Raw genomic sequence first — 56381 nt, 5'->3', positions numbered from 1 at the left:
GGTGTCGCGGGCCTTCATGGCATCGGTGGTGGCGGCTTTGATGGCATCGCGCAGCATGGCGATCTCCTCGGTTGTGTTTGCGGTTTGTGGCTGGGGATGTGATAGCGTGCGCAGCCGCACAAGAATAGATTGACGGGCAGGGCGGTGGCCCCTATCGGCCCCACCGTTTGCCCGCCTGACAAAAGGAATCACTGCATGGCCGTCGCCAAAGCGCCTGTCCAACCCAAAGGCGCGACCGGCCCACGGCCGGCACAGCCGGACGGTGCAACAGGGGTGCTGGTACTTGCCGATGGCAGCGTGATCTGGGGCCATGGCTTTGGTGCCGAGGGCGCCGCAGTGGGTGAGATCTGCTTCAACACTGCCATGACCGGCTATCAGGAAGTGCTGTCCGACCCGAGCTATGCCGGGCAGATCATCACCTTCACCTTCCCGCACATCGGCAATGTCGGAGCCAACAACGATGATATCGAATCGCCCAACCCGCACGCGCTGGGTTGCGTGGTGCGGGAACCGATCACTGCGCCGGCCAATTTCCGGTCGCAGCGGCGGTTCGATGACTGGATGGGCGCTTGGGGTCGCATCGGCATATCCGGCGTCGATACCCGCGCACTGACCAAGCGCATCCGGGAAGCCGGCGCGCCCAACGGCGTGATCGCCCACAATCGCGCCGGGCAATTCAACATCAAGAATTTGCTCAACCAGGCGCGCGGCTGGCCGGGGCTGGAAGGCATGGACCTGGCCAGCGTGATCAGCGCCACCCAGAATTACAGCTGGGACGATGGGCTGTGGACGCTGCAGGGCGGCTATGCGGTGCACAGCGGCAACCCGGACGGCCCGCATGTGGTGGCCATCGATTATGGCATGAAGCGCAACATCCTGCGCAATCTGGTCGATGCCGGCGCGCGGGTGACGGTAGTGCCGGCCACCGCGACCTTCGACGATATCATGGCTTTGCAGCCCGCCGGCATCTTCCTGTCGAACGGCCCGGGTGATCCGGCGGCGACCGGCATCCATGCCGTGCCGACCATCCAGAAGATATTGAACGCACAGCTGCCGTTGTTCGGTATCTGCCTTGGCCACCAGTTGCTTGGCCTGGCGGTGGGCGCGACGACCGTGAAGATGACGCAGGGCCATCGCGGCGCCAACCATCCGGTCAAGCGGCTGAGCGATGGCAGAGTCGAGATCACGTCGATGAATCATGGCTTTGCCGTTGACAGCTCGACGCTGCCGGCAACGGCGCGGCCAACCCACGTTTCGCTGTTCGACGGCACGCTGGCCGGGCTGGAATTGACCGATCGTCCGGCGTTCAGCGTGCAATATCATCCCGAAGCCAGTCCCGGGCCGCAGGACAGCAAATATCTGTTCGAAAAGTTTGTCGGGGGGCTGAAGTGACGGTGGCGGGAGAGGGCATCACCTCTCCCGTGGGGGAGAGCGCCGCCAGCCGTTCAGCCGCCGAACGGATCGACCATTTTCGCGCCTGTCCAGCCGAAATCGCGCAGGTTTCGCGTGGCCAGCGTCGCATCATGGGCCAGCGCCTGTGCGGCCAGCGCCGTGTCCAGCAGCTTGCTCTTTTCGGGGCGGCGGGCGCGCAGGGCGCCGAACAGATGGGCGGCATTGGCATCGAACGGCAGCAGGCGATCGGCGAATTCCGTTTCCAGTCCAGACAGCCAGGCCAGCACCCGCGGCCGGATTCCAGCCGCCTTCGGCAATTCGGCACCGTAACGGATCTCGCCGATGGCGATCGTGGAAAGCCACAGTTGCGGCTGGTTCAGCACCAGCCAATCCACCACCCGCGCATTGGGCTGGCGGCTGAACAAGACGCTCCACACATTGGTGTCGACGATGATCAAGCGAAGTCCACATCCTTGATCGTGCCCGTCTCGCGCGGCGGCAGTTCGAAATCCTCCAGCCCGCGGCCCAGGGCGATCAGCCGTTCGATGCGCGCCCGGCTGGCGGCCTGCGCATCAACCGGGAATGGTCGGAACACCGGGGCCGCATCGCTGACGGCAGAGGGGACGGAACCAACATCAGCCTCTATGATCAACTGGCGCAGATGCTCCTCCATGGAACGCCCATGCGCCGCCGCCACCTGGCGGAATCGGTGCTTGGCCTCTTCGGGAACATTGCGAACCATCAGCGTCGCCATCGCGCCTCTCTTTCGCTATCAATGTATGCAATGAAAGCATGATCGTCAAATGCCCAAACGCACCGACATCAAATCCATCCTCATCATTGGCGCTGGCCCGATCATCATCGGCCAGGCCTGCGAGTTCGATTATTCGGGCACGCAGGCGGTCAAGGCGCTGAAGGCGGAAGGCTATCGGATCATCCTGGTCAATTCGAACCCGGCGACGATCATGACCGATCCGGAATTGGCTGACGCCACCTATGTGGAGCCGATCACGCCCGAGATTGTTGCGCGCATCATCGAGAAGGAGCGGCCGGATGCCGTGCTGCCGACGATGGGCGGGCAGACGGCGCTGAACACCGCGCTGGCGCTGGCCAAGGATGGCACGCTGGAGAAATATGGAGTCCAGCTGATCGGCGCCGATGCCGAGGCGATCGACAAGGCCGAGGACCGACTGAAATTCCGCGACGCGATGGACAAGATCGGGCTGGAAAGCCCGATCAGCCGCATCGCGCACACCGTCGACGAAGCACTGGCGGCGCTGGAGCATGTCGGCTTGCCGTCGATCATCCGGCCCAGCTTCACCATGGGCGGCACCGGCGGCGGCATTGCCTATAACCGGGAAGAGTTCATCCGCATCGTCACCGGCGGCCTCGATGCCAGCCCGACCACCGAAGTGCTGGTGGAGGAGAGCGTGCTCGGCTGGAAGGAATATGAGATGGAGGTGGTCCGCGACCGGGCGGACAATGCCATCATCATCTGCGGAATCGAGAATGTCGATCCGATGGGCGTCCACACCGGAGACAGCATCACAGTGGCGCCGGCGCTGACGCTGACCGACAAGGAATATCAGATCATGCGCAACGCCAGCATCGCGGTGCTGCGCGAGATCGGCGTGGAAACTGGCGGGTCGAACGTGCAGTTCGCGGTCAACCCCAAGGATGGCCGCCTGGTGGTGATCGAGATGAACCCGCGCGTGAGCCGTTCTTCGGCGCTGGCGTCCAAGGCCACCGGATTCCCGATTGCCAAGGTCGCGGCATTGCTGGCGGTCGGCTACACGCTCGATGAGATCATGAACGACATCACCGGCGCCACGCCGGCCAGTTTCGAGCCGACCATCGATTATGTGGTGACGAAAATCCCGCGTTTTGCCTTCGAGAAGTTCAAGGGTTCGGCGCCGCTGCTCGGTACCGCGATGAAGTCGGTGGGCGAAGTGATGGCCATCGGCCGCAACTGGCAGGAAAGCGTGCAAAAGGCGCTGCGCGGGTTGGAGACCGGACTGACCGGATTCGACGAAGTGCCGGAACTGGTGGGCGCCAGCATCGAGGAAATCGAAGCGGCGCTGTCGCAGCCGACGCCCAACCGCCTGCTGGTGGCCGCCGACGCGTTGCGGGCCGGCATCACCGTGGAGCGCATCAACCAGATCGCCAGGTTCGAGCCCTGGTTCCTGCGCCAGATGCAGGAATTGATCGAAGCCGAAGCGGACGTGAAGGCGAAGGGCCTGCCAGGCGATGCGCAGGGCCTGCGCCGCCTGAAATCCCTGGGCTTTTCCGATGCGCGGCTGGCGCATCTGGCGGCGCGCAGCGAGGCCGATGTGTCCGCCGCCCGCCGCGCGGTTGGCGTGCGCCCCGTGTTCAAGCGCATCGACACCTGCGCTGGCGAGTTCGCAGCCAAGACGCCGTACATGTACAGCAGCTATGAAGCGCCGAGCTTTGGCGAGCCGGATTGCGAGAGCAACCCGACCGCGTCGCAGAAGATCGTCATTCTTGGCGGCGGGCCGAACCGCATCGGGCAGGGCATCGAATTTGATTATTGCTGCTGCCACGCCTGTTTCGCCTTGGGGGATGCCGGCTATGAAACCATCATGGTCAACTGCAATCCCGAGACTGTCTCCACCGATTATGACACGTCGGATCGCCTGTATTTCGAGCCGCTGACCGCCGAGGATGTGCTGGAAATCCTGAACGTCGAGCAGCAGAACGGCGAACTGGTTGGCGTTATCGTGCAGCTGGGCGGCCAGACCCCGTTGAAACTGGCGCAGGCGCTGCAGGATGCCGGCATTCCCATATTGGGCACCAGCCCGGACAGCATCGATCTGGCCGAAGACCGCGAGCGTTTCGCGGCGCTGATCAACGCGCTTGGCCTGAAACAGCCGGACAATGGCCTGGCCCGCAGCGCCGAGGAAGCCGTGGCCGTTGCCGAAACCATCGGTTACCCGGTGCTGATGCGCCCGTCCTATGTGCTTGGCGGCCGCGCCATGGAGATCGTCGACAACCGCGCCCAGCTTGAGACCTATATCCGCGAAGCCGTGGTGGTGTCGGGCACGTCGCCGGTGCTGATCGACCGTTACTTGCGTGATGCCATCGAAGTCGATGTCGATGCCGTCGCCGATGGCACCGATGTGCATGTTGCCGGCGTGCTGCAGCATATCGAGGAAGCCGGCGTGCACTCGGGCGACAGCGCCTGCTCGTTGCCGCCGTACAGCCTGCCCGATGATATCATCGCCGAAATCGAGCGGCAGACGGCCGTGCTGGCCCGCGCGCTGAAGGTGACCGGGCTGATGAACGTGCAGTTCGCTGTCAAGGATGGCGACGTGTATCTGATCGAGGTCAACCCGCGCGCCAGCCGCACGGTGCCGTTCACCGCCAAGGCCACCGGCATTCCGGTTGCCAAGATCGCGGCGCGGGTGATGGCCGGCGAAAAGCTCGCCAGCTTTGATCTCAGCCCACGCAATGTCGGCTATCATATCGCCGTGAAGGAGGCGGTGTTCCCGTTTGCGCGCTTCCCCGGCATCGATCCCGTGCTCGGCCCCGAGATGAAGTCCACCGGCGAAGTGATGGGCATCGATGTCGATTTCGCCACCGCCTTTGCCAAGAGCCAGCTCGCCGCGTCCAACATCCTGCCCGACACCGGCAATGTCTTCATTTCGGTGAAGGACAGCGACAAGCCGCAGATGATCGATGCGGCGCGGGACCTGGTATCCATGGGTTTTGGCCTGGTTGCGACCGACGGTACAGCGAAGGTCTTGCAGGCCGCCGGCATCCCGGTGACCCTGGTCAACAAGGTGGCCGAAGGCCGGCCCCACATTGTCGATCGCATCAAGGATGGCGAAATCGCGTTGATTTTCAACACCACCGAAGGCCGGCAATCCTTGATGGACAGCCAATCCATCCGCGCATCGGCGCTGTATGGCCGCATTCCTTACTATACCACGGCGCCCGCCAGCCGGGCTGCGGTGGCCGCAATTGCTGCGTTGCGGCGACAACCGCTTGATGTGCGGCCGCTTCAATCCTATCATCGCAACCCCTGACGCGTTGCGACGTAGTGCGTCATTGCTCTGCCGGCTCTGGATCAGCGGGCGCGGGCAGTGTTTTGAACCGATTTGCAGGACATAGTAAAAACCATGGCGACGTTGGAAAAGGTGCCGATGTTGCCGACAGGACACCAGTCCCTGTTGGTGCAATTGAAGCAGTTGAAGGAAGTGGAGCGGCCCGCGGTGGTGGAAGCCATCGAGGAAGCACGCGCCCACGGCGATCTTTCGGAAAACGCCGAATATCATGCCGCCAAGGAACGCCAGGGCCAGATCGAAGCCCAGGTGATCGAATTGGAGGACATGCTGGCGCGCGCCATCGTGATCGATCCCAAGACGCTTTCCGGCGACAAGGTGGTGTTTGGCGCCACCGTCCATCTGCAGGATGAAGACGACAAGCCGGTGACCTATCAGATCGTCGGCCAGCACGAAGCCGACGTGAAATCGTCGCGGATCAGCTTTTCCTCGCCGCTGGGCAAGGCGCTGATCGGCCGCCGTGTCGGTGACGAGGTGGAGGTCCACACGCCTTCGGGCGACAAATATTATCAGATCGACAGCGTTGAATTCATCTGACCCTGTTTTGATCGGCGCGGTGCCGCCGCCGCCCGCGCCGCATCTCACCCGGCTGTTGCTGCTGGCCAATCTGGCGGTGGCGGGCGGGTTGATGCTGGCCGGGGATGCGTTCAACCAGACGGTTCTGATCAACTTCAGTCTGGTGCCGCTGCGCCTGACCATGGCGATGGATGGCAGCGGCGCATTGCTGCCGGCGCTGGCCAGCCTGGTGACGCACCTGTTCCTGCACGGCGGCTGGCTGCATCTGGCGATGAACATGATCATGTTGCTGGCCATGGGCAATCTGCTGGAACCTTTCGCGGGGGCACGGCGGCTGGGGCTGCTGTATCTGGCGGGCGGACTGGCTTCGGCATTGGCGGAATGGGCACTCACGCCGTTGGGCACAGTGCCGATCGTTGGCGCATCCGGGGCCATTTCGGCGATGATCGGGGCGCAGGCGATGCTGGGCGGCAAGGGCAATCAGGGCCCGTTGATGCGCGGGCTGGGGCTGGCGGCGGCGTGGATCCTGTTTCAGTTGCTGGCCGGCCTGGTGATGAACGGGCCGGGATTTCAGTTGGCCATTGCCGGCCACATCGGCGGGTTTCTGGCCGGGCTGGTGCTGGCGTTGCCAGTGTTTTCTGGGCCGCTGTCAATCCACCGGAACGCCCGGCCGTGACAGCGATGTGCGGATCACGAAGCTGGTCTTGACGCTTTCGACATTGGGCGCCGGGGTGAGTTCGCTGGTCAGGAATTTCTGGAATTCCTGCAGATCATGGGCGACCACCTTCAGGATGAAATCGATCTCGCCGTTCAGCATGTGACATTCGCGGACCTGGGGCAGGGCGGCGATATGGTCTTCAAACGCGCGCAGGTCGGCTTCGGCCTGGCTTTTCAGGCTGACCATGGCGAACACGGTGATGCCATAGCCCAGCGCCACCGAATCGAGATCGGCGTGATAGCCGCGGATGACCCCGCCTTCTTCCAGCGCGCGCACCCGGCGCAGGCAGGGCGGCGCGGTCAGCCCGGCGCGGGTGGCGAGATCGACATTGGTGACCCGGCCCTCGGCCTGCAGATGGCGCAGGATCACCCGGTCGATATCGTCGATCGGCAGACGCGAACGGTGAACCAAGAGCAATACTCCGCGCTTTGACAGCGTAAAATGATAACATTGTTTCAAGTGCGCGCAAGATGCTGCGTGCGGGGCAAGGGTTTCACGCAACGCGGGCTGCTGCGGCATGGCCGGGCTGGAATAACCGGAAAATAGGATTAAGTCAGGCCGGAACCCGGCGCCGACAGTTGCGCCTCCTGGAGATTCGCCTGGATGACTGCCCCTGATATTGCACCGCGCCACACGAAAATGCTGATCATTGGGTCCGGCCCCGCTGGCTATACCGCTGCTGTTTACGGCGCCCGCGCGCTGCTGGCGCCGGTGCTGTTGCAGGGCCTGCAGCCGGGCGGCCAGTTGACGATCACCACCGAGGTCGAGAATTGGCCGGGCGATACCATGGTGTTGGGCCCCGATCTGATGCTGCGCATGGAAGCCCAGGCCAGGCATGCCGGCACCGAGATCATCACCGACATCGTCACCAAGGTCGATCTGTCGCGGCGGCCGTTCCGCATCGAAACCGACAGCGGCCAGGGCTGGACGGCCGACACGCTGGTGATCGCCACCGGTGCCCAGGCGCGCTGGCTGGGGCTGCCGACCGAGACGCGCTATCGCGGCTTTGGTGTGTCGGCCTGCGCGACCTGCGATGGCTTCTTCTTCCGCGGCAAGGTTGTGGCCGTGGTCGGCGGCGGCAACACCGCGGTGGAGGAAGCGATGTTTCTCACCAAGTTCGCTTCGCGGGTGCATCTGATCCACCGCCGCGGCGAACTGCGCGCCGACAAGACCAACCAGGCGCGGCTGATGGCGAACCCCAAGGTGGAGATGCACTGGCACAGCGAAGTCATCGATGTGCACGGCAGCGACATGCCGTTGAAGGTGGAGGCGATCACCCTGAACGACACGCGCGCTGCCGCCACGCGCCAGTTGGCGGTGGATGGGCTGTTCGTCGCCATCGGCCATGTGCCGGCCACGCACCTGTTTGCCGGGCAACTGACCATGGACGATGAATTCTATCTGATCACGGCCCCCGACAGCACGGCGACCAGCATCCCCGGCGTGTTTGCGGCCGGCGACGTGAAGGACAAATTGTACCGCCAGGCGGTGACGGCGGCCGGCATGGGCTGCATGGCGGCGCTGGAAGCGGAGCGGTTTCTGGCGCACGGATAAGGTCAGGGAGGGGGCAACCGCGTGCAATCCGGCATCAATCTTGATTGGGAGAAATTGCGCCTGTTCGACACGGTCGCCGAAGCCGGCAGTTTCACGGAGGCCGCGCGCCGCCTGCACATGAGCCAGCCGGCCTTGTCCCGCCAGGTCGCCGCGCTGGAGGAGAGCCTGGGCGCCAAATTGTTTCATCGCCATGCCCGCGGCCTGGCGATGACCCATGAAGGCGAGCAGTTGCGTGCCGCCACATCGGATATGCACGAGCGCATCGACAAGGCAGCCCAGGCAATCGATGCCAGCCGCGACCGCCCCACTGGCACTATCCGTCTCACCACCACTGTCTCCTTCGGTTCGACCTGGCTGGCGCGCCAGCTCGGCGATTTCCTCGATCTCTTTCCCGACATCAGCATCCACCTGATGCTGACCGATGCCGATCTCGATCTCGCCAAGCGGGAGGCCGATGTCGCCATCCGGTTCCATCGCCCGTTCCAGTCCGAGCTGATGCAGCGCCCGCTCGCCGATATCCGCCACCATCTGGTCGCCAGCCCCGATTACATCGCCCGCCACGGTGAGCCGCAGTCCATCGCCGATCTCGATTCGCATCGGTTGATTGCCTATGGCGACGCTGCGCCGGACTATCTGAAGGGCATCAACTGGATCCTGGAACTCGGCCACGAAGGCCATCCGCGGGCGGCGGCGCTGACGATCAACAACAGCCACGGCGTGTTGCAGGCGGTCGAGGCCGGCGCCGGCATCGCCGCCTTGCCGACCTATCTGATCCGGTCGTCTGGCAGCGTGAAGGTGGTGCTGCCTGATCTGGAAGGGCCGTTGTTTCGTACATATTTCACCTATCCCATTGAATTGCGGCGCAGTGTGCGCATTGCCGCGCTGCGCGATTTCCTGCTGACCCGGATGACCAACGCCGCGCTCGACCTGTAGGCCGCGCATGGCCATGCATTTTTTGCATGGCAGCAACGCATTTTTGTGCACTGCAATATGCCGTGCGATCCCGTATCTAGGGTGTGTCGCCGCGATAGCGGCACGCCGGGTCTGCTGCTCTCCCCCTCCCTTGCAGCGACCCGGTGGCGGGCTGCCAATCCTCCCCCCTTGCGGCAGCCCAGCCAGCCCGGACCGCGCCACCTCCCCCCCGGCGCTTTTCCGGGCCATATTGAAGGGCCGGGTGCCGAACAGGCACCCGGCCCTTTTTTATTCCTGCGACCACCCGCCATCTGGCCGCGACGGCGCGGCCTTCCCAAATGCCATCCCATCGGCTAACCGCGAACGTCCCGGCTTGGGGCCTGTAGCTCAACGGTTAGAGCTGGCCGCTCATAACGGCTAGGTTGGGGGTTCGAATCCCTCCGGGCCCACCGGTGTTGGAAGGACGTGAGTTGGGCGTATCGGCGGACGAGGCGGTTGGTGCGGGGAAAGACCAGCGGCCGCGTGCCAACTGGAAAAGCTGGGCCGGCGCCGCGCTGGGCCTGGTCGTGCTTGGCTTGGCGGCCTGGGGCCTCAACCGGATTGCCGGGCAGGTCACGCTGGCCGACGTGATCGCCGAAATCCGGGGGACCCCGGCGCATCTGATTGGCTTTGCTGCCTTTTCCACCTTCCTTTCTTATGTTGTCCTGGTCGGTTACGACTGGTTCGCCACCCGCCATCTTGGCTACAAGATCGGCTGGGGCACGCTTGCCGCCGCCAGTTTCGCCAGCTTCACCATCTCCCACACGCTGGGTGTCACTGTGCTCACGGGTGGCACCGTCCGCTATCGGATCTACACCCGGGTCGGGGTGCGGGCCGCCGATATCGCCATGATCATCCTGCTGTGCGGCTGGACCTTCTGGCTGGGCATCATCTTCGTTGCCGGCATCGGCCTGATCGTGTCGCCGGGCCTGGCCGAGCCGATCCGCGAATGGGTACCGCAGGGCCTGGAGGAATGGACCGGCGCGCTGCTGCTCGGCGGGGTCGTGCTCTACACCTTGTTCACCACTGTTTGGAAACGTGAATTCAAGCTGTGGCGCTATCGATTCTCGTTGCCCAACGGCAAGCAGACGCTGCAGCAGATCGTCATCGGCACCGTCGATCTGGCCCTGGCTGGCGGGGCGCTCTACATCCTCCTTTCGCAGGTCGCGGGCACGCCCGATCTGCTGACCTTCCTCGTCATCTATGCCGTCGCCATGGTTTCCGGCGCCTTGGCGCATGCGCCGGGCGGGCTGGGGGTGTTCGAACTGGTCGTCGTTGGCCTGATGCCGTCGGCCGACAAGGCCGGCGTGCTGGCGGCGGTGGCGTTGTTCCGCATTCTCTACACCTTCATTCCGTTCATCCTGGGCGCCAGTCTGGTCGCCATCCTCGAATTTCGGGCGCTCAGAGCGGCGCGCGCGGCCCAGGTTGCTGGGCAGCGTGCCAAACCTGAAGCCGCTGGGCCAGCTTTGCCCGCCAATAGCCGCTGAGGCCGGGCAGCACTGCCAGTTCGGCCAGTTCCTCGACGCGGCCGGCCTTGCCGGCGGCGATCGGCGAGAAGCGGCTGAGCGGCCAGGCCGGGTTGGGCCGGTCGATCACATCATGGCCGTCGCCGGCGGCAATGGCGCCGGGTTCCAGCACCCGGAAATACCAGCCGCAGCGGCCGGAGCGTGCCATCGCCTTCACCACCGCCGGCGTGCCCAGGGCCGCGGCAAAGGTGCTGCATGGCTCGCGAATCTGCGCGACCTGCAGGGTGGCGGTGCCGCAGCGGATCACATCGCCCAGGCAGATGCTGGATTCGTCGAGGCCATCGACAACCAGATTTTCGCCCATCGCGCCGGGCCCGAAGCGATCGGCAATGGCCGGAAACTCCGCCGCCCAATCGGCATAGCCCGCCACCGGATAGGCATAGATGGCTTTTTCCGGGCCACCATGGACACGGGCATTGCCGACCCGGTCGCCCTCAAAGCCATAAGCGTCCACGGCCACGGGTGTAGTGACAGGCTGGCGCCAATAGGCCGAGGCCAGCCGCACGCCGTCCATCGGTTTTGGCATGCCGATGCGCACCTGCGCGATTATACCCCTTGCGATCATGGCGATTATCTCTGACAGTGCAGTCCTTGCTCAACAAGCTGAAAGGAGGTGATCCAGTGTCTCATTGCTTCATCATTGGCGCGATCGCGCTGGTGGCCACGGTCGAGGTCGTGGCAATCTGAACACCAGACACCGGCCTTTTGCGACCGGATGACAATGTGGGGGCTGCCAGGCAACTGGTGGCCCCCTTTGTCTTTGCGCGATGAATTTGCAGGCGCTCCTACAATAGCGTTTTACAAAGTGATCAAAGTTATCCTTTTGCAGGATTATTGGCACGGCTATTGCCAAAATATAGCCGCTCACGTCGGGCCGGTTTCGGCCGCTCGCGGGGTGCTGGCGGCACGCGTTCCATCTCGCGGAAATGCAGCGGATCGAGCCGTTCGCCGACCCAGTTTTCGCGATCGGGCAGTCCATCGATCAGCGTGCGCAATTGCTCCAGTGCCTCGGCTTGGCGCGCTTCGCTGTCGCGGATGCGGGTGGCGCGATCGAGCAAGCCGAGCAGCACGCGCGGGTCGCAGGGTTTGCGCTGCACCGCCACCACCACGCCCTCCTGTACAATCTCCACCTCTTCGCCGTTAAGCACCCGTTCGAGCGCGACCCGCTTGATCTGGAACCAGGCTTCTTCCAGCGCCAGGTCCCAGGCCCGGCGGAAATCCCGGGCATCCGGGTGGCGGCGCAGGCGATGGGCGCTCTGCGCCGTCATGCCCACCCGCCGCGCCGCCTCCCGCACATTGGCGGTATCGGCGAGGATTTCGATGAATTCCTGCTGCCGCGCTGGCGTCCAACCGTCGTGGCGGGTGCGCGGGGGCAGCATGGCCTCCAGTTCGGCAGCCGAAATGGTGGCGTTGATGGGGGCGGGGGTTTGGCGATCATGGCTCATGGGAGAATAATGCCATGATGTGAGGCATGTAGGACAGGCCCTTGATCCTCCCCTGCAAGGGGAGGTGCATTTAGAGAAGCAGCACCAGCTTCTGCACCGTGAACCACGCCCCCCAGCCCAGCGGCAGCAGAACGGCGCTCCAGGTCGCCAGCCGCAGCCCCCAGCGCGCGGCGACCGGCGCCGCAGCAACACTGGTCACCGCTTCGGCCGCCGGTGCTTCCCGCCACCAATGCGCCGCCACCGGGCGCACCAGCAGCGCGGCGATCAGGCCCAGCGCCAGCATCGCAGCGAGCAGCAGATAGATGGGGGCATAGACCGCTTCGCGCGCCATCCCGGCGGCGAGGCCAGCATCGCGGGCATAGGCGACCAGCAGCGGCCCGAGCACGCCGGCAGTGGACCAGGCCGTGAGCAGGCGGCCGTGGATGGCGCCGACATTTGCCGTGCCGAACAGATCGGCGAGCCAGGCCGGGACGGCCGCGAAGCCGCCGCCGTACATGGAGGCAATAAGTGCGAAGCAGGCGAGGAACAGCGGCAGGGCGGTGGTGGCCGGAGTCTGCAGAATTCCGGGGAGGATCAGACCGTACAGGGCCGCGCCCAGCGCCAAGATGGCGACATACATCGCCTTGCGGCCGCTGCGATCGGACAGGCTGGCCCAGAAAAACCGCCCGGCGATGTTGAACAGGCTGATCAGGCCGACGAAGCCGGCGCCGGCCGCCGCAGCAGCGCCTTTCTGGGCTTCGGTGAAATCGGCAAAGCGCACGCCGGCTGCGCCGATCAGCCGGCCGCCGAAGATTTCCTGCACCATCGGCGAGGCCAGGCCGATGATGCCGATCGAGGCGGAGACATTGAGCAGCAGCACCGCCCACACCAGCCAGAATTGCGGGGTGCGGTGGGCGTCGGCCAGCGCCACGTAACGCGTGCCGGCGGTGATTTCGGCCTTGCTGGGCGGCGTCCAGCCAGGGGCGGGCAGCCGGAAGCCCAGCGCACCGGCGGCCATGGCCAGCGCATAGACGGCCGCCAACACCAGCATGGCCGGGGCGACGCCGACACTGTCTGCTGTGGCAAAGGCCTTCATCAGCTGGTCGGCCGCCGGGCTGCCGACCATGGCGCCGCCGCCAAAGCCCATGATCGCCATGCCGGTGGCAAGCCCGCGCCGATCGGGAAACCATTTGATGAGGGTGGACACCGGCGTGATATAGCCGATGCCAAGCCCGATGCCGCCGATCACGCCGGCGCCAAGCCAGAGCAGCCAGAGCTGGTGCAGCGCTACGCCGAGCGCGCCCAGCGCCATGCCGCCGGCCCAGCAGGCGGTGGCGACCAGCCCGGCGCGGCGCGGGCCGACCCGCTCCACCCAGCCGCCGAACAGCGCCGCGGACAGGCCGAGGACGACGAAGAACAGCGTATAGACCCAGACGAGATCGCTGACCCGCCAGTCGCATGTGGTGGTGACGAGGGCCGTGGCGAGGCTGAGGCCATCGCAGGTTATGCTGCTGGTGATGCCGATGGCGTGGGTGAGCGGCAGCCAGAACACCGAGAAGCCATAGGCCATGCCGATGCACAGATGGATGGCAAGCGCGCAGGGTGGGACCAGCCAACGATCAAAGCTGAGCGAGGCGGTGATGTGGGCGGGGGACAGCCGGTGGTTTGCCATGTGGCGTGCGCTGCCCGAATTGATCCTCCCCTTCAAGGGGAGGTGCCGAGCGGAGCGAGGCGGATGGGTTGCGCCTGACGGGGCATTGGGGCGGTTGTCACGGCAGGCGGCACCCCTCCGTCACCCTTCGGGTGCCACCTCCCCTTGAAGGGGAGGAGCTGCGTTATTTCCCCTTCCACTCCGGCTTGCGTTTCTGGGCGAACGCCAGCGGGCCTTCGCGCAGGTCTTCGCTGCGGAACAGGGCCTGGACGGCGGGGTAGGCGCCCTGGCCTTCGTAGGCGGCGCGCAGGGAGGGCGCTTCGAGGCCCTTGAGGACGGCTTGTTTCGAAGCGCGCAACGACAGCGGCGACAGTTCGCACATGGCGGCGGCAAGCGCCTTGGCGGCGCTGAGCAGATCGGCGGCGGGCACGACATCGTGGACGAAGCCCAATTGCTTGCCTTCGGCGGCCGTTACGGTGCGGGCGGTGAGGATCATCGCCATGGCGCGCGACACGCCGATGGCGCGGGGCAGGCGGTGCAGGCCGCCGGCGAGCGCGGCAAGGCCGACCTTGGGTTCGGGCAGGGCGAATGTGGCGTTTTCAGACGCCAGAATGAGGTCGGCGGCGAGCGCGACTTCGAAGCCGCCGCCCATCGCGACGCCATTGACGGCGGCGATCACTGGCTTGTCGAGATCCCAGCGCGAGGTCAGGCCGCCGAAGCCCGACGGCGGCACGGTGATGGCATTGCCTTCGGCTTGCCAGCGCAGGTCGTTGCCGGCTGAAAACGCGCGCTCGCCGGCGCCGGTGATGATCGCCACCCACAGGTCGGGATCGGCGGCGAAATCGTTGAAGACGGCGTCCAGCTCGGCATTGGCCGGCGGATGCAGGGCGTTCATGCGTTCGGGGCGGTTGATGGTGACGATCAGGATCTTGCCGTCGCGCGCTGTGGTGATGTGTTCATAGGCCATGGTGTCTGCTCCCTTTGGCGGGGAGTGTGGCACGGCGCGGCGCTGGCTGTGGCCTGATCAAATCCGGGGGCCGACACGAAGATGCCCGGCCAGTTGCCTGGCCGGGCATCGCGTGACGAGACAGAAATCCCTTCCACCGCACGACGCCGGCCGGGGCCAAATGCCCCCATCTGCCCCGGCCAGCGCGCGCAGCAACGATCCTGCGATCGGCGCGCGGCGGTGGAAAACGACCTTCGTCTTTCTCCCCGGACGCGGGCCCTGGCGGGCCTTTGTCCTGTTGCGCCTGATATGCCGATTCTTTTGAATTGTCAGGCTGGTAGAATCCTCAATCGTGACGAAATCGTGAACTGTGGCGCGGGTGCCACAGTTTGGACATGTTGCCGGTTTGGGCAGGCGTGCTAAGGCCGCGTTCATCCACGCTTGCCGAAAGAACGCCTGTGCGCCTGTCCCGATTTTTCATGCCCGTCTTGAAGGAAACGCCTGGCGAGGCCCAGGTGATATCGCATCAGTTGATGCTGCGCGCCGCGATGGTGCGGCAGACGGCGGCGGGCATCTATGCCTGGCTGCCGATGGGCCGCCGCGTGCTGGCCAATATCGAGCGGATCGTGCGGACCGAGCAGGACCGCGCCGGCGCCATCGAAGTGCTGATGCCGACCATCCAGGGCGCCGATCTGTGGCGGCAATCGGGGCGTTATGATGCCTATGGCCCGGAAATGCTGCGGATTACCGACCGGCATGACCGGGAAATGCTGTTCAGCCCGACGGCCGAGGAATTGTTCACGGCGATTTTCCAGAATGGCGCGAAAAGCTATCGCGATCTGCCGCGCAATCTTTATCAGATTCAGTGGAAGTTTCGCGACGAGGTGCGGCCGCGCTTTGGGGTGCTGAGGGGCCGCGAATTCCTGATGAAGGATGCCTACAGCTTCGATCTGGATCTGGCTGGGGCCGTGCACAGTTATAACCGGATGTTTCTGGCCTATCTGCGGACATTTGCGGCGATGGGCCTGAATGCGATCCCGATGCAGGCGGATACGGGCCCGATTGGCGGCGATCTGAGCCACGAGTTCATCGTGCTGGCGCCGACCGGTGAAAGCGATGTGTTTTACCACGAGAATTGGCTGAAGCCGCGCGACACGACCGGGGTTGATGCCGATGATGCCGCGGCGCTGGCCGGGTTCATCGATGGGCTGAACGCCGATTATGCCGCCACCGACGAGAAGCGCGATCTGGCTGCCGAAGCGGCATGCGGCGCGGCGTTGCAGCAATCGAAGGGCATCGAAGTTGGGCAACTGTTTTATTTTGGCGACAAATATACCGCGCCGCTGGGCGTGAGCGTGCCGGGGCCGGATGGCGCCGCCGTCACGCCGTTGATGGGCAGTTATGGCATCGGCGTGTCGCGGCTGGTCGGGGCGATCATCGAGGCGTGCCATGATGAGGCCGGGATCGTCTGGCCGGATGCGGTGGCGCCGTTCCGGGTGGCGTTGATCAACCTGCGGGCAGATGATGCGGCGTGTGCTGGCGCGTGTGACAAGCTCTATGCGCAGTTCCAGGCCGCCGGCGTCGATGTGCTCTATGATGATCGGGATGAGCGCGGCGGGGCAAAATTTGCGACCGCTGATCTGATCGGCTTGCCGTGGCAGGTGATTGTTGGCCCGAAGGGCTTGGCCGCGGGCGTGGTGGAATTGAAGCGCCGCGCGACGGGCGAGCGGGTGGAAGTGCCGATCGAAGCGGTGGTGGGCAGGCTTTGATCACGGCTTACGAACGCATGATCACCCGGCGTTACCTGATGCCGGGGAAGGGGGAGGGGTTTATTTTCCTCGTGGCCGGGATCAGCCTGGTGGCCGTCGCGTTGGGGGTGGCGGCGCTGATCGCGGTGATGAGCGTGATGAACGGGTTTCGCGCCGAACTGTTCGATCGCATCCTGGGGCTGAATGGCCATGCCGTGGTGCAGGGCTATGGTGGCCGGCTGGAAGGCTGGCCGCAGGTGGTGGCCGATGCGAAGGCGCTGCCCGGCGTGACCAGTGCGGTGCCGATGATCGAGCAGCCGTTGATGGGCAGCTATGGCGGGCGCGTGGAAGGCGTGGTGGTGCGCGGGCTGCGGATGGATGATCTGCGCGCGAACCAGACGATTGCCGGCAATATCACCGGCGGCAGCCTGAACGCGATGCGCGTGGGCGCCGGCACGGTGGCGATCGGCGCGCGGCTGGCGGAACAGCTTGGCGTGCGGGTGGGGGAGCAGATCTCGCTGATCAACCCGGCCGGGCAATCGACGCCGTTCGGCACGGTGCCGCGCATCGTCGCCTATACGGTGGCCGCGGTGTTCGAGGTGGGCGTGTATGATTATGACAAGGCGTTTGTCATCATGCCGCTGGAGGACGCGCAGACGCTGATGCGGCTGGATGATGCGGTCGGGATGGTCGAGGTGGTGACGGACGATCCCGACGATGTGAAGCGCACATTGGAGCCGCTGCGCCAGAAACTGGCCGGGATTGCGGTGATCAACGATTGGCAGGGCAGCAATTCGGCGCTGTTTTCGGCGCTGGTGGTGGAACAGACGGTGATGTTCTGGGTGTTGTCGATCATCATCGTGGTGGCGGTGTTCAACATCCTGAGCTCGCTGATCATGCTGGTGCGGGCGAAAACGCGGGATATCGCGATTTTGCGCACGATGGGCGCCAGCCGGGCGGCGTTGATGCGGGTGTTCGTGATGGTGGGCACCAGCATCGGCGCGGCCGGGGTGGCGACGGGGCTGGTGCTGGGCTTTGGGTTGCTGCATTTCCGGCAGGGCATCGTCGATGGTGTGTCGCGGTTGACGGGCACCGACATCTGGGACCCGTCGGTGCGGTATCTGACGTTGCTGCCGGCCAAGACCGATCCGGCCGAAGTGCTGGGCATCGTCGTGCTGACGTTGCTGCTGTCGCTGCTGGCGACGCTGTATCCAGCGTGGAAAGCCGCCTCGACCGATCCGGTGACGGTGCTGCGGTATGAATGAAGCGGTGCTGGAGACGATCGGGCTGGCCAAGAGCTTCGAGCAGGCGGGCGCGCGGATCGATGTGTTGACCGGGGTGGACCTTGCGGTGGCGCCCGGCGAGATCGTGGCGCTGCTGGGGCCGTCGGGGTCGGGCAAATCGACCTTGCTGCAGGCGGTGGGCTTGCTGGAGGGCGGATTTTCGGGGCGCATCCGGATTTGCGGCGAGGAAGTGGGTTCGCTTGATGATCTGGGGCGGACGCGGGTGCGGCGGCAGCGGCTGGGGTTTGTCTATCAGTTTCACCATCTGCTGCCGGATTTCACCGCGCAGGAAAATGTGATGTTGGCGCAGATGGTTGCCGGCGTTTCCGCGCGCGAAGCCACGGGGCGGGCGGGTGAATTGCTGACCGCGCTGGGCCTGGGTGCGCGGCTGACGCACAAGCCGGCGCAATTGTCGGGCGGGGAGCAGCAGCGCGTGGCCGTGGCGCGGGCGCTGGCCAACCGGCCAGCGCTGGTGCTGGCCGATGAACCGACCGGCAATCTGGATGAGGCCACCGCTGGCCTGGTGCTCAGCGCGTTTCTGGAACTGGTGCGATCATCCGGGGCGGCGGCGCTGGTGGCGACGCATAATCTGGCGCTGGCCCGGCAGATGGACCGGGTGCTGACGTTGCATGAGGGGCGGTTGGTGGCGTTGTAGCTGCACTTTTTTCCGTCGCCCTGTGCTTGACACGGGGTGACGAGGAAAAGACATCGGTGGATAAGTCGGCGCCAGGTGCTTCACGCACCCGTCCACCGGGGCCATAGTCTGCCCCATGCCCCACGCCGGATTCGTCCCTCTTCGTTGCCACAGCGCCTTTTCGATGCTGGAGGGCGCCATTCAGCCGGAGCAACTGGCCAAATCGGCGCGCGAGATGGGGTTTCCAGCCGTCGGGCTGACCGACCGCGCCAACATGTTTGCCGCCATGGATTTTTCGGCCGCTGCCAAGGATGCGGGCGTTCAGCCGCTGATCGGGGCGTTGCTGCCGGTGGAGCGGCCGGGCAGCACGACGCCATTGGGCCGCGCGACGGTGGATTGGCTGGTGCTGTTTGCACAGGACGAGGCCGGCTACACCAATCTGATCGCGCTGGTGTCGGATGCGCATCTGGAATCGGAATCCGCCGGCGATCCGGTGTTGCGGCTGGACACATTGCAGGGCCGCACAGATGGCCTGATTTGCCTGACCGCCGGCGCTGACGGCGCGTTGGCGCGGTTGTTGGCCGATGGCCAGTCCGCCGATGCGATGGCCAGTCAACTGGATCTGCTGTTTCCCGACCGGCTCTATATCGAGATTTCGCGCAGCAACGATCCGATTGAATTGCGCAGCGAAGCTGGCCTGCTGCGGCTGGCGGCGGCGCGGCATCTGCCGATTGTCGCCACCGCGCCGGTGAAGTTCCTCACCGCCGACATGCACGCCGCGCATGATGTGCTGCTGTGCATTGCCGACAGCGCCTATGTCGAGGCCGAGGATCGGCGCACCTCCAATCCCGAACATTGGCTGAAACCCGCTGCCGACTGGCATGCGCTGTTTGCCGATCTGCCCGAAGCCATCGCCAACACCATCGTTGTCGCGCAGCGCTGCGCGGTGCTGGCGCCGAGCCGCAAGCCGATCCTGCCGCGCCTGGCCGCGGGCGGCGAGGATGAAGCGCTGGTGGCCGAAGCGCGCGCCGGCCTCGATGCGCGGATGGCGGTGCTGGGCCTGTCCGGTGAAGCGCGGGCGGTGCATGACAAGCAACTGGCGTTCGAGCTGGATGTGATCATCAAGATGGGCTTTGCCGCCTATTTCCTGATCGTCGCCGATTTCATCAAATGGGCGAAATTGCAGAAGATTCCCGTTGGGCCGGGGCGCGGCTCGGGTGCCGGTTCGGTGGTGGCCTGGGCGCTGACCATCACCGATCTCGATCCGTTGGCGCATGGCTTGCTGTTCGAGCGGTTTCTGAACCCGGATCGCGTGTCGATGCCGGATTTCGATATCGATTTCTGCGAAACGCGGCGCGGCGAAGTCATTGATTATGTGCAGGCGCGTTATGGCAAGGATCGCGTCGCGCAGATCATCACCTTCGGGAAGATGAAGGCGCGCGCCGTTTTGAAAGACGTCGGCCGGGTGCTGCAGATCCCCTATGGCCAGACCGACCGGCTGGCGAAATTGGTGCCCAATGCGGCCGCCGATCCGTGGACGCTGGCCCGCGCGCTCGGCAACGGGCGGGACAAGGATGGCAACAAGCAGCCGGGTGAACCGCAGTTCATGGCCGAGGTCGAGCGTGATCCCAAGATCAGGGCGCTCGTCGATATCGCGCTGCGGCTGGAAGGCTTGCCGCGCCACAGTTCGACGCATGCCGCTGGCGTGGTGATCGGCGATCGGCCCTTGCAGGAGCTGGTGCCGCTGTATCGCGATCCGCGATCCGAAATGCCGGTGACGATGTTCGAAATGAAGGCCGCGGAAAAGGCCGGGCTGGTGAAGTTCGACTTTCTGGGGCTGAAAACGTTGTCGGTTCTGGATCGTGCGGCGCGGATGCTGGGGGACCAGGGCATCGAGGTCGATTGGGCGACGCTGCCGACCGATGACCCGGCCGTGTATAAATTGATTGCCGAAGGCGACACGGTGGGCGTGTTCCAGTTTGAATCGGAAGGCATGCGCCGGGCGTTGACGCAGGTGCGGCCCGATTGCTTTGCCGATATCGTCGCGCTCGGCGCCTTGTTCCGGCCGGGCCCGATGGACAATATCCCGAGTTTTGCGGCCCGCAAGGCGGGGCGGGAAAAGGTGACGTTGCTGCACCCGGCGATGGAGCCGACGCTGCGCGAAACCTATGGCATCATCGTCTATCAGGAACAGGTGATGAGCCTGGCGCGCGAGCTGGCCGGCTATAGTCTGGGCGAAGCCGATCTTCTGCGGCGCGCAATGGGCAAGAAAGTGCTGTCCGAGATGGTGGCGCAAAAGGCGCGCTTTGCCGAAGGGGCGGCGGCGAACAGCATCGATCCGGCGACGGCCGAGGCGATTTTCGAATTGATCCTGAAATTCGCCAACTATGGCTTCAACAAGAGCCACGCGGCGGCCTATGCGGTGGTGAGTTATCACACCGCCTGGTTGAAGACGCACCATCGCGCGGTGTTTTACGCGGCATCGATGGAATATGATTGCGATAACAGCGACCGGCTGGCGGCGTTTGTCGATGATGCGCGGCGTGGTTCGGTGGCAGTGCTGCCGCCCTGTCTGAATGCGTCGGCGGCGGATTTCACCGTGCAGAACGGTTCTGTGCGTTATGCGTTGGCCGGGTTGAAGGGCGTCGGCCGCAAGGCGATGGAAGCGCTGGTCGCCGAGCGTAGCGCCAATGGCCGCTTTCGTGATCTGGCGGATTTCGCGCGGCGGGTTGACCCCAAGGGCATCAACAAGCGGCAACTGGAAAGCCTGATCGGCGGTGGCGCCTTCGATGGGCTGCATCCCAATCGCGGCGGCGTGCACATGCTGGCCGAAGCGGTGATGGCATCAGCCAATGCCGCCGCGCAGGAGCGGGAATCGGCGCAGGCGGCGCTGTTTGGCGAGAGTGCTGGTGACGATCATGCCCGGCTGGTGCTGATGGTGCCGGCCCAGACCTGGACCGAAGCGCAGCGCATGGCGCACGAGCAGGAATCGTTCGGGTTTTTCTTTTCCGGTCATCCGGTGGATGCGTTTGCCAATGTGCTGATTGCCAACAAGGTGATCACCCATGCCGAAGCCCTGGTGCTGCCGGCACCGCAGGGCGGCGGCAAACGCAGTGTCATGCTGGCCGGGCGGCTGGAGGAGCGGCGCTGGCGCACCACCCAGGCCAGCGGGCGGCGTTACCAGATGCTGACCTTTTCCGATCGGTCCGGGCAATTTGTGGTCAGCCTGTGGGAAGAGGAATTGCAGGAGCGGGTGGAGGCGATGCTGAACGACGCGCCGGCGCTGCTGCTGGGGGTGGAATTGCAGTGGCGCGATGCCGATGATGTGCCGCGGCTGACGCTGCGCAGCTTGCAGCCGCTCAGCGAACTGGCGAAGCGCACGCGCGGCCGGCTGGTGGTGCGGCTGGAAAACCCTGCCGAAGTGGCGGCGATGCAGGACGTGCTGGCCAAGCATCCGGCCCAGGGGCGCGGCGAGCTGGTGGCGCAGGTGGCGACCGATGCGGGCCAGGCGCGGCTGGTGCTGGGGCGGCACTGGCTGATCGATGCCGATCTGGAGGCGGCGCTGACGCGGGTGCTGGGGGCGGACCGGGTGGAGCAGGAGGCGCTTGATCCGCCGCATCTGGCGTTGGTGGGGTAGTCTCAGCAATCCGGGTTGAACACACTCCACCCCATGGCGTGGGCGAGGCGTTCCAGCGCTGCCGTGCCCAGCAATGAATTGCCCTGCGGGGACAGGCCCGGCGACCACACGGCAATGCTGGCGCGGCCCGGCGCGATGGCGAGGATGCCGCCGCCGACGCCGGATTTTGCCGGCAGGCCGACCTGGAAGGCGAATTCGCCCGACGCATCATAATGGCCGCAGCTCAGCATCAGCGCGGCGATGCGGCGGGCGCGTTCGGGGTTGACGATGGCGCGGCCGGTGGCGGGATCGACGCCGCCGTTCATCAGGAAGCGGCCGGCGCGGGCGAGTTGCCGGCAGCTCATGGCGATGGCGCATTGGTGGAAATAGGTGGACAGCGTGGTGCTGACCGGGCCGTCGATGGTGCCGTGCGCCTTCATGAAATGCGCCAGCGCGGCGTTGCGGTGGCCGGTGGCGGCTTCGGAATAGGCGACTGCACCATCGATGGCGATGCTGTCGTCCCCGGCCAGGCTGCGCACCAGGCGCAATATGGCGCCGATGCCGGCGCGCCCAGGGTTTTCGGCATCTTCACCCGCCGCCACCAGATCGGTGATGGCGATGGCGCCGGCGTTGATGAACGGGTTGCGCGGGCGGCCGGCTTCGGCCTCGAGCTGGACGATGGAGTTGAAGGCGCCGCCCGATGGTTCGCGCCCCACCCGCGCCCAGACGCGGTCGGGATCGCGGCTGAGCGCTTCGACGAGCGCAAAGACCTTGGAGACCGACTGGATCGAGAAGGGGGTATCGGCATCGCCGGCGGCGACTTCTTCGCCGGCCGCAGTGATCACCACCATGCCGAAATGATCTGCGGAGACCTTAGCGAGTTCGGGGATATAATCGGCGACCTTGCCGCGCACGGGTTCGGCGGCCATTTCGGCTGCGATCCTGGCCACGACGTCGTGCAAATCTGCCATCACACCTCTCCGGTTCCCATCGTTATGCCTGCCAGATGGCGAGTTGTGCAAATACGGAGGCGCTGTCCGCAAATTTGGGTGGCAGCGCCGCTTTGCGTAGTGTATCTCCGTATCTGAGGGGCAACAATGACCGGGCTGCGGCCCAGGGGAGGACATCATGGCCACACAGTTAAAAGACACACGCATCACCCAGTCGCTGCCGCAGGGCAGCGTGATCTGGCCGCTGCCGCCGCGCGTGCGGCCCGATCTGCCGAACCACGATACCGCGACGCTGGAAGACTATCTGCGCACCGCGCCGCTGGAAGAGGTGGATATCGCCGATCCGCTGTGGTGGGAGACAGATACCAACCGGGTGTATTTCAAGCGGTTGCGCGATGAAGCGCCGATTTTCTTCACCAACGTCAACAGCAATCGCCACCGCGGTTTCTGGAACGTGACGCGCTGGAACGATGTGATGGCGGTGGATACCAACCATCAGGTGTTCAGTTCCGACGCGCATCTGGGCGGCATCACGCTGTTCGATATGGACCCGGATTTCATCATGCCGATGTTCATCGCGATGGACCCGCCCAAGCATGATGTGCAGCGCAAGGCGGTGAACCCGATCGTTTCGGGCACCAATCTTGCCAGCTATGAGTCGCTGATTCGCGAACGCACCTGCGAAGTGCTGGACAGCCTGCCGCGCGGTGAGGTGTTTGACTGGGTTGACCTGGTGTCGATCGAACTGACCAGCCGCATGCTGGCGACGCTGTTCGGCTGGCCGCAGGAGCGCCGCCGCATGCTGACCTACTGGTCGGATGTGTCCACCTCTGACCCCGAACTGCCGGGCAATCCTTCCAAGGAAGAGCGCCAGGCCATCCTGCTGGGGATGCTGCAGGAATTCACCATGTTGTGGAACGAGCGGGTGAATGCCGAGCCGACCGGCGATCTGGTGTCGATGCTGGCGCACAACCCGGCCACGCGGAACATGCCGCCGATGGAGTTCATGGGCAATCTGGTGCTGCTGATCGTGGGCGGCAACGATACCACCCGCAATTCGATCACTGGCGGGCTGTATTTCCTGAACAAGAATCCGGGCGAGATGGCCAAGCTGCGCGCCAATCACGGCCTGGTGGAAAATATGGTGTCCGAAATTATCCGTTATCAGACGCCGCTGGCCCATATGCGCCGCACGGCGTTGCAGGATACGGTGCTGGGCGGGCAGTTGATCCACAAGGGCGACAAGGTGGTGATGTGGTACGCATCGGCCAACCGTGACGAGCGGGTGATCGACAATCCGGATGCCTTCATGATCGACCGGCCGCGCGCGCGCCAGCACATGAGCTTCGGCTTTGGCATTCACCGCTGTGTCGGCAATCGCCTGGCGGAATTGCAGTTGAAGATCCTGTGGGAAGAAATCCTGAAGCGGTTCGACACCATCGAAGTGATGGGTGAGCCGGAGCGGGTGCCGAGTGCGTTCGTGAAGGGTTACAAATCGCTGATGGTCCGCATTCCGGCCTGAGTTGGGGATAACATGGTCAAGATCATTTACGTCGAGCACACGGGTGCTCGCCACGAAATCGACGTGCCGGAAGGCGAAAATCTGATGGAAGGCGCGGTGCAGAACAATGTGCCGGGCATCGATGGCGATTGCGGCGGCAACGCGGCCTGCGCCACCTGCCATTGCTATATCCCGTCGGAATGGGAAGCGGTGACTGGCGAGCGCAGCGAATTGGAAGATTCGATGATCGAGCTGGCGGATACGGCCAAGCCCAACAGCCGGCTGGCGTGCCAGATCAAGGCTTCGGCGGCGCTGGAGGGGCTTGAGGTGCATATGCCGAGCAGTCAGCATTGATCGCAGCCGGGCGAGAAAATAGCGCGCAGCGCTATTTTCCGACTCCGGCAAGATCGGACGGCGAGCGAAAAGGGCGGGGCATTCCCCGCCCTTTTTGACTCGTCCGACGGCGTGGCTCCGCCACGCTCTTTCTTCCTGCCTTTCTTCAACACACCAAACGGACTCGGCGGCTTTGCCGCCGGCCGTGCTCGTAAAGACGCAGGTTGGTTACCATTGGCACAGCCCCACCCCCAGCCCCTCCCCTGAAGGGGAGGGGAGTGGCGGCCAGCTTGTTCTCCACCCCAATTCGCGCGACAATCTGGCAGCAACAACAGGAGCTCAACCATGCCGATTTCCCTTCACGCCGCCTTCGTGCCCTCTTGCCGCCAGGTCATCGCTGGTTGCCTCAGCGTACTGGCCAAGGCCGAGGCCGCCGGCATTGGTGATCTGGCCGAGGCCAGGCTGGCGCCCGACATGTTGCCGCTGGCCTTCCAGGTGCAGAGCGTGGCGGGGCATAGTGCCGGCGCCATTGCCGCGATGCGCACCGGCCAGTTCAGCCCCGGCGGCGGCTTTGCCATGCCGGATGCGGATTATGCCAGCTTCACCGCGATGCTGAGCGAAGCCGATGCGGCGCTGGCGGCGGTGACGGAGGCCGAGATGGAGGGCTTTGTTGGCGGCGATACGGCGTTCGTGTTCGGTGAGCGGCGGATGCCGTTCAAATCCGAGGATTTCCTGCTGAGTTTTGCCCAACCCAATTTCTATTTCCACGCCTCGATGCTTTATGGGATTTTCCGCAACAAGGGTGTGAAGCTCGGCAAGAAGGACTATCTGGGCCGGCCGCGAATTGCGGTGTGACGCACAAGATTGTCGGCTGGGCGCTTGTGGCGCACACCCACCCCCGGCCCCTCCCTTGAAAGGGAGGGGAGAAGGGGGCATTGCGCTTGGCCATAGGAGATTTTCATGCGCCACCTCATTCTCGCTGCCCTGATTGCTGCCCCGGCCTGTGCCGCGCCGGTGCCGCAGGGGCCGCCCAATGTGCCGGAAAACACCCCCGCGTTCGCCGGCCAGACCCGCGCCGAAGCGGTGACATCGAAAACCAAACTGGCCGTCACCGAAATCGCCACCGGGCTGAACAAGCCGTGGGGCGTGGCGATCATGGCCGATGGGCGGTTTCTGGTCAGCGAGAAGGCGGCCGGGCGGCTGACCATTGTTGGCAAGGATGGCAGCAAGACCCCGATCACCGGCACACCGCCGACCGACGCACGCAGCCAGGGCGGCATGCTGGGGGTGGGGCTGCCCGGCGATGGCTGGGTGTATTGGAGCTATGCGGAGCCGCGGGAGGGCGGCAACGGCACGGCGGTGGCGCGCGGGCATCTGGTCGGCACCGAAATGCGCGATGTGCAGGTGATCTATCGCCAGATGCCGACGCTCGATTCCGTGCAGCATTTCGGCGGGCGGCTGGTGTTTCCCAAGGATGGCAGCCTGATCATCACGCTGGGCGATCGTTCGATCCTGCCCGGCCGGGTGCAGGCGCAAAAGCTGGACAGTGCCATCGGCAAGATCGTGCGGGTGAACCGCGATGGCTCCATTCCCAAGGACAATCCGTTCGTGAATGCGACCGGCGCGAAGCCGGAAATCTGGAGCTATGGCAACCGCAACGTGCAGGGCGCGGCGCTGGATGCGCGTGGCCGGCTGTGGGAAGTGGAGCATGGCCCCAAGGGCGGTGACGAACTGAACCAGATCCAGATGGGCCGCGATTATGGCTGGCCGACCATCGGCTATGGCGAGGAATATAGCGGCAAGCCGATCAACGACAACACCAGCAAGGCGCCGGGCATGGAGCAGCCGCAATATTATTGGGACCCGGTGATCGGGCCTTCGGGCATGATCTTCCACAGCGGCAAGTCTATGCCGGAGTATAAGGGCAATATCTTCGTGGGTGGCTTGCGCGTGCAGGCGCTGGTGCGGCTGGTGATGGATGGTGATCGCGTCACCGGCGAGGAATGGCTGCTGACCGACCGCAAGGAACGCATCCGCGACGTGATCGAAGGGCCGGGCGGCGCGATGTATCTGCTGACGGACGACACGAACGGCAAGCTGCTGCGGGTGACGGCGGGGAAGTAATAGGTAAGGGGAGATTAGTTGATCCACGGCCCGTATCAGGCTTTTTATATTGAATCGATGAGGTTTCATACTTCTTCGGCTCTAAAATCGCTAAAACTCTTGCAAGCAATCATGACAATTTTCCAAGAGGAAGGTGAGGTTGTTGCGGAGTATGAGGGCCGTTTTCTTGAATCAATCCACAATATAATTCATCAGGCTGGGTGCCTGTCGCGCTATTTTTTTCCATCTCGAGATAGCAAATTGCACAAGGAGCGCGCATCATATTTACGGAGCTATCTTGAAGTTACCGAAGAATCGCCGCTGGCGGATAGGCGCCTTAGAGACGCCATGGAGCATTTCGACGAGCGATTAGACCGTTATTTGGAATCGGGAATCGTTGGGCACGTGCTTCCTAAAGTAGTAGTTGCTGTCTATGATGACCCTGAAGTTCCAGTTCATATTTTCAGAGGATTTGTATTAGACGTAGGAAAGTTTTGTCTACTCAATGAGTGGTTTGAAATTGAGTCAATTATAAGAGAATTGGTACGAATAGCGAGTCGACTTGAAGCGTTCGCAAATAGTGGGCAAGTGTTTAAGAAGTAGATGCCAGCCGAACGTCGCGGTCAGGGTGCTTGACGCCCTTAAACCCTTCCGCTAAGCGCGCCACTCCCAAACCCCACGCGGGGGGACATATCCGGTGCCGGGCCTTTGCCCTGTCACTCCCCCGCGGCGGCCCAACCGGAGGTTAGATACTATGGCGGCTCCCGTCGTTTCCATGGCGAATCTGCTTGAAGCAGGCGCCCATTTTGGTCACCAGACGCATCGCTGGAACCCGAAGATGAAGCCTTACATCTTCGGTGAGCGCAACGGCGTCCACATCATCGATCTGTCGCAGACCGTGCCGCTGTTCGCGCGCAGCCTGGATTTCGTGCGCGCCGTTGTGCAGCATGGCGGCAAGGTGCTGTTCGTTGGCACCAAGCGCCAGGCGCAGGACCCGATTGCCGAAGCCGCGCGTCGTTGTGGCCAGCATTATGTCAACCATCGCTGGCTGGGCGGCATGCTCACCAACTGGAAGACGATTTCGGGCTCGATCCGCAAGTTCAAGCAATTGGAAGAAACCCTGTCGGGCGACACCACTGGCTTCACCAAGAAGGAAGTGCTGAAGCTGACGCGTGAGCGCGACAAGTTCGAAGCCTCGCTGGGCGGCATCCGCGACATGGGCGGCCTGCCGGACGTGATCTTCATCATCGACGTCAACAAGGAAGAGCTGGCCGTAAAAGAGGCCAATGTGCTGGGTATTCCGGTGGTGGCCATTCTGGATACCAACACCGATCCCAGCGGCATCGCTTTCCCGGTGCCGGGCAATGATGACGCCAGCCGCGCCATCCAGTTGTATGTCAACGCCATTGCCGATGCCGTGATCGATGCCCGCCAGGGTCGTGCGGTCGAGCAGGGCGTCGATATTGGTGCGATGGAAGAAGCACCGGTCGAGTTTCTGGCCGAAGCGCCTGTGGCCGAAGCAGAAGCGCCGGTGGAAATGGCCGACGCGATTGCCGAAGCCGAGCCGGCCCAGCCTGCAGCCTGAGCTGACCGTAGCCAACGACGGGAGGCCGGGCGCAGCGCGCTTCGGCCTTCTTGTCACACCAGTTTCACATTGGCGGCGCAATGCCCCGCCCATTCACACGACAAAAGGAGCATCCCATGGCTGAGATCACTGCCGGCATGGTGAAGGATCTGCGCGACAAGACCGGCGCAGGCATGATGGATTGCAAGAAGGCGCTGGCCGAAACTGCTGGCGATATGGAAGCCGCCATCGATTGGCTGCGCGCCAAGGGTCTGGCTTCGGCTGCCAAGAAGGCCGGGCGCACTGCCGCCGAAGGCCTGGTGGGCGTGGCCGTGTCGGGCACCAAGGGTGCCGCGGTGGAAGTGAACAGCGAAACCGATTTCGTTGCCAAGAACGAGATTTTCCAGGGCTTTGTCGCCACCGTGACGGCGCTGGCGCTGGAAACCGGTGCCGATGCTGCGGCGCTGGCGGCATTGCCCTATCCGGGCAGCGATGTGACCGTGGCCGACAAGCTGACCGCCAACATCGCCACCATCGGCGAACAGCAGTCGCTGCGCCGCACGGCGATGATCGAAGTCAGCCAGGGCGTGGTGGCATCCTATGTCCACAACGCGGTGGTGCCGGGCCTCGGCCGCATCGGCGTGCTGGTTGGTCTGGAATCGGCTGCTGCTGCCGATGTGCTGGAGCCGCTGGCCAAGCAGATTGCCATGCATGTGGCGGCGGCCAGCCCGCTGGCGCTCGATGAGTCTGGCCTTGATCCGGCCCTGCTGGAGCGTGAGCGCGCCATCGCCCGCGAAAAGGCCGCGACCAGCGGCAAGCCGGCCGAGATCATCGAGAAGATGATCGAAGGCGGCGTGCGCAAGTTCGCCCAGGAAAGCGCGCTGATCACCCAGGTGTTCGTGATCGACGGCAAGTCCAAGGTGGGTGATGTGGTTGCGGCTGCTGCCAAGGCGGCCGGCACCGCCATCACGCTGAAGGGCTTTGTGCGCATGCAGCTTGGTGAAGGCATCGAGAAGCAGCAGAGCGATTTCGCGGCGGAAGTTGCGGCTGCGGCCGGGCTGTAAGCTTTGGTTTTGCAACGGGGGCGGGCAGGGGAAACTCTGCTCGCCCTTTTGCTTGTCCACCGATTTTCGCACCCTTCTGCTTGGCAGTGCGGGCAAGCGCCGCTAGTGACCGTTTAGTTTTAACATCGGCAGAGATTTGACCCGCCATGCCCGGCTTCAAACGTATCCTTCTGAAGCTGTCCGGCGAAGTGCTGATGGGGCAAGGCGCCTATGGTATCGATCCCGAGGAAGCCACCCGCATTGCCGGCGAAGTGAAATCGGTGCACGACACCGGGGTCGAGATTTGCCTGGTGGTGGGCGGCGGCAATATCTTCCGCGGGCTGGCGGCGGCGGCCAAGGGCTTTGACCGGGGCAGCGCCGATTATATGGGGATGCTGGCCACGGTGATGAACGCGCTGGCCATGCAGAATGCGCTGGAAAATATCGGCGTCCACACCCGCGTGCAATCGGCGATCCCGATGCCGAGCGTGTGTGAGCCCTATATCCGTCGCCGCGCCGAGCGGCATCTGGAAAAGGGCCGCGTGGTGATCTTTGCCGCCGGCACCGGCAACCCGTTTTTCACCACCGATACCGGCGCCGCATTGCGGGCCGCCGAAATGAACTGCGACGCGTTGTTCAAGGGTACCAGTGTCGATGGCGTCTATGATGCCGATCCCAAGCGTGTGGCGTCGGCAAAACGTTATGAGCAGGTGAGTTTCAGCCGCGTGCTGGCCGACAATCTGAAGGTGATGGATGCCAGTGCGGTGTCGATGTGCCGCGACAATAATATCCCCATCATCGTGTTCTGCATCCGTGAACCCGGCATGCTGCTGTCGGTGCTGCGCGGTGAGGGCACATCGACAATCGTGACAGACGAAGGAGAGCCACATGGCTGATTTTGATCCGGCCCCGTTCAAGGCCGATCTGGAGCGGCGCACTGCCGGCGCCATCGATGCATTGAAGCATGACCTGGGGTCTTTGCGCACCGGCCGGGCCAACACCTCGTTGCTCGATACCGTGCATGTGGATGTGTATGGCGCCAACATGCCCCTGAGCCAGCTCGCCACGGTGACAGCGCCGGAAGCGCGCATGTTGAGCGTGCAGGTGTGGGACAAGAGCAATGTGACGCCGGTGGAAAAGGCCATCCGCGCCGCTGGCCTGGGCCTGAACCCGATCACCGACGGCCAGACGCTGCGCCTGCCGATCCCGGACATGACCGAGGAGCGCCGCAAGGAAATGGTCAAGCTGGCCGGCACCTATGCGGAAAAAGCCAAGATCGCCGCCCGCAACGTGCGCCGCGATGGCATGGAAACGCTGAAAACCGCCGAGAAGAAAGGCAAGATCAGCCAGGACGAACAGAAGCGCCACGAAGCCGAGGTGCAGAAGATCACCGACAAGGCCATGACCGACATCGACGCCACGGTGACGGCCAAGGAAAAGGAAATCCTGGGCCGGTGAAGCCGGCGGCAGCCTCCATTGCGGATGGTGGCACCGCGTGCCGGCATCTGGCCATCATCATGGATGGCAATGGCCGCTGGGCCAAGGCCCGGCGGCTGCCGCGCATCGCCGGCCACCGCGAAGGCGTGGAGGCGGTGCGCCGCGTGGTGGAGGCTGCGCCCGGCCTGGGCCTGGAAGTGCTGACGCTCTATGCCTTTTCCAGCGAGAACTGGAAGCGGCCGCCGGACGAAGTCACCGATCTGATGGGCTTGTTGAAACATTATGTGCGCAGCGAAATCGATGCGCTGCACCGGAACGGCGTGTGTCTGGATTTCATTGGCGATTGGCGGGCGCTGAAGCCGGATCTGGTGCAGTTGCTGGAGGATGCGCGGGCGCGCACGGTTGGTAATCGCGGGCTGAAGCTGGTGATGGCGCTGAATTATGGCGGGCAGCACGAGCTGGTGCGCGCGGCACAGCGGTTGGCGGCCGATGTCGCGGCCGGGCAGCTTGATCCGGAAACGATCGGTCTGGAGACGCTGGAAAGCCGGCTCGATACTGCTGGCTTGCCGCCGCCCGATGCGGTGCTGCGCACGTCCGGCGAGCTGCGTCTGTCGAATTTCCTGTTGTGGCAGTCCGCATATGCGGAATTTCTGGTGACCGACACCTTGTGGCCGGATTTCGATGGTGCGGCGCTGGCGGCGTCCCTGGATGAATTTGCGCGCCGTGAGCGGCGCTTTGGCGGGCGCTGAGACTGGTGCAGGCTCAATTGCGCAAACGGATTTTGACCGGCGTGGTGCTGGTGACGGTGGCTGTGGCGGCGCTGTGGTTTGGCGGCATTGCCTTTGCCGGGCTGGTGGCGGCGGCCATATTGGTGATGTTCAGCGAATGGGCGACGATGCACCGGTTGCCGTCGTTGCTGCGTCGGCTTGGCCTGGCGGTGCTTGGCGCTGCGGTGTGGGTGGCGGCGATGATGGGCAATCCGGCCGAGGCGTTGATGCTGCTGGGTGGCGGTGCCGGGCTGGGCGGGCTGTTTGCGGCGCGCCTGCAAAAGGGGACTGGGCGCGCGATGATGCTGGGCCTGCTTTATTGCGGGCTGCCAGCGGTGGCGATGGTGTGGCTGCGCGGGCTGCCCTGGGGATTTTTTGCGACGTTGTTCGTGATGGCGGTGGTGTGGGGCGCGGATATCTGTGCCTATTTCACCGGGCGGGCGCTGGGCGGCCCGAAACTGGCGCCGGCGATCAGCCCGAACAAGACCTGGAGCGGGGCGGCCGGCGGCGTGGTCGGCGCGCTGATCGTGGCGGGGATCATGCTGATATTATGGCCGGGCTATGCCAATCTGGCCGGCGCCGGGCGATTGGCGGCGCTGGCGGTGCCGTTGGCGATCTTGTCGATCCTGGGGGATTTGTACCAGAGCAGCCTGAAACGGCGCGCAGGCGTGAAGGACAGCGGCACATTGCTGCCCGGCCATGGCGGGGTGATGGACAGGCTCGATGGGCTGGTGCCGGCGGCGGTGGCCGGGGCGGGCGCCTTTGCCGCGACGGGGTGGGCGGGATGACAGGTGTAGAATGACGCGGGGTTTGACCATCCTGGGCGCCACCGGTTCGGTGGGCAGCCAGGCGCTCGATCTGGTGGCGCGCAATCCGGGCCGCTGGCAGGTCGAGGCGTTGACGGCGGGCAGCGATATCGCAGGGCTGGCGGCGGCGGCGAAGGCGTGTGGCGCTCGGTTCGCGGCGGTGGCCGATGCCAGCAAGGCGGCGGCGTTGAAGGATTTGCTGGCCGGCACCGGCATCGAATCGGCGGCCGGGCCAGAAGCGGTGATCGAAGCGGCAGCGCGCGATGCCGAGATCGTGATCACCGCGGTGATGGGCGCGGTCGGGCTGGAACCGACAATGGCGGCGGTGCGGCGCGGCGCGCAGATCGGCATCGCCAACAAGGAGACGCTGGTTTGCGCTGGCCCGGTGGTGACGGCGGCGGCGAAGCAATATGGCGCGACCTTGCTGCCGGTGGACAGCGAACATAACGCGATTTTCCAGGTGTTTCCGCATGATGCGCCGGAGCAGGTCGAGCGGATCATCCTGACGGCGAGCGGCGGGCCGTTTCGCACCCGCAGCCGGGAGGCAATGCGCGGGGTGAGTGTGGCCGATGCCTGCAAGCATCCGACCTGGTCCATGGGCGCCAAGATCAGCATCGACAGCGCCACGTTGATGAACAAGGGGCTTGAGCTGATCGAGGCGGCGCAACTGTTTCCGGTGGATATCGCCAAGCTGGATGTGATCGTGCACCCGCAATCGGTGATCCATTCGATGGTGGAATATGTCGATGGCAGCGTGCTGGCGCAATTGGGCAGCCCGGACATGCGGATTCCGATCGCCTATGCCATGGGCTGGCCGGAACGCATCGCGACGCCGGCTGCGCGGCTGGACCTTGCGCAGGTTGCGAACTTGTCGTTCGAAGCGCCTGATCTGGAACGCTTTCCCTGCCTGGCGCTGGCGTGGGCAGCGATGCGGGCGGGCGGCAGTGCACCGTGCATCCTGAACGCCGCCAATGAAATTGCCGTGGCGGCGTTCATGTGTGGGCAAGCAAGCTTCCTTGATATCGACGCCATCGTGGCGGAGACATTGAACATGGTGGCATCGGGACCGGTGGCGACCCTGGAAGAGGTGGTGGCGATCGACGCCGCCGCCCGCACCGCCGCGCGCGGCCTTGTGGCCCGCTGCGCAGCATGAAGAAGCTCGCCGCATGAACCCCATCGACACGCTGCAGCAACCGGGGCTGATCTTCACCTTGGCCAGTTTCATCGCGATGATCGCGGTGCTGGTGGTGGTGCATGAGGGCGGCCATTATCTGGCGGGCCGGATGTTCGACACCAGGATCGAGGCCTTTGGTGTCGGCTTTGGGCGCGAGCTGGTTGGCGTTACCGATCGGCGCGGTGTGCGCTGGCGGATCAATGCCATCCCGCTGGGCGGCTATGTGAAGTTCGTTGGCGACATGAACGAGGCCAGCCAGGCCGATCCGGCGATCCTGGCCCTGCCAGACGAGGAAAAGCGCGGGCTGTTTGCCTTTCTGCCGCTGTGGCAGCGCGCGATCATCGTGGCGGCCGGGCCAGCGATCAATTTCCTGTTCGCGATCCTGATCCTGGCGGCGTTCAACCTGACGCTGGGCCACCTTGCCAGCCCGACCATCGTTGCCGATGTGCAGGCGGGCAGCGCCGCAGCGCGCGCCGGCATCCTGGCGGGCGACCGGGTGACGGCGGTGGATGGCACGCCGGTTGAACGTTTCGAGGATGTCGTCAATCTGGTGGTGACCGGTGTTGGTGATCCGGTGATGCTGGAAATCGAGCGCAATGGCCAACGCCAGATGATCCGCGTGGTGCCGGACATGGTCGATACCACCGATCGTTTCGGCAACATCAGCCATCATCCGCGCATCGGCATTCAGCGCCCGGCCGAACAGGTGACCGAGGCGGTTGGCCTGGGCGACGCCTTGCGCTGGGCAGTGATCGACACCTGGAGCATCACCAAGACCATCGGGCGCACGCTGCGCCAGGTGGTGATGGGGGAGCGCAGCCTTGCGGAAATGGGCGGCCCGGTGAAGACTGCGCAGATCGCCGGGCAGCAGGCCAGCATGGGCTTGCTCTCCGCCGTGGCGTTCATGGCGTTCTTTTCGATCAACCTTGGCTTCATCAATTTGCTGCCCATCCCGATGCTGGACGGCGGACATCTTCTGCTCTACGGCATCGAGGCCGTGCGGCGGCAGCCTCTGGCGGAACGGGTTCAGCAATGGGCTTTCATGTCGGGATTTGCAGCGCTGATGTCGTTGATGGCAGTGCTCACCTGGCAGGACATGAGCTCGGTTGGAATTTGGAACCGCCTGGCGAGCTGGCTGGGTTGATGGGGGCACAGGAACAGGCGCCGGGTCATCCGGCGGCACGGCAATCGGGGCCACTGGCTTGGGAAATCGCTGGGCGACTGATACGACTGGTGGAGTTGATGCAGGTTAAGCAAGAGACAGCATCGGCAGGGCAGACCTGGCGCCGCCCGGCGCGCAACCTGTTGTTGTCAACAGCGTTGGCCGGCGCTCTGGCTGGCGCATTGGCAACGCCGGCGCTGGCGCAGCAGCCCCGCCCGCCCGCGCCGCAACCGCCGCGCCCGTCTGCCGAAGCCGAAGCGCGCGCGTCCGAAACGCGCGGCCAGGCGGCGCTGCCAGCCACCGCTGCCAATGTCGGCGTCGTGCGCAGTGTGGTGGTGCGTGGCACCGAACGGCTTGAGCCGGAAACCGTGCGTTCCTACCTCAATCTGGCCATTGGCGATCGCTATGATCGCAACGGGCTCGATACGGCGCTGAAGGCGCTTTATGCGTCCGAACTGTTTGCCGATGCCACGATCCGCGACGACAATGGCGCACTGACCGTCGAGGTGAAGGAAAATCCGGTGATCAACCGGATCATCATCGAAGGCGGCAAGCGGGTGAAGGAGGAGAAGATCCGCGAGGAAATTCGCCTGGCGCCGCGCCAGATCTTCACCCGATCAAAGGCGCGGGCCGATCTGGGCCGCATCCTGGAGCTCTATCGCCGCGGCGGGCGCTTTGCCGCCAGTGTCGAGCCCAAGATCGTGCAGCTTGAACAGAATCGCGTCGACGTGGTGTTCGAGATCAACGAAGGCCCGAAATCCAAGATCCGCCAGATCAATATCCTGGGCAACGTGAAGTTCAAGGAAGGCGAAATCCGCAAGCAGATGGCGTCGAAGCAGGCGCGTACCTGGCGGTTCTTCACCTCCAACGACACTTATGATCCTGATCGCCTGGCCTATGACCAGCAGAAGTTGCGGCAATATTATCTGACCGAAGGCTATGCCGATTTCCGCGTTGCCTCGGTGGTTGCCGAACTGACACCGGACAAGAAGGACTTCATCGTCACCTATGTGGTCGAGGAAGGGGAACGTTACAAGTTCGGCACGGTCGATCTGAAATCCGATCTGCGCGACATCAAGCCCAAGGAGTTCCGGCCGATCATCCGCATCAAGGAAGGCGATTGGTACGACGCGCAGGCCATTGAAAACACGGTTGAAGGCCTGTCGGAAACCGCCGGTCTGCTTGGCTATGCCTTTGCCGATGTCCGCCCGCAGTTCGAGCGTGACAAGGACAAATTGGAGATGAACGTCACCTTCCAGATCGGGGAGGTGCCGCGCGTCTATGTGGAACGGGTGGCGATCAACGGCAACACCATCACCCACGACAATGTGATCCGCCGCGAATTCCGTGTGGCGGAAGGCGACGCGTTCAATTCGATCAAGGTCAGGCGATCGAAGGACCGCCTGCTCGGCCTCGGCTTCTTCCAGGACAAGCTGGACATCGAACAAAAGCCCGGCACGACGCCCGACCGCATCGTGCTGGAAGCCAATGTGCAGGAACGCCCGACCGGCGAATTGCAATTGTCGGCCGGCTTTTCCAGCATCGAGCGGTTCATTTTCTCGGCGAGCGTGCGGCAGCGCAACTTCCGCGGCCGTGGCCAGGAAATCCGCCTGTCGGGCAATATCTCCAGCTTCGCGCGGTCGGTGGAAGCCGGCTTTACCGAGCCGTATCTGGGCGGACGCAACCTGGCGCTCGGGTTTGATATCTTCCGCCGCGATTTCCGCTCGTTCCGCTTTACGGGGAACAACACGCGTGACACCACCTACACGCAGGTGTCGACCGGCTTCCAGGTGCGCACCGGTTTTTCGATTACCGAATTCTGGGCGTCCTCGCTGCGCTATGGCCTCAGCCGTGAGGAAATCGGGCTGGATCAGGCGGTGTTCTTCCGCAACGGGGTTTGCGATCCGCTGCTGGCCGGGCGCTTCCTGTGCGAACAATTGGGCAACCGTACGGTTTCCACGGTGGGCTTCTCGCTGATCTACAACAGCTTGAACAATATCCGCCTGCCGTCGGCCGGGCAGCGTTTCACCTTCAGCAGCGATCTGGCCGGTGTGCCGATCGGTATCAAGTTCGTCACCACCCGCGTGAACTATGACTGGTTCACGCCGCTGTTCGGCTCCGGCTTCGTGCTGAACGTCGGCGGCGAAGGCGGCTATGTGACGGGCTATGGCGGGCAGGATGTCATCCTGACCAACCGCTTCTTCCTGGGCCAGCCGCAGTTTCGCGGGTTCAACATCCGCGGTGTCGGCCCGCGCGTGCTGCGCCGGCCGCTCGATCTCAATGGCGACATCGTGCAGGATCGCCGCCAGGCGCTGGATGATGCGCTGGGTGGCCGGGCTTATTATGTGGCGCGCGCCGAAATTCGTATTCCGCTTGGTTCGGCCGTGCAGGAATTGGGCATCAGGCCGTCGATCTTTGCCGATGTCGGCGCGCTGTGGAGCCTGAATGCCCCCAATCTGACCTGTCAGGACGGTCCGGGGGTGGCGGCACCACGGGTGCCCGGCCAGGTGGCACCGTGCCTGCCCAGCGATGGATTTTCGTCGGGGTTTGTCGAAGAGTATCTGGGCAACACGCCCAGACCGCGTGTGGCCGTGGGGATCGGGGTGAATTGGAACTCGCCGTTCGGGCCGTTCCGGTTTGACCTTGCCAAAGCCCTGGTGACTCAGCCAGGGGACGATCCACAGTTATTCCAATTCAACGTAGGGACTGCATTCTGATGAACAAGCTGCTGATCGCGCTGGCGCTGGCCGGCGTTTCCACTCCCGTTCTGGCGCAACAGGTGCCAGCCGCCATCATCGTGACGGTTGACCGTCAGGAAATGATCGCCAACTCGGCGGCGGCCAAGGCCGCGCAGGCCGAGCTGAAGCCGAAAGGTGATGCGCTGGTCGCCCGTCTGAACCAGCTGCGCACCAGCCTGGCTGCCGAAGAAAAGACGCTGCGCGACAGCCAGCCCCAGCAGGGCGCCGCGCCGGCTGCCATCACGGCCTGGCAGACCAAGGTGAAGGATTTCGACACCCGTCGCCAGCAGGCCGATCAGGAACTGCAGCGCCGCCAGCAGGAAATCCAGGCCGCCGAGCAGTGGGTGATCAAGCAGATCAGCGATGCCTCCACGCCGATCGTCAGCGCCATCATGCGCGAGCGCGGTGCCAATATCGCGGTCGATGAACAGGTGACGTTGCAGCATGCGGCGGCGCTGGACATCACCGCCGAAGTGCTGGCGCGTCTCGACAAGGCGCTGCCGCGCGTGTCCACCACGCCGCCGGCACCGCCGGCCGGTGCAGCGCCGGCTGCCGGCGCTGCACCGGCGCCGGGCGCGTCGGCCACCCCGCCGCGCCGGTAATCCGGATGGCTGATCCGGTTGCGGTAGGCCCGATTGATGTGCGGGCGGTGATGGCGATGCTGCCTCACCGTTTCCCGATGTTGCTGGTTGACCGGGTGATCGATCTGATCCCCGGTCAATCCGCCACCGGCATCAAGGCGGTGACGATCAACGAGCCGTTTTTTGCCGGACATTTTCCGGCCCGGCCGATCATGCCCGGCGTGCTGATCGTGGAGGCGCTGGCGCAGACCGCCGGCGTGCTGGCCATCTATGGTGCGCGCGCCAAGGCCGGTGAAGGTGATGTGTCGGACAAGCTGGTGTATTTCATGGCCATCGACAACGCCAAGTTCCGCACGCCCGTGGAGCCCGGCTGTCTGCTGCATCTGAAGGTCGAGATCGTGCAGGACCGCGGCCGCATCGCCAAGTTCGCCGGCCGTGCCGAAGTGGATGGCAAATTGGTGGCCGAAGCCAGCTTCACGGCGATGATTGCCGATCCGCCAGCCTGACGCGGGTGGGCGGGCCCGGCATTTTCCCCGCTTTTGTCCCGGTTCCACCATTGCATTGCCCGCCATGCTGGCCATATTCGCGCATGGAGACGCTGCCATGATCATTGCCCTTGCCCTTGGAATGATCCTGTCGGCCAGCCAGTTTGCGGCGGATGCGGCCAAGGACGGTCCTCGCCCGGCCACCCAGAAATTGGTGGCGGGCGGTGACTGGGCGCGGGTGCTGGGCGCCATCCGCAATGGTGCGGCGGACTGGATCGCACTGGCGCCGCAACTGGCGCGCGGCAGCGATGCGCAGCGCGGTGCCGAACTGACCGCGGCGCTGGCGGCGGCGCTGCCGCGGGCGCCTTCCGATGTGCTGGCGGTGGCCGATCCGCGCCGGTCGCCAGTGCTGGGGATTCAGGTGATTTGCGGCGCTCCGGCCGGTAGCCACAACAGCAGCGCACGCGCGCAATATCTGATCGATGCGCAGGAGGCTGTGGACCTGTTGCCGGACATGGCAGCCGTGGGCCGGGCCAAGGCGGTGTGCCTCAAGGAATTGGCGCTGGCGGCGGCGCAATAGACGGCAGCGCCGGGCTGCGCCGCGTGGCCCACAGGCAGGCGGCAGCGATGATCAACGCGCCCAGGATGGTGGCAGGCGCCACCGGTTCGGCAAACACCATCCAGCCAAGCAGCGCCGCCCAGGGCAGGCCGGTGAATTCCATCACCGCCGATGCCTGCGCTTCGAGATGGGCATAGCCGCGCGCCATCAATTGCACGCCGATATTGCCGACCAGGCCCGTGGCCAGCATCAGCCCGAGATCATGGGCGCCCATTGTTTCTGCGCCCACCAGCGCGGGTGACAGGATCACGGCCGGCACCACCGCGCCCATCAGGGTGATGACCGTGGCGCTGTCGCGGGTGGCGCGGGCGCGCAGCACCAGCGACGACAGGGCATAGAGCAGCGCCGCACCGACAGCGGCCAGCACCGCCAGCAGCTTGGTGCCGGCCAGATCGGGGACTCCGCCCGCCGCGACCACCACGCCGCCAAAACCGATCAGGCCGGCAAACACGAAGCGCGGCTGCATGGGTTCCTTCAGGAACAACGCAGCCAGTGGCGGCACCAGCAACGGGCCGACAAAGGCCAGGGTGAGCGCCAGCGCCAGCGTCAACTGGGTGAGCGCCCAGAAGAACAGCAGCGCCATGGCCACGATCAACGACCCGCGCAGCAGATGCGCGTGCAGGCCGCCGGGCGCCAGGCCGGGCCGGCCCTGCACCTGCCACACCAGCAGCGCGATCAGGGCGCCGCTGCCATAACGGCCAAAGCTGGTAAGCGGCACGCCATGGCGCAGCGCCAGATATTTCACCAGCGCATCCATCGCGCACAGGGCGCCGATGCCGGCGGCGACCTGGCCGTAGGCAAGCAGATTGGCGCGGGCCATGGCGCGGGTGTTACCGCCCCAACTCGCGGATCAGGCGCGCCGCCAGATACAGCCGGCGCGGGATGGCATCGATCAACACATATTCCTCCGCACTGCTGTGATAGCCGAAGCCGGGCAGGCCGAGCGCCTCCAGCACCGGCACGCCGGCGCGCGCGGCAAAGCCCGCATCGGTGCCGCCGCCTGACCGCGGCAGCACGAACAGATCCGGACCGCCGGCTTCCTGGTAGATGCTGCGCGCGCGATCGATCAGGGCCAGGCTGGCAGCATCGGCCGTGAACGCCGGACGGTTGATCTGGACATTCACCGTCACCTTGGTGCCGGGGACCGATGGCGTGGCGAGCCGACGCTTCATTTCGGTTTCAAAGGCGCGCACGCGATCGTCGCTGATGTCGCGCAGGTCGCCGATCAGCGTGACGTCATCGGGGATCATGTTGCGGGCGCTGCCTTCCTGGCTCACCTGTGTCCAGTTGAAGCGGCGCTTGCCCTGGCCTTCGTCCATGTCCTTGGTGACGGCGATCACATGCGCGGCCTCCACCAGGGCATTGTTGCCCAGTTCGGGGTTGTTGCCGGCATGCGCAGCCTTGCCTTCGATGTGCACGAACACGCTGTTGGTACCCGATGTGCCGGCAATCATGCCCTCCAGTGGCACGGCCGTGGTCGGTTCGAAGCTGAGCACGGCGCTCTGGCCGCGTGCCAGTTCGGTGATGAGATCGCCCGAACCCAGCGAGCCGATTTCCTCGTCGGTGTTGAAGGCGATGGTGAGCTGGCCGAAATCGGCGGGTTTCAGGAGCTTTATTGCCGACAGGATGACGGCGATGCCGCTCTTGTCGTCGGCGATGCCGGGGCCATAGGCTTTGCCGTCTGCCACGCGCCACGGCGTTTCTGCGAGCTGGCCGTGGGTGTAGACCGTGTCCATGTGGGCCAGCAGCAGCAGCTTGCCCGTGCCGGTGCCGGTCAGGCGGCCGACGATGATGTCACCGCGGGTGCCTGGCTTGCCCTGCATCCGCTCCACCTGCGCGCCGCGCGCCGCGAGTTCATCGGCAAGCAGATTGCCGATGGCGACCAGACCTTCGGTGTCGTAGCTGCCGCTTTCGATGTTCACCAGCCGTTCGAGCGTGGCCAGCGTGGCGGGCGCTTCAGCCGTGGCGGCCTTCAGCAGCGCCGTGTCCGGCTTGCCGACCTTGACTGGCGGCGGCATCTTCATGCCGGGCGGCAGTTGCGCAAGAGCCGGGGTTGCAATGAGCAGCACGGCAGCGACAAGCATCTTCATTTGAACGGCTCCAGCGTCAAGGGTCAGGCGGTTTCGTCGAACAGTTCCCGGCCGATCAGGTAGCGGCGGATCTCGCTGGTGCCGGCGCCGATTTCATAGAGCTTGGCGTCACGCAACAAGCGCCCGGTGGGATAATCGTTGATATAGCCGTTGCCGCCAAGACACTGGATCGCCTCCAGCGCCATCCAGGTGGCTTTTTCGGCGGTGTAGAGGATGCAGCCGGCGCTGTCCTTGCGGGTGGTCTCGCCGCGGTCGCAGGCCTGCGCGACGGCATAGGTGTAGGCGCGCGCCGTGGACAGCGCGACATACATGTCGGCCAATTTGCCCTGCATCAACTGGAAGGTGCCGATGGGTTGGCCGAACTGCTGGCGTTCGTGCACATAGGGCACCACCACATCCATGCAGGCCTGCATGATGCCGATCGGGCCGGCGGCGAGCACGACGCGTTCATAATCGAGGCCCGACATCAGCACACGGGCGCCATTGCCGACCCCGCCGAGGATGTTTTCGGCCGGTACGGTGCAGTTTTCGAACACCAGCTCGCAGGTGTCTGAGCCGCGCATGCCGAGCTTGTCGAGTTTCTGGGCGGTGGAGAAGCCGGCCATGGACTTTTCGATCAGGAACGCCGTCACACCCTTGCTGCCGGCGGCCGGATCGGTCTTGGCATAGACCACCAGGGTTTCGGCGTGGGGGCCATTGGTGATCCACATCTTGTTGCCATTGAGCACATAATCGCCGTTGCCCTGCTGGTCGGCGCGCAGCTTCATGCCGATGACGTCGCTGCCGGCGCCGGGTTCGGACATGGCGAGGCTGCCGACATGGGCGCCGCTGATCAGATCGGGCAGGTAGCGCGCCTTCTGTTCGGCGGTGCCCCAGCGGGCGATCTGGTTGATGCACAAATTGGTGTGGGCGCCGTAGGACAGGCCGACACTGGCCGAGGCGCGGGAGAGTTCCTCCACCACCACGACATGCGCGAGATAGCCGAGGCCAGCACCGCCATCGGCTTCGGGCACGGTAATGCCGTGCAGGCCGAGATCGCCCAGCTTGGGCCAGAGATCGCGCGGGAATTCATTTTTCGCGTCAATTTCGGCGGCGCGCGGGGCGATTTCGGCGGCCGCGAAGGCGCGCACGGAGTCGCGCAGCATCTCGATCGTATCGCCATGGTCGAAGCGCAACTGGCTGAGCATATTGGGTTCCCTCTTGCGATATTGGCGATTGTTGTAAGCGCAGCAACTTCGTGCGGGAAGGCGCTGGTTCAGCCGATTTCCACCAGCAACATGCCGTCGTTGACCTGATCGCCGACTGCGATGTGCAGCGCCTGCACGGTGCCGGCTTGCCGTGCCAGCAGGCGGTGTTCCATCTTCATGGCTTCCAGCACCAGCAGGCGATCGCCTTCGGCCACGGCCTGGCCGGGCGCCACATCCACGCTGAGCACACGGCCCGGCATCGGCGCCATCACGCGGCCGTCACCGCCGCCGGCGCTGGCGCGGCGCGGGGGGCGGGTGCCGAGGTGCCAGCTCTGGCCGGCGAGGCGCACGTCGACGGTCGTGTCGCCCAGCAACACGGTGGCGGGCAGCAATTTGCCGGCCAGATCGATGATCAGCCCATGATCGCCTGTCCGCCGCGCGGTGACTTCGCCGACACCGGCCAGCCCGCCGATGCGCCAGCGATCCTGGCCGACACTGCGCAGGCTGATGTCGTGCAGCACATCCTGCCACCAGAGCTGCACATGGGTTTGCGCCGGCAGGTTGATGCGGATGGCGAGCCGTTCGAAGATGGTGGCGGGCTGGGCCTTTGGCAGGCCGAGGCCAAGCGCCGCGATCAGCAGCACCGGCGGCGGGCACAGCGCCGGCGCTCCCAGGTCAGCCGCGTGGCGGGCGATGAAACCGGTATCGACATCGCCGGCGCGGAACGCCGGGTGATCGGCCAGCCGGGCGAGGAAGGCGCGGTTGGATTTGAGGCCATCGACGATGGTGGCATCCAGCGCGCCGACCAGCCGGTCGATGGCTTCGCTGCGGGTGGCGCCGTGGGCGATGACCTTGGCGATCATCGGATCATAATCCAGCCCGATGCGGCTGCCGGTTTCGACGCCGGTATCGATGCGCACGCCGGCCCCGCTGCCGAACGCCAGGTGGCGCAGCGTGCCGGTGGCGGGCAGGAAGCCGCTGTCCGGGTCTTCGGCATAGAGGCGCGCTTCGACGGCGTGGCCGGTGATGGTCAGTTCGTCCTGAGTTTTCGGCAACGGCTCGCCGCGGGCGACGCGGATCTGCCATTCGACCAGATCTTCGCCCGTGATGCATTCGGTGACGGGATGTTCCACCTGCAGGCGGGTGTTCATTTCCATGAAGTAGAAGGCGGGATCGCCGTCTGCATCGACGGTGTCGAGATCGAGGATGAATTCGACCGTGCCGGCACCGGCATAGCCGATGGCGTGGGCAGCGGTGACGGCGGCGATGCCGAGCGTGTGGCGCAGTCGGTCGGACAGGCCGGGGGCCGGGGCTTCCTCGATCACTTTCTGGTGGCGGCGTTGCAGGGAACAATCGCGTTCGAACAGATGCACGGCATTGCCGTGGCTGTCGGCGAACAATTGCACCTCCACATGGCGCGGGCGCAGGATCAATTTTTCCAGCATCACCGCCGGATTGCCGAACGATGTCTCGCCTTCGCGCTGGGCGGCCATCAGATTTTCGGCAAATTCATCAGCGCTATGGACCGAGCGCATGCCCTTGCCGCCGCCGCCGGCCACCGCCTTGATCAGCAGTGGGAAGCCGACGCCTTCCGCCGCCTTTTGCAGGCGGACCAGCGATTGATCATTGCCGTGATAGCCGGGGGTGATCGGCACGCCGGCCTTCTTCATGGCGGCCTTGGCGGTGTCTTTCAGGGCCATCACCCGCATGGCGGCTTCGGGTGGGCCGATGAAGATCAGGCCGGCCTTTTTCAACGCCTTGGCGAAATCGGCATTCTCACTGAGGAAGCCATAGCCGGGGTGGACAGCATCGGCGCCGGTGCGCTTGGCCGCGGCAATGATGGCATCGGCATCGAGATAGGCGCGCGCGCCGGGCAGCGGCACGGCCTGGCCGGCTTCGCGCACGAAGGGGGCATCGGCATCGGCGGCGCTGTGCACGGCGACGGTGGCGATGCCCATCCGATGCGCGGTGCGGATGATGCGGCGGGCGATTTCGCCGCGGTTGGCGATCAGGATTTTTTGCATGTTGCTCACTTGGGCGGGCAGCCGTTCGGATCGGCGGTCCAGGCAAAGCTGGTCAGCAGCCATTTGCCATCGACCTTGCTCCAGCCGAAGCTGTCGACGCCGCAATGGATGCGCTTGCCATCGATATCCAGCGTGTAGGGCGCCCAGACCTGTGCGAAATCGCGCGCAAGCCGCACATCGCGGCGCACGATGCGTTCGTCGAATTTGCGTGGCGGTGCATTGCGGAAATTGTCGAACAATTGCTGGCGGGTGAGGGTGCGAAAGGCGCTGGGCTTGCCGGGTGGGAAGCTGAGGATCTGGATGGTCAGCGACGGATGGGTCAGCGCTTCGGCGGCATCCGGGTTGTTGCTGTTGAGCGCGGCCATGAAGGCATCGGTGGCGGCGAGCACCTCTTCCTTCGGGCCGGCCATCGCGGGGGCAGTAACAAGCAGCGCGGCGGCGAGCAGCGCAGATTTCATTCCAGCACCCATGATGGTTTTCCCTTGGTCAGGAAGGCGTTGATGCCCTCGCGGCCTTCGCGGCTGACCCGGCGCGCAGCGATGCGGCGGGCGGTTTCTTCGCGCAATTCGTCGGTGATCGGTTGATCGGCGAAATCCAGCGCCAACCGCTTGGCATCGGCGATGGCCTGCGGCGCGGCCTGGCCGATATGGGCCAGCCAGTGCGCGACGATTGCTTCGGCGGCGTCGGCATCGGTGGCGATTTCGTTCACCAGGCCCATTGCCAGCGCCTGATCGGCGGTGAAGGCTTCGGCGGTGAGGAACCAGCGCCGCGCCGCCGCGCCGATCTTGGCAATCACGAACGGCGAGATGGTGGCCGGCGTGAGGCCGAGCCGCACTTCGGACAGGCGGAACTGGGCGCCGTCGATGGCGACCGCCATGTCGGCACATGCGACCAGCCCGACGCCGCCGCCGGTGACATGGCCATGGGCGACGACGATCACCGGCTTGGCGCAATTGTTGATGGCGGCCAGCATGTCGGACAGGCGCATAGCGTCGGCCTGGTTGTCCGCCTCGCTCCAGGTCGCTGCGGCGCGCATCCAGTCGAGATCGGCGCCGGCGGAAAAGCTCTTGCCGGCACCGCTGAGGATGATGGCGCGGACGTCGGGCACGGCGGAGAGGCGGGTGAAGGCTTCGGTGAGCGCCGCGATCAGATCGGCGTTGAAGGCGTTGTGCCGTTCGGGGCGGTTGAGGGTGAGGCGGGCGGTGCCCCAATCGTCGAGGGTTTCATCCAGCATGGCCATCACATCCGAAACGTGCCGAAGCGCGTTTCCGGCACGGGCTGTTGCAGGGATGCCGCCAGCGACAGTGCCACCACGGCGCGGGTGTCTTCGGGCGCGATGATGCCATCGTCCCACAGGCGGGCGCTGGCATGAAGGGGATGGCCTTCGCGTTCATATTGGGCGCGGATCGGGGCCTTGAACGCTTCTTCCTCGGCCTTCGTCTTGAAGCCGCCGCTCTTCACCGTGGCCAGCACGCTGGCGGCCTGCTCGCCGCCCATCACGCTGATGCGGGCATTGGGCCACATCCACAGGAAGCGCGGGGCATAGGCTCTGCCGCACATGCCATAATTGCCGGCGCCGAAGCTGCCGCCGGTGATCACGGTGATCTTGGGCACGGCGGCGCAACTGACCGCCGTCACCAATTTGGCGCCATGCTTGGCGATGCCTTCATTTTCAAAGCGGCGGCCGACCATGAAGCCGCTGATATTCTGCAGGAACAATAGCGGGATGCGGCGCTGGCAGGCCAGCTCGATGAAATGCGCGCCTTTCTGGGCGGATTCGCTGAACAGGATGCCGTTGTTGGCGATGATGCCGACCCTGTGGCCCTCGATCTCGGCAAAGCCGGTGACAAGCGTCTCGCCATAGCGCGGCTTGAATTCGTGCAGTTCGGAAGCATCAACCAGCCGCGCGATGATCTCCCGCACATCCACCGGCACGCGGGTGTCGATGGGAGCGAGCGCATTCAGTTCGTGTGCGTCGAACAACGGCGGGCGGGCCGGGCCTGGCGCCACCGCAGCCGGCGCGGGGAAGGTGCTGACGATGCGGCGGGTGATGTCGATCGCGTCCTGATCATTTTCGGCCAGATGATCGGCAACGCCCGACAGGCGGGTGTGGACATCGCCGCCGCCCAGATCCTCGGCGGTGACTTCTTCGCCGGTAGCGGCCTTCACCAGCGGCGGCCCGCCCAGGAAGATGGTGCCCTGGTTCTTCACGATGATCGATTCGTCGGCCATGGCCGGCACATAGGCGCCGCCGGCGGTGCAACTGCCGAGCACCGCGGCGATCTGCGGGATGCCCTGCGCGCTCATGTTGGCCTGGTTGAAGAAGATGCGGCCGAAATGATCGCGATCGGGAAACACTTCATCCTGGCGCGGCAGGTTGGCGCCGCCGCTGTCGACCAGATAGAGGCAGGGCAGGCCATTTTGCGCGGCGATTTCCTGGGCGCGCAGATGCTTCTTGACGGTAAGCGGATAATAGCTGCCGCCCTTCACCGTCGCATCATTGGCGACGATGACGCACAGCCGGCCCGACACCTGGCCGACGCCGGCGATGAGTCCGGCGGCGGGCACATCCTCGCCATAGACATCGTGGGCGGCGAACTGGCCGATTTCGAGGAATCCGGTGTGCGGATCGAGTAGGGCCTCGACGCGTTGCCGGGGCAGCAACTTGCCGCGTGCGACATGCTTTTCGCGGGAGGCTTGCGGGCCGCCCAGGGCGATGCGCGCGGCTTTCTCACGCAGGTCGCTGATCAGCTCTGCCATGGCAGTGGCCGTGGTGCGGGCGGAGGGGGGGAGGGGTTGGCCGATAGGGGGCATATTGGGGGTATAGGGCGGGCCGTGGCAGTCGCCAAGTGGCGCAGTTCTACGCCCGCTGCCACCCATCCGGCCCGCGCCGCACGCCGAAACGCGCGGCCAGATGATGATCGACCAGCACGTCTGCCGGTGACCCGTCAGCGACCAGTGTCCCGCCATCCATCAGCAACAGGCGATCGCAGCGCGCGGCGAGATCGAGATCGTGCAGGGCAAGGATGACGCCAGCGCCGCGAGCGGCTTCGGCGGCGAGCAAGGCCATCACATCGAGGCGATGGCCGGGATCGAGATTGGCGATCGGTTCATCGAGCAACAGCCAGGCCGGGCGGGCCACCAGCGCGCGGGCGAGCAGCACGCGGGCGCGCTCGCCGGTGGAAAGCTGGTTGACGGCGCGGGCGGCGAGATGGCTGGCGTCGCAGGCGGTGAGCGCGGCGGCGACGGCGGCGGGATCGGGCGGCGCGGCGGGGCCGAGGCCGAGGGCCACCAGTGCCGCCGCGGTCATCGGCCAGACGGCGTCGCGGCTGGCCGGCAGCCAGGCGAGGCTGCGCGGATGCGGGCGCAGCGGTTTGCCGTCGATCAGGACGGTGCCGGGGCCGGTGGAAACGCCGGCAAGGGCGCGCAGCAGGGTGGTCTTGCCGGCGCCATTGGGGCCGATGATGGCGGTGACGGTGCCGGGGTGCAGGGCGAGGGTAACGGGCGCCAGCATCGGCGGGCGGGCGAGAGCGTTGGCCTGCAACATCAGCGGCCCTTCAGGATCAGCCAGAGGAAGAAGGGCGCGCCGATCAGGGCGGTGAGCACGCCGAGCTTGAGATCAAGGCCGGCCGGCAACAGGCGGATGGCGAGATCGGCGGCGAGCAGCAGCGCCGCGCCGGCCAGCGCGGCGGGCAGGATGGCGGCGCCGGGGCGATGGCCGACGAATGGCCGCACCAGATGCGGCACCACCAGCCCGACAAAGCCGATGCTGCCGGCCACCGCGACGCCAGCGCCGGTGACCAGCGCGATGCCGAGCACGACCTGGCGGCGCACGGCAGGCAGGGCAATGCCCATGGTCTGGGCGACTTCTTCGCCGAGCGTGAGCGTGTCGAGTGCGGCGGCGCTGCGGATCAGCAGGGTGAGGCCGAGGGCGATCAGCGGCGTCGCCAGCAGCAGCTGCGGCAGCGTGCGGTCGGCGAGGCTGCCCATCAGCCAGAACATCAGATCATACAGCGCGAACGGTGAGGGGGCGAGGCTGAGTGCCAGATTGATGGCGACGCCGAACAGCGTGGCGACCGCGACGCCGGCCAGCACCAGCCGCGTGGTGCTGGCACCGCGACCGGCCATCGCCAGCAGCAGCAATAGACCGCCGCCGGCACCGGCGAGGCTGCCCAGCGCCATGCCGGCGACGCCCAGCCCAAGGAAATAGCCAGCGAGCACCGCGCCCAGTGCTGCGCCACTGGAGGGGCCGAGCACATCGGGGGAGGCAAGCGGGTTGCGCAGCAAGGCCTGTGCCGCGGCGCCGGCTGCGCCCAGGCCGGCGCCGATGGCCAGCGCCAGCCCGGCGCGCGGCAGCCGCAGTTCGATGAACAAGGTGCGCGCCAGTTCCGGATCGCGGGCGTGAATGGTGAGCAGATCGACCGGGCCGATGGCGAGCGAAGCCAGCAGCAGCACCGCGCACAGCAAGGCGAGGGATCGCATCATTGCGCCAAGGCACCCCGCAAGCGCTGGATTTCGGCGGGCATCGCCGCGCCGCCGCACAGGAAGGCGCGGCCATCGGTGGTGATGCGGCGGCTGTGCAGGCGGGCCAGCGCCGGGTGGTTGGTCCACGCCTGCGGCTGCGAGACCTGGCCGGGGCGGTAGCGGTTGATGACCAGGATGGCCGGCGGATCGGCAAGCAGCGTTTCCATCGCCACCGTGCCGGACTGGCGTTGTTGCAGCCCGGCGAGCCGGAGCCAGCCGGCGGCCAGCCCGCCCATCGCCGGTGCCAGCCCGGCGCCGCCGAGCATCAGGGCCGGGATGGGCTGGGCTGGGGCGGTGGTGGTCAGCGATTGCACGTCTTGCGCAAAGGCCGCGCCGGCGGCCGGATTGCCGACCAGCCCGGCGATCTGTTGCACCTGCCGGACGACGTCGGCCGGGCTTTGCGGGTAGGGCAGGGCGACAAGGCGCACACCCAGCCGCTCGGCCAGCGCGTGATCCTGTGGGCTGGCGCCCATGGTCAGCACCAGATCGGGTTGCTGGGCCAGCACGTCGCCGAGATGGCCGCTGTTGGTGGCGAGGCCATGCGATCGTGCGGCGAGCGGGCTTTCCTGGCGGTCCGCACCGAGCCGGCTGATGCTGGCAATCTGGCCGGGCCGGGCCGTGAGCAGCAGATATTCGTCGGTGCACAGGTTCAATGAGACGATGCGGGCGGGGGTGGCAAGCGCGCCGCCCGCCCACATCGTCATCCCGGCGAACGCCGGGACCCATCGCGCGGATGCCGCAACATGCGCCAGAAGTTGCGCGATGGGCCCTGGCGCGTCACCCCGGCGCAGGCCGGGGCGGGGAGACGGGAAGGGGCGTTTTCTCACAGCCGGAACCGGACCCCGCCATGCGCGGTGATGCCCGGCCCGCGATAGGCGAAGACGTCGATCTGGGTGGCATCCAGGGCGTTTTCGACGCGCAGGGTGACGTCCAGCCTGCGGGTCAGGTGCCAGGCGCCGGCCAGCGTTACCAGCGTATAGGCCGGCAGCGTGACGGGTACGAAGCGGGCGAAATCGGTGTCGCCGCGGGCGCCGGTGATGGCGGCAGCGGCGGACAGGTCGAACTGCTTGCCGGCATATTGCAGCGCCAGGCTGCCGCTGTGGCGCGGGCGGCGGACCTCGCGGACCCGGGCAGTGCCGGCCACCTGCTGCTGATCGGCATCAAGATAGGTGTAGCTGGCGGTGAGATTGAGGCCGTCGACGATCCGCGCCGCGCCGGCCACTTCGATGCCGCGCCGCTTGCTGCGCCCCGACGCGTTGGCGACGCCCGCCAGGAAGCTGGTGCTGTCGAAGGTGCCGATGATTTCATTGTCCAGCGTGGCATCGAAGGCGGTCACGTCGATGCTCTGGCGGCCATTGTCCCAGCCGATGCCGGCCTCCACGCTGCGGCTGCGTTCGGGCGTCAGGTTGGGATTGCCGATGAACGAGCCGGGGAAGAAGCCGAACTGATCGAAGAAGGTCGGATCGGCGATGCCGGTGCCAAAGGCCGCATGCAGGCGCAACTGGCCGATGGGCGCAACCGCATCGAAGCGCACGGTGGTGACATCGGCAAAGCGATCGTTCAGATCGTGGCGCAGCGCGGCGCCGGCCGAAAAACCGCCGGTGGACAGGCGATATTCGCCGACCAGGCTGGTCTGGCGGCGCTGCTGCTGCTGGTTCGATGCCGCGTTGGCGTTGGCATCGCGGCTGGTGAAGCGTTCGGTTTCAGCATCGATCGCGGCGGTGACATTATGCTGGGCACCGGCGGCGGCAAAGCGCCCGGTGGATTGCAGGCGGAACAGGTCGCGCTCCCCATCGCTGCGGTTCTGGAAATTGCCGGCGCGGCGGTTGATGTTGTCGGCGCGCACCGCCATGACGCTGGCCCTGGTGACCCAGCGGCCGTCGAAGGGGTCCAGCGCTGCTTCGGCGCGCAGCGCGCTTTGGCGGCTTTGGGTGGACAAGGGTTCGTCACGGGGCACACCGGCAACAAAATCAAAGCCATCGAAGCGTGAGGTCGAATCCTGGTGGCGGCCAACCAGCAGCAACGTCAGCGCCGGCAGCGCGCGCCACATGATCCGGCCGTGCGCCGTCACGTTTTCATAGCCGTCGCGATCGCCGCCGACCCGCGCGATATCATAGCCGTCGGTGGACAGGCCCGACACGTGCCCGCTGATGGTGATGCTGTCGTCGGCCCAGCCGCCGCCAACGCCGCCGCGCACGGTGCCCAGGCTGCCGCCCTGCAGCTCGCCATAGAGCAGGGCACCGCGGGTGGGCGCGCGGGTGGTGATGCTGATGACGCCGCCGATGGCCTGGCTGCCCCACAAGGCGCTTTGCGGTCCGCGCAGCACCTCGATGCGATCGACACCATGGCTGAGCAACGTATCGATGCGGAATTCGCCGGACGAGGCCGGGTCGTTCATCTCGATGCCGTCGATGAAGGTGATGCTGTGGTTGGCTTCGGCGCCGCGGATGCGAATCTGGGTTTGTGCGCCCAAAGGCCCGGTTTGGGCCACGGCGACGCCGGGGATCAGGGTGAGATAATCCTTCACCAGTGGCAGCGACAGGCCTTCAATCTGGGGCTGGCCGATCTGGCTGATGCTGATGCCGGTTTCGCTCAGCATGATCGTGGTGCGGCTGGCCGATACGGTGATCGGCGCCATCGTGGGCATGATCGTGATCGGCTGATTGTTTGGCGCAGCTGTGGACACCGCGAGCGCGGTTTGCCCGGCAAGCGCAAGGAGGGGAAGCATGAAGACATGACCTTTCGTTCAGGCCGGCGCTGTGGCCGGACAGGTGGCGACACGAAGTCGCCACGAACGAAAGGGCGGGCAGGGGCGGGTGCGCCTGCCGTCCTCGTCACATGCGCCGCTGGTCCCGGCAGGCATGGGGCGACCCCTTGCGGCGCGCCCAAGGGCGGTCACAAGGGGAACGGCAGGTCTCCTGGCTTGCGGCTCATGGCGCAGCGTGCCGCCTTCCCAGATAACCGGTGGCCCGGTTGTCCAGTGGCTGATGGCAGGCTACTGGCCGCTTACAGTTGCGGGCACAGCGCCGGACTTGGGTGAGACTTGGGGGTCTCCCCCGCACCGGCTTCCCTATTCTCCCGCCGATCAGGGCGGGCACCGTTCGGCGTTGGGGTTACGCCTGTTGCCAAGCGCTGGTCAAGCCGCTATGCGCCGCTTTCATTTTCTTTGGCCCGGTCGGCACCGGTCCATCATGAAGGAAAAACCGATGAAGTCCGGCATTCACCCCAAGTATCACACGATCACCGTCAAGATGACCGACGGCACCTCCTACCAGACGCGCACGACCTGGGGGAAGGAAGGCGATGTGATGAACCTGGAAATCGATCCGACCAGCCACCCGGCGTGGACCGGCGGCACCGGGCGCATGCTGGACGCCGGCGGCCAGGTGGCGCGTTTCAACAAGCGTTTTGCCAGCTTTGGTCTGGGCAAGAAGTAAGGCGCAGCGCGGCGCGTAAATAGCGCAGCTATTTGCCGACTCGCGCAAGCGCGGACGGCGAGCGAAAAAGGCGGCCCCCACAGGCCGCCTTTTTTGACTCGTTCGACGGCGTGGCTCCGCCACGTACTTCACTTTCTTTCCTTGGCAAGACAAACGGACTCGGCGGCTTCGCCGCCGGCCGTGTTCGCTGAGACCAAAGGCAGGATTCGCGGCACGGCCCCACCCCCAACCCCTCCCCTGAAGGGGAGGGGAGCAGTCAACCGGCCACCATCGCCTTGGCCGCGGCATAATCCGCCTTGCCGTTGGGCGCGCGCGGCACCTTGGGCACGACCAGCACCGTCTTGGGCGTCTTGTAGCCGGCCAGATGCTGGCGGACATGCGCGCGCAGGTCCTCGATATCCACCGGGCCGGTGGCTTCCACCACGGCGCTGACCGCCTGGCCCCATTTTTCGTCGGGCACACCGAACACCAGTGCATCCTCGATGGCGGGGTGGGTTTTCAGGGTTTCCTCGACCTCTTCGGGGAAGACCTTCTCGCCGCCGGTGTTGATGCACTGGCTGCCGCGGCCGAGCAGGGTGAAGCTGCCGTCGGCTTCGATGATGGCGAAATCGCCGGGGATCGAATAGCGTTTGCCGTCGATTTCCGGGAAGGTGGCGGCGCTTTTGACCGGGTCTTTCCAGTAGCCGCGCGGGATCAGCCCGCCGCGGGCGATGCGGCCCATGGTGCCGGGCGGCACCGGTTTCATGTCGTCCCCGATGATCAGCGTGTTGCCATCGGCCATGAACACGGTGGGGGCGCCGGCATTGTCTTTGGTTTGCGCGGCGGCACCGAGGCCAAGGCCTTCGGAACTGCCCAGCGAATCGACGATCATCATGGCCGGCGCATGGCGCAGCAGGCCGGCCTTGACCTCTGGCGACCACATGGTGCCGGACGAAATCATCACGTTCAGCGTGGTGATGCTGCCGATGCCGGCATCGAGCGCCTTCAGGATCGGGCGGGCAAAGGCATCGCCGACAATCACCGCATAATCACAGGCCTCGCGCTGGCAGGTGGTGGTGGCTTCGCCGGGATCGAAATTGGCGCCGGGCAGTGTGACGATGGTGCCGCCGCGACACAGGGTGGCGAGCGCGATGATCAGGCCGGTGCCGTGCATCAGCGGCGGCAGCACCAGCGAGCGTTGCCGGCCGACGCCGGCGGTCACGTTGGCGGCGTGTTCCGCCAGTGTGGTTGGCGCAGTTGCAGCGGTGCCGGCGTTCATCAATTGCCACAGGGCACTCTGATCCCACATCACGCCCTTGGGCAGGCCGGTGGTGCCACCGGTGTAGATGAACAGCATGTCGGTGGGCTGGTGATCCTGCGGCGGCAACGCGTGGCCGGCGGCCGCGACGGCTTCGAAATCCTGCGCGAAATCCTGGGTGTCGCCGCCGACCTGCAGCCAGACCCTGGCGGGCAGGCGGTGACGGATCGTGGCGATCAGCGGCGCGAACTCGGTGTCGTAGATCACGACCGCGGAATCGCTGTTGTCGAGAATGTAGAACAGCTCTTCGCCGGTGTAGCGATAATTGACGTTCACATGGACGAGCCGGGCGCGCAGGCAGGCGATCAGGCTTTCGACATAGGCCGGGCCGTTGCGCATCAGCAGCGCGCAGCGATCGCCGGCTACCGCGCCGCCAGCCAGCATCGCTGCCGCCACGCTGGCGGTGCGGCGGCCGACATCGGACCAGCTGCGCCTGGTGTCCCCATGAATCAGCGCCGGCAAATCCGGATCGACTGCACCGACCACCGTTTCGATGACGGCGCCCAAGCTCATTTCCTGTGGCATTGCACGTCCTCCCCACCGGCCACTTTATGGCGGCTGGCGGGCAGGGCAAGCCTGACCTTGTTAAGAGCCGGGGTTGAGAGTCAGGTTTCCGGTTGCAGCAGGCGGTGCAGATGGACGACGACATATTTCATCGTCGCATCATCCACGGTGCGCTGGGCGGCGGAGCGCCAGGCGGCTTCGGCCCGTTGATAATCGGGGAAGATGCCGATCACATCCAGCTTGTCGGGATCGACGAAGTCCATGCCTTGCGGATCGGCCACGCGGCCACCGAATACGAGATGCAGTTTGCTCATGGCTGGCGGTTTAGCGGCGCCCGTCCTCAGGCGCCAGTGGGGTTGGCTGCATATTCGCCCTGCAGCCGCTGCATGGTGGCGGCGAACCAGCTTTCGAATTCGGGCCCGGCCCAGGCACGATGCTCGCCGCGCGCATAGCATTCGCCGTTGCGCATGTAGAATTCGGCGTTGATGCGATTGGGCAGGCGATTGTCGCGGGTGGCGATCACCTTGGCCGGGCTGCCGACGACGATGCTGTTGTCGGGCACCTGGGTGCGATCCTTCAGATAGGCGTGCTGGCCAACGATGGAGCCGGCGCCGACATGGCTGCCGTTATAGACGGTGGCGTTGATGCCGATCAGGCAATGATCGCCGATGGTGCAGCCGTGCAGCGTCACATGATGCGTCACGCTGGTGTAAGCGCCGACAATCACCGGTTTGCCGGGATCGGTGTGGATCATCACGAAATCCTGGATATTGGCGCCTTCGTGGATTTCGACATGGGCGGTTTCGGCGCGGATGACGGCGTTGCACCAGATGCTGGCGCGTGGGCCGATGGTGACATGGCCATAGATCAGTGCCGACGGGTGAACGAAGGCGGTTGGATGAATGTCGATCCGGCTCGTCATTTGGTTCCCGTCTGCACCGCCAGGCTCTTGGCGTTGGCGCTCTTCAGGAACGTGACCAACGCGTCGAAGCCATTCTTGGCGATGTAACTGGTGAAATCGGCTTCCTGCGTCAATGCCAGATTGACCCCGCTGACCACCAGATTGTTGACCTGCAGCTTGCCGCCGTCATTCTTCACCTGCCAGATGGTGTCGATCGGCTGCGCGCCGGGGCGGGTAACGCGGGTATAGACTTCGGTGAAGGGCCCGCGCCCGATGGTCCGCTGCACCTGCACACGGGCATCGGCATAATCATACAGCCGATCGGCATAGGCATTCAGCACGAAATCGGGAAAGGCGGTGCGATAGGCGGTAAGCTGCGCTGGCGTCAGGCTGGCGCGCTGGCGGCGGATCAGGCGCATGCCGATATCATCGAGCGCCACATCGCGCTGCAGGATATCCCGAAACTTGCCGCGGGCGGCTTGGCGGCTGAGCGATGTGTCGCGCAGCACGGCAAAGCCTTCGCCAACGAGTTTTTCCACGAACGGCCGCGCGGCCGGATCGCCGGGGCTGGCGGCGGACGCAGCGCCGACTTGGGCGGCAGCCGGCAAGGCGGGTGCCGCAACGGCAGCGAGGAACGCAATGGCGATGGCAAGGGGCTGTTTCATGGGCGCACCCGTCGCAGCATGCGGTTGAACCAGCGATGAAGGCTGGCGCTTAAAGGCTGGTGACGCGCCTTGCCAGATTGCCGAGGCTGCGCTTTTCGCTTTCGCTGCTGGGAAACAACATGGCCATCGCCGCGCCGGCGGCCAGGCCAGCCAGGATCGCCAGCACCGGATTGTCGGACACCAGGTCACGCGCATCGGACGCGACATCGGCGACCGTGCTGCCGGCTGCTGCGGCCGGCTCGGCCATCAGGTCGTCATAGTCGGTGTAGCCGGCCAGATCATTGTCGATATCAAGCTCGGCATGCGAAATGCGGTTGCCGGCATAAAGGGCGAGACCAACGGCTGCGACCGCCGCGCCAACCACGACCGGGTGCGCCTTCACCATGCCGGTGGCATCGCGCGCCAGTTCGCTGCCACGGGCCTTGGCGGCGGCCAGGGCATCGTCCAT

The 56381-nt window shown here is 65.3% G+C and carries 54 protein-coding genes, 1 tRNA gene and 1 riboswitch (2 of these 56 running past the window's edge); of the genes, 30 read left to right on the top strand and 25 right to left on the bottom strand.

All coding sequences use genetic code 11. The features are described from left to right. Window positions 1–57, bottom strand: partial view of a GatB/YqeY domain-containing protein gene (locus ACTIEZ_RS05740; RefSeq protein WP_439545696.1) — the start only. Its footprint begins 396 nt before the window's first position; 57 of the gene's 453 nt are visible here — the first part of the coding sequence; it begins with the start codon at window positions 55–57; its stop codon lies off the left edge, out of view. A 138-nt stretch (window positions 58–195) separates the two neighbouring features. Between ACTIEZ_RS05740 and carA the strand changes: the two genes are divergently transcribed. Beyond that, a complete protein-coding gene (gene carA, locus ACTIEZ_RS05735) occupies window positions 196–1392 on the top strand; it encodes a glutamine-hydrolyzing carbamoyl-phosphate synthase small subunit (RefSeq protein WP_439545695.1) in 1197 nt (398 codons plus the stop codon). Window positions 1393–1445: 53 nt separating this feature from the next. Here the strand turns inward: carA and ACTIEZ_RS05730 are convergent, their stop codons facing one another. After that, on the bottom strand, window positions 1446–1850 hold the full coding sequence (locus ACTIEZ_RS05730) for a PIN domain-containing protein (protein WP_439545694.1): 405 nt from the start codon (window positions 1848–1850) through the stop codon (window positions 1446–1448). Further along, window positions 1847–2146 (bottom strand): FitA-like ribbon-helix-helix domain-containing protein, encoded by a 300-nt coding sequence (locus ACTIEZ_RS05725; protein WP_439545693.1) that lies wholly within the window; start codon window positions 2144–2146, stop codon window positions 1847–1849. Before ACTIEZ_RS05725 ends, ACTIEZ_RS05730 begins: the two co-directional genes overlap by 4 nt. 49 nt (window positions 2147–2195) lie before the next feature. Between ACTIEZ_RS05725 and carB the strand changes: the two genes are divergently transcribed. The 3 genes from carB (at window position 2196) to ACTIEZ_RS05710 (ending at window position 6666) form a co-directional block, all read left to right on the top strand. Next, window positions 2196–5438: a carbamoyl-phosphate synthase large subunit gene (gene carB, locus ACTIEZ_RS05720; protein WP_439545692.1), complete on the top strand. Its 3243-nt coding sequence runs from the start codon at window positions 2196–2198 to the stop codon at window positions 5436–5438. 93 nt (window positions 5439–5531) lie between these two features. After that, the gene (gene greA / locus ACTIEZ_RS05715) at window positions 5532–6011 is read left to right on the top strand and encodes a transcription elongation factor GreA (protein WP_439545691.1); all 480 of its coding nucleotides are present in this window, start codon (window positions 5532–5534) and stop codon (window positions 6009–6011) included. Window positions 6012–6018: 7 nt separating this feature from the next. After that, complete coding sequence (locus tag ACTIEZ_RS05710) at window positions 6019–6666, top strand: rhomboid family intramembrane serine protease (RefSeq protein ID WP_439545690.1); 648 nt, start codon at window positions 6019–6021, stop codon at window positions 6664–6666. Here ACTIEZ_RS05710 and ACTIEZ_RS05705 read toward each other — a convergent pair. Continuing rightward, entirely contained in the window at window positions 6640–7119 is a 480-nt protein-coding gene (locus tag ACTIEZ_RS05705; protein ID WP_353198531.1) for an Lrp/AsnC family transcriptional regulator, read from the bottom strand. The genes ACTIEZ_RS05710 and ACTIEZ_RS05705 overlap by 27 nt on opposite strands. A gap of 228 nt (window positions 7120–7347) precedes the next feature. Here ACTIEZ_RS05705 and trxB point away from each other — a divergent pair, with 228 nt between their 5' ends. The 4 genes from trxB (at window position 7348) to ACTIEZ_RS05685 (ending at window position 10700) form a co-directional block, all read left to right on the top strand. Continuing rightward, window positions 7348–8262 carry a thioredoxin-disulfide reductase gene (trxB, locus tag ACTIEZ_RS05700; RefSeq protein ID WP_439545689.1) on the top strand — a complete coding sequence of 305 codons (915 nt, stop codon included), beginning with the start codon at window positions 7348–7350 and terminating at the stop codon, window positions 8260–8262. Between the two features lie 21 nt (window positions 8263–8283). Further along, on the top strand, window positions 8284–9195 hold the full coding sequence (locus ACTIEZ_RS05695; RefSeq protein WP_439545688.1) for a LysR family transcriptional regulator: 912 nt from the start codon (window positions 8284–8286) through the stop codon (window positions 9193–9195). A gap of 355 nt (window positions 9196–9550) precedes the next feature. Beyond that, a tRNA-Ile gene (locus ACTIEZ_RS05690) sits at window positions 9551–9623 on the top strand. Between the two features lie 3 nt (window positions 9624–9626). Further along, window positions 9627–10700: a lysylphosphatidylglycerol synthase domain-containing protein gene (locus ACTIEZ_RS05685; RefSeq protein ID WP_439545687.1), complete on the top strand. Its 1074-nt coding sequence runs from the start codon at window positions 9627–9629 to the stop codon at window positions 10698–10700. Here the strand turns inward: ACTIEZ_RS05685 and ACTIEZ_RS05680 are convergent. From ACTIEZ_RS05680 to ACTIEZ_RS05665, 4 genes are all read right to left on the bottom strand, one after another. Next, the gene (locus ACTIEZ_RS05680) at window positions 10615–11304 is read right to left on the bottom strand and encodes an MOSC domain-containing protein (RefSeq protein WP_439545686.1); all 690 of its coding nucleotides are present in this window, start codon (window positions 11302–11304) and stop codon (window positions 10615–10617) included. The two genes, ACTIEZ_RS05685 and ACTIEZ_RS05680, sit on opposite strands and share 86 nt — an antisense overlap. A gap of 250 nt (window positions 11305–11554) precedes the next feature. Continuing rightward, window positions 11555–12184: a hypothetical protein gene (locus tag ACTIEZ_RS05675; RefSeq protein ID WP_439545685.1), complete on the bottom strand. Its 630-nt coding sequence runs from the start codon at window positions 12182–12184 to the stop codon at window positions 11555–11557. Window positions 12185–12254: 70 nt separating this feature from the next. Then, window positions 12255–13835, bottom strand: coding sequence for an OFA family MFS transporter (locus ACTIEZ_RS05670; protein ID WP_439545684.1), 1581 nt, complete (start codon window positions 13833–13835; stop codon window positions 12255–12257). Window positions 13836–13998: 163 nt separating this feature from the next. After that, window positions 13999–14781 (bottom strand): enoyl-CoA hydratase-related protein, encoded by a 783-nt coding sequence (locus ACTIEZ_RS05665; protein WP_439545683.1) that lies wholly within the window; start codon window positions 14779–14781, stop codon window positions 13999–14001. 437 nt (window positions 14782–15218) lie between these two features. Between ACTIEZ_RS05665 and proS the strand changes: the two genes are divergently transcribed. From proS to dnaE, 4 genes are all read left to right on the top strand, one after another. Beyond that, entirely contained in the window at window positions 15219–16529 is a 1311-nt protein-coding gene (gene proS / locus ACTIEZ_RS05660; RefSeq protein ID WP_439545682.1) for a proline--tRNA ligase, read from the top strand. Between the two features lie 17 nt (window positions 16530–16546). Next, window positions 16547–17773 carry a lipoprotein-releasing ABC transporter permease subunit gene (locus ACTIEZ_RS05655; protein ID WP_439545787.1) on the top strand — a complete coding sequence of 409 codons (1227 nt, stop codon included), beginning with the start codon at window positions 16547–16549 and terminating at the stop codon, window positions 17771–17773. Next, window positions 17766–18446 (top strand): ABC transporter ATP-binding protein, encoded by a 681-nt coding sequence (locus tag ACTIEZ_RS05650; RefSeq protein ID WP_439545681.1) that lies wholly within the window; start codon window positions 17766–17768, stop codon window positions 18444–18446. Before ACTIEZ_RS05655 ends, ACTIEZ_RS05650 begins: the two co-directional genes overlap by 8 nt. 115 nt (window positions 18447–18561) lie before the next feature. Continuing rightward, complete coding sequence (gene dnaE, locus ACTIEZ_RS05645; RefSeq protein WP_439545680.1) at window positions 18562–22062, top strand: DNA polymerase III subunit alpha; 3501 nt, start codon at window positions 18562–18564, stop codon at window positions 22060–22062. Between the two features lie 2 nt (window positions 22063–22064). Here dnaE and ACTIEZ_RS05640 read toward each other — a convergent pair whose 3' ends face one another. Continuing rightward, window positions 22065–23012: a glutaminase gene (locus ACTIEZ_RS05640; RefSeq protein WP_439545679.1), complete on the bottom strand. Its 948-nt coding sequence runs from the start codon at window positions 23010–23012 to the stop codon at window positions 22065–22067. A 157-nt stretch (window positions 23013–23169) separates the two neighbouring features. On the opposite strand from ACTIEZ_RS05640, the gene ACTIEZ_RS05635 reads away from it, so the two are divergent. The 17 genes from ACTIEZ_RS05635 to ACTIEZ_RS05555 all read left to right on the top strand — a co-directional run bounded on the left by ACTIEZ_RS05635 (window position 23170) and on the right by ACTIEZ_RS05555 (window position 39265). Next, entirely contained in the window at window positions 23170–24513 is a 1344-nt protein-coding gene (locus tag ACTIEZ_RS05635; RefSeq protein ID WP_439545678.1) for a cytochrome P450, read from the top strand. A 12-nt stretch (window positions 24514–24525) separates the two neighbouring features. After that, on the top strand, window positions 24526–24846 hold the full coding sequence (locus ACTIEZ_RS05630) for a 2Fe-2S iron-sulfur cluster-binding protein (protein WP_439545677.1): 321 nt from the start codon (window positions 24526–24528) through the stop codon (window positions 24844–24846). Window positions 24847–25170: 324 nt separating this feature from the next. Next, window positions 25171–25680, top strand: a complete 510-nt coding sequence (locus tag ACTIEZ_RS05625; protein ID WP_439545676.1) for a DUF1993 family protein — start codon at window positions 25171–25173, stop codon at window positions 25678–25680. Between the two features lie 105 nt (window positions 25681–25785). Further along, a complete protein-coding gene (locus ACTIEZ_RS05620; RefSeq protein ID WP_439545675.1) occupies window positions 25786–26949 on the top strand; it encodes a PQQ-dependent sugar dehydrogenase in 1164 nt (387 codons plus the stop codon). 18 nt (window positions 26950–26967) lie between these two features. Then, a complete protein-coding gene (locus ACTIEZ_RS05615; RefSeq protein ID WP_439545674.1) occupies window positions 26968–27531 on the top strand; it encodes a hypothetical protein in 564 nt (187 codons plus the stop codon). Window positions 27532–27682: 151 nt separating this feature from the next. Continuing rightward, window positions 27683–28513, top strand: a complete 831-nt coding sequence (gene rpsB, locus ACTIEZ_RS05610; protein ID WP_439545673.1) for a 30S ribosomal protein S2 — start codon at window positions 27683–27685, stop codon at window positions 28511–28513. A gap of 116 nt (window positions 28514–28629) precedes the next feature. Further along, a complete protein-coding gene (gene tsf, locus ACTIEZ_RS05605; RefSeq protein WP_439545672.1) occupies window positions 28630–29556 on the top strand; it encodes a translation elongation factor Ts in 927 nt (308 codons plus the stop codon). A 146-nt stretch (window positions 29557–29702) separates the two neighbouring features. Beyond that, window positions 29703–30431 carry a UMP kinase gene (gene pyrH / locus ACTIEZ_RS05600; protein WP_439545671.1) on the top strand — a complete coding sequence of 243 codons (729 nt, stop codon included), beginning with the start codon at window positions 29703–29705 and terminating at the stop codon, window positions 30429–30431. Beyond that, window positions 30424–30993 (top strand): ribosome recycling factor, encoded by a 570-nt coding sequence (gene frr / locus ACTIEZ_RS05595; protein WP_439545670.1) that lies wholly within the window; start codon window positions 30424–30426, stop codon window positions 30991–30993. The genes pyrH and frr overlap by 8 nt, the downstream gene beginning before the upstream one ends. Next, window positions 30990–31721 (top strand): isoprenyl transferase, encoded by a 732-nt coding sequence (locus ACTIEZ_RS05590; protein WP_439545669.1) that lies wholly within the window; start codon window positions 30990–30992, stop codon window positions 31719–31721. The genes frr and ACTIEZ_RS05590 overlap by 4 nt, the downstream gene beginning before the upstream one ends. Before the next feature lie 17 nt (window positions 31722–31738). After that, entirely contained in the window at window positions 31739–32527 is a 789-nt protein-coding gene (locus ACTIEZ_RS05585; protein WP_439545668.1) for a phosphatidate cytidylyltransferase, read from the top strand. 10 nt (window positions 32528–32537) lie between these two features. After that, a complete protein-coding gene (locus ACTIEZ_RS05580) occupies window positions 32538–33698 on the top strand; it encodes a 1-deoxy-D-xylulose-5-phosphate reductoisomerase (RefSeq protein ID WP_439545667.1) in 1161 nt (386 codons plus the stop codon). 13 nt (window positions 33699–33711) lie between these two features. Beyond that, window positions 33712–34863: an RIP metalloprotease RseP gene (gene rseP, locus ACTIEZ_RS05575; protein WP_439545666.1), complete on the top strand. Its 1152-nt coding sequence runs from the start codon at window positions 33712–33714 to the stop codon at window positions 34861–34863. A gap of 98 nt (window positions 34864–34961) precedes the next feature. Beyond that, on the top strand, window positions 34962–37598 hold the full coding sequence (gene bamA, locus ACTIEZ_RS05570; RefSeq protein WP_439545665.1) for an outer membrane protein assembly factor BamA: 2637 nt from the start codon (window positions 34962–34964) through the stop codon (window positions 37596–37598). After that, window positions 37598–38221, top strand: a complete 624-nt coding sequence (locus tag ACTIEZ_RS05565; protein WP_439545664.1) for an OmpH family outer membrane protein — start codon at window positions 37598–37600, stop codon at window positions 38219–38221. The genes bamA and ACTIEZ_RS05565 overlap by 1 nt, the downstream gene beginning before the upstream one ends. Before the next feature lie 5 nt (window positions 38222–38226). After that, a complete protein-coding gene (fabZ, locus tag ACTIEZ_RS05560) occupies window positions 38227–38706 on the top strand; it encodes a 3-hydroxyacyl-ACP dehydratase FabZ (protein ID WP_439545663.1) in 480 nt (159 codons plus the stop codon). Between the two features lie 97 nt (window positions 38707–38803). Next, a complete protein-coding gene (locus ACTIEZ_RS05555) occupies window positions 38804–39265 on the top strand; it encodes a hypothetical protein (protein WP_439545662.1) in 462 nt (153 codons plus the stop codon). Here the strand turns inward: ACTIEZ_RS05555 and ACTIEZ_RS05550 are convergent. From ACTIEZ_RS05550 to ACTIEZ_RS05500, 11 genes are all read right to left on the bottom strand, one after another. Continuing rightward, the gene (locus ACTIEZ_RS05550; RefSeq protein ID WP_439545661.1) at window positions 39234–40124 is read right to left on the bottom strand and encodes a DMT family transporter; all 891 of its coding nucleotides are present in this window, start codon (window positions 40122–40124) and stop codon (window positions 39234–39236) included. The genes ACTIEZ_RS05555 and ACTIEZ_RS05550 overlap by 32 nt on opposite strands. A gap of 10 nt (window positions 40125–40134) precedes the next feature. Further along, complete coding sequence (locus tag ACTIEZ_RS05545) at window positions 40135–41394, bottom strand: glutamate carboxypeptidase (RefSeq protein ID WP_439545660.1); 1260 nt, start codon at window positions 41392–41394, stop codon at window positions 40135–40137. Window positions 41395–41417: 23 nt separating this feature from the next. Beyond that, window positions 41418–42581 (bottom strand): isovaleryl-CoA dehydrogenase, encoded by a 1164-nt coding sequence (locus ACTIEZ_RS05540; RefSeq protein ID WP_439545659.1) that lies wholly within the window; start codon window positions 42579–42581, stop codon window positions 41418–41420. A 68-nt stretch (window positions 42582–42649) separates the two neighbouring features. After that, the gene (locus tag ACTIEZ_RS05535; protein WP_439545786.1) at window positions 42650–44605 is read right to left on the bottom strand and encodes an acetyl/propionyl/methylcrotonyl-CoA carboxylase subunit alpha; all 1956 of its coding nucleotides are present in this window, start codon (window positions 44603–44605) and stop codon (window positions 42650–42652) included. A gap of 5 nt (window positions 44606–44610) precedes the next feature. After that, complete coding sequence (locus tag ACTIEZ_RS05530; RefSeq protein ID WP_439545658.1) at window positions 44611–45063, bottom strand: hypothetical protein; 453 nt, start codon at window positions 45061–45063, stop codon at window positions 44611–44613. Further along, window positions 45060–45845, bottom strand: coding sequence for an enoyl-CoA hydratase-related protein (locus ACTIEZ_RS05525; protein ID WP_439545657.1), 786 nt, complete (start codon window positions 45843–45845; stop codon window positions 45060–45062). Before ACTIEZ_RS05525 ends, ACTIEZ_RS05530 begins: the two co-directional genes overlap by 4 nt. Further along, complete coding sequence (locus ACTIEZ_RS05520; RefSeq protein ID WP_439545656.1) at window positions 45845–47365, bottom strand: carboxyl transferase domain-containing protein; 1521 nt, start codon at window positions 47363–47365, stop codon at window positions 45845–45847. Before ACTIEZ_RS05520 ends, ACTIEZ_RS05525 begins: the two co-directional genes overlap by 1 nt. A gap of 100 nt (window positions 47366–47465) precedes the next feature. Further along, the gene (locus ACTIEZ_RS05515; protein ID WP_439545655.1) at window positions 47466–48152 is read right to left on the bottom strand and encodes an ABC transporter ATP-binding protein; all 687 of its coding nucleotides are present in this window, start codon (window positions 48150–48152) and stop codon (window positions 47466–47468) included. Continuing rightward, a complete protein-coding gene (locus ACTIEZ_RS05510; protein WP_439545654.1) occupies window positions 48152–49090 on the bottom strand; it encodes a FecCD family ABC transporter permease in 939 nt (312 codons plus the stop codon). Before ACTIEZ_RS05510 ends, ACTIEZ_RS05515 begins: the two co-directional genes overlap by 1 nt. Further along, entirely contained in the window at window positions 49087–49833 is a 747-nt protein-coding gene (locus ACTIEZ_RS05505; protein WP_439545653.1) for an ABC transporter substrate-binding protein, read from the bottom strand. The genes ACTIEZ_RS05510 and ACTIEZ_RS05505 overlap by 4 nt, the downstream gene beginning before the upstream one ends. A gap of 119 nt (window positions 49834–49952) precedes the next feature. Beyond that, window positions 49953–51857 carry a TonB-dependent receptor plug domain-containing protein gene (locus ACTIEZ_RS05500; protein ID WP_439545652.1) on the bottom strand — a complete coding sequence of 635 codons (1905 nt, stop codon included), beginning with the start codon at window positions 51855–51857 and terminating at the stop codon, window positions 49953–49955. Between the two features lie 163 nt (window positions 51858–52020). Then, window positions 52021–52246, bottom strand: a riboswitch (cobalamin riboswitch). Between the two features lie 89 nt (window positions 52247–52335). Between ACTIEZ_RS05500 and rpmE the strand changes: the two genes are divergently transcribed. Then, complete coding sequence (gene rpmE / locus ACTIEZ_RS05495; protein WP_439545785.1) at window positions 52336–52566, top strand: 50S ribosomal protein L31; 231 nt, start codon at window positions 52336–52338, stop codon at window positions 52564–52566. 256 nt (window positions 52567–52822) lie between these two features. Here rpmE and ACTIEZ_RS05490 read toward each other — a convergent pair whose 3' ends face one another. The 5 genes from ACTIEZ_RS05490 to ACTIEZ_RS05470 form a co-directional block, all read right to left on the bottom strand. Next, window positions 52823–54388, bottom strand: coding sequence for an AMP-binding protein (locus ACTIEZ_RS05490; protein ID WP_439545651.1), 1566 nt, complete (start codon window positions 54386–54388; stop codon window positions 52823–52825). A gap of 80 nt (window positions 54389–54468) precedes the next feature. Further along, the gene (locus ACTIEZ_RS05485; protein WP_439545650.1) at window positions 54469–54681 is read right to left on the bottom strand and encodes a DUF4170 domain-containing protein; all 213 of its coding nucleotides are present in this window, start codon (window positions 54679–54681) and stop codon (window positions 54469–54471) included. Window positions 54682–54707: 26 nt separating this feature from the next. Continuing rightward, the gene (locus ACTIEZ_RS05480; RefSeq protein WP_439545649.1) at window positions 54708–55289 is read right to left on the bottom strand and encodes a gamma carbonic anhydrase family protein; all 582 of its coding nucleotides are present in this window, start codon (window positions 55287–55289) and stop codon (window positions 54708–54710) included. Continuing rightward, on the bottom strand, window positions 55286–55933 hold the full coding sequence (locus ACTIEZ_RS05475) for an MlaC/ttg2D family ABC transporter substrate-binding protein (RefSeq protein WP_439545648.1): 648 nt from the start codon (window positions 55931–55933) through the stop codon (window positions 55286–55288). The genes ACTIEZ_RS05480 and ACTIEZ_RS05475 overlap by 4 nt, the downstream gene beginning before the upstream one ends. Window positions 55934–55982: 49 nt before the next feature. Next, window positions 55983–56381, bottom strand: the 3' portion of a protein-coding gene (locus ACTIEZ_RS05470; RefSeq protein WP_439545647.1) for a hypothetical protein. Its footprint extends 111 nt past the window's final position; 399 of the gene's 510 nt are visible here — the last part of the coding sequence; the start codon falls outside the window, past its right edge; it ends in the stop codon at window positions 55983–55985.

It is taken from the genome of Sandarakinorhabdus sp. (assembly GCF_051860625.1).
Classification (GTDB): domain Bacteria; phylum Pseudomonadota; class Alphaproteobacteria; order Sphingomonadales; family Sphingomonadaceae; genus Sandarakinorhabdus.
This window is presented reverse-complemented; position numbering and strand designations above follow the sequence as displayed.

Bases quoted from the DNA above. Each gene is read 5' to 3' on its own strand.
- dnaE (WP_439545680.1), top strand. From the start codon at position 18,562: ATGCCCCACGCCGGATTCGTCCCTCTTCGTTGCCACAGCGCCTTTTCG.
- ACTIEZ_RS05535 (WP_439545786.1), bottom strand. From the start codon at position 44,605: ATGCAAAAAATCCTGATCGCCAACCGCGGCGAAATCGCCCGCCGCATC.
- ACTIEZ_RS05680 (WP_439545686.1), bottom strand. From the start codon at position 11,304: ATGATCGCAAGGGGTATAATCGCGCAGGTGCGCATCGGCATGCCAAAA.
- ACTIEZ_RS05565 (WP_439545664.1), top strand. From the start codon at position 37,598: ATGAACAAGCTGCTGATCGCGCTGGCGCTGGCCGGCGTTTCCACTCCC.
- ACTIEZ_RS05640 (WP_439545679.1), bottom strand. From the start codon at position 23,012: ATGGCAGATTTGCACGACGTCGTGGCCAGGATCGCAGCCGAAATGGCC.
- frr (WP_439545670.1), top strand. From the start codon at position 30,424: ATGGCTGATTTTGATCCGGCCCCGTTCAAGGCCGATCTGGAGCGGCGC.
- trxB (WP_439545689.1), top strand. From the start codon at position 7,348: ATGCTGATCATTGGGTCCGGCCCCGCTGGCTATACCGCTGCTGTTTAC.
- ACTIEZ_RS05525 (WP_439545657.1), bottom strand. From the start codon at position 45,845: ATGGCCATGCTGGATGAAACCCTCGACGATTGGGGCACCGCCCGCCTC.
- ACTIEZ_RS05530 (WP_439545658.1), bottom strand. From the start codon at position 45,063: ATGAAATCTGCGCTGCTCGCCGCCGCGCTGCTTGTTACTGCCCCCGCG.
- ACTIEZ_RS05505 (WP_439545653.1), bottom strand. From the start codon at position 49,833: ATGACGATGTGGGCGGGCGGCGCGCTTGCCACCCCCGCCCGCATCGTC.
- pyrH (WP_439545671.1), top strand. From the start codon at position 29,703: ATGCCCGGCTTCAAACGTATCCTTCTGAAGCTGTCCGGCGAAGTGCTG.
- ACTIEZ_RS05625 (WP_439545676.1), top strand. From the start codon at position 25,171: ATGCCGATTTCCCTTCACGCCGCCTTCGTGCCCTCTTGCCGCCAGGTC.
- ACTIEZ_RS05490 (WP_439545651.1), bottom strand. From the start codon at position 54,388: ATGCCACAGGAAATGAGCTTGGGCGCCGTCATCGAAACGGTGGTCGGT.
- ACTIEZ_RS05510 (WP_439545654.1), bottom strand. From the start codon at position 49,090: ATGATGCGATCCCTCGCCTTGCTGTGCGCGGTGCTGCTGCTGGCTTCG.
- ACTIEZ_RS05475 (WP_439545648.1), bottom strand. From the start codon at position 55,933: ATGAAACAGCCCCTTGCCATCGCCATTGCGTTCCTCGCTGCCGTTGCG.
- bamA (WP_439545665.1), top strand. From the start codon at position 34,962: ATGCAGGTTAAGCAAGAGACAGCATCGGCAGGGCAGACCTGGCGCCGC.
- tsf (WP_439545672.1), top strand. From the start codon at position 28,630: ATGGCTGAGATCACTGCCGGCATGGTGAAGGATCTGCGCGACAAGACC.
- ACTIEZ_RS05480 (WP_439545649.1), bottom strand. From the start codon at position 55,289: ATGACGAGCCGGATCGACATTCATCCAACCGCCTTCGTTCACCCGTCG.
- ACTIEZ_RS05515 (WP_439545655.1), bottom strand. From the start codon at position 48,152: ATGTTGCAGGCCAACGCTCTCGCCCGCCCGCCGATGCTGGCGCCCGTT.
- ACTIEZ_RS05630 (WP_439545677.1), top strand. From the start codon at position 24,526: ATGGTCAAGATCATTTACGTCGAGCACACGGGTGCTCGCCACGAAATC.
- ACTIEZ_RS05670 (WP_439545684.1), bottom strand. From the start codon at position 13,835: ATGGCAAACCACCGGCTGTCCCCCGCCCACATCACCGCCTCGCTCAGC.
- ACTIEZ_RS05555 (WP_439545662.1), top strand. From the start codon at position 38,804: ATGATCATTGCCCTTGCCCTTGGAATGATCCTGTCGGCCAGCCAGTTT.
- rpmE (WP_439545785.1), top strand. From the start codon at position 52,336: ATGAAGTCCGGCATTCACCCCAAGTATCACACGATCACCGTCAAGATG.
- ACTIEZ_RS05650 (WP_439545681.1), top strand. From the start codon at position 17,766: ATGAATGAAGCGGTGCTGGAGACGATCGGGCTGGCCAAGAGCTTCGAG.
- ACTIEZ_RS05675 (WP_439545685.1), bottom strand. From the start codon at position 12,184: ATGAGCCATGATCGCCAAACCCCCGCCCCCATCAACGCCACCATTTCG.
- ACTIEZ_RS05520 (WP_439545656.1), bottom strand. From the start codon at position 47,365: ATGGCAGAGCTGATCAGCGACCTGCGTGAGAAAGCCGCGCGCATCGCC.
- greA (WP_439545691.1), top strand. From the start codon at position 5,532: ATGGCGACGTTGGAAAAGGTGCCGATGTTGCCGACAGGACACCAGTCC.
- ACTIEZ_RS05620 (WP_439545675.1), top strand. From the start codon at position 25,786: ATGCGCCACCTCATTCTCGCTGCCCTGATTGCTGCCCCGGCCTGTGCC.
- ACTIEZ_RS05540 (WP_439545659.1), bottom strand. From the start codon at position 42,581: ATGCTCAGCCAGTTGCGCTTCGACCATGGCGATACGATCGAGATGCTG.
- carA (WP_439545695.1), top strand. From the start codon at position 196: ATGGCCGTCGCCAAAGCGCCTGTCCAACCCAAAGGCGCGACCGGCCCA.
- ACTIEZ_RS05485 (WP_439545650.1), bottom strand. From the start codon at position 54,681: ATGAGCAAACTGCATCTCGTATTCGGTGGCCGCGTGGCCGATCCGCAA.
- carB (WP_439545692.1), top strand. From the start codon at position 2,196: ATGCCCAAACGCACCGACATCAAATCCATCCTCATCATTGGCGCTGGC.
- ACTIEZ_RS05655 (WP_439545787.1), top strand. From the start codon at position 16,547: ATGATCACCCGGCGTTACCTGATGCCGGGGAAGGGGGAGGGGTTTATT.
- ACTIEZ_RS05580 (WP_439545667.1), top strand. From the start codon at position 32,538: ATGACGCGGGGTTTGACCATCCTGGGCGCCACCGGTTCGGTGGGCAGC.
- ACTIEZ_RS05665 (WP_439545683.1), bottom strand. From the start codon at position 14,781: ATGGCCTATGAACACATCACCACAGCGCGCGACGGCAAGATCCTGATC.
- rseP (WP_439545666.1), top strand. From the start codon at position 33,712: ATGAACCCCATCGACACGCTGCAGCAACCGGGGCTGATCTTCACCTTG.
- ACTIEZ_RS05635 (WP_439545678.1), top strand. From the start codon at position 23,170: ATGGCCACACAGTTAAAAGACACACGCATCACCCAGTCGCTGCCGCAG.
- ACTIEZ_RS05500 (WP_439545652.1), bottom strand. From the start codon at position 51,857: ATGCTTCCCCTCCTTGCGCTTGCCGGGCAAACCGCGCTCGCGGTGTCC.
- ACTIEZ_RS05725 (WP_439545693.1), bottom strand. From the start codon at position 2,146: ATGGCGACGCTGATGGTTCGCAATGTTCCCGAAGAGGCCAAGCACCGA.
- fabZ (WP_439545663.1), top strand. From the start codon at position 38,227: ATGGCTGATCCGGTTGCGGTAGGCCCGATTGATGTGCGGGCGGTGATG.
- ACTIEZ_RS05550 (WP_439545661.1), bottom strand. From the start codon at position 40,124: ATGGCCCGCGCCAATCTGCTTGCCTACGGCCAGGTCGCCGCCGGCATC.
- ACTIEZ_RS05545 (WP_439545660.1), bottom strand. From the start codon at position 41,394: ATGAAGATGCTTGTCGCTGCCGTGCTGCTCATTGCAACCCCGGCTCTT.
- rpsB (WP_439545673.1), top strand. From the start codon at position 27,683: ATGGCGGCTCCCGTCGTTTCCATGGCGAATCTGCTTGAAGCAGGCGCC.